Source organism: Streptomyces sp. NPDC058697 (assembly GCF_042715345.1).
GTDB classification, from domain to species: Bacteria; Actinomycetota; Actinomycetes; order Streptomycetales; family Streptomycetaceae; genus Streptomyces; species Streptomyces liliifuscus.
This window is the reverse complement of record NZ_JBHXSU010000001.1, coordinates 566,594-623,826: the sequence shown is the minus strand read 5'-3', so window position 1 is coordinate 623,826 and position 57,233 is coordinate 566,594. Positions and strand designations below refer to the sequence as shown.

Below are 57,233 nucleotides of genomic sequence, written 5' to 3'. Positions count from 1 at the left end.
CGGCACCATCGAGGTCCGCGCAGGATCCACGACCGGCACCCTGCTCGGCACGGCGACCGTGCCGGTGACCGGCGGGTGGGAGACCTTCCAGGACGTGACGGCCGGCCTCAGCAACCAGCCCACCGGCTCCACCTCCCTCCACCTCGTCTTCAAGGGCGGCAGCGGCGCGCTCTTCGACGTGGACGAGTTCTCCTTCACCACCTCGGGCGGCAGCCCCCGCTCGGGTGAGGTGAAGGGCGTCAACGGCAAGTGCCTGGACGTGGACAACGCCCAGACGGCCGACGGCACCAAGGTCCAGATCTGGACGTGCAACACCTCCGCCGCCCAGAAGTGGACGGTCTCCGGTGACGGCACGCTGCGGGCTCTGGGCAAGTGCCTGGACGTGTCCGAGGGTGGCTCCGCGGACGGTACGAAGATTCAGCTCTGGACCTGCAACGGTTCGGGCGCGCAGACCTGGGCGGCCCAGTCCGACGGCACGGTCCGCAATCCGCAGTCCGGCAAGTGCCTGGACGCCTCCGGTGGCACCTGGAACGACGGAACCGCGGTCCACCTGTGGACCTGCCACGCCAACGCCAACCAGAAATGGACCCTGCCGTAGGAGGGAGGAGACCGACCATGCGTACTTACCTGAAAGCGGCCCTCGGCCTGTTCGTGGGCGCCACGCTCTGCCTGACCCCGCAGGCCGCGGCGGTGCCCGGAGCGGTGGGCCAGTCAGCCACCGGTTCCGTGACCGCTGAAGCACGGCCACTCGCGGCTGCGGCTGCCGACCCGGCGTACAAGATCCTCGTCTTCTCCAAGACGGCGGGCTTCCGTCACTCCTCGATCGACGAAGGCATCGCGGCCCTGCGCGGCCTGGGCACCGCGAACAACTTCACCGTGGACGCGACCGAGGACGCGGGAACCTTCACGACCGGCAACCTCGCGCAGTACAAGACCGTCGTCTTCCTGTCGACGACGGGCGACGTGCTGAACGCCGCCCAGCAGACGGTCTTCGAGCAGTACATCCAGGGCGGCGGGGGATACGTCGGCATCCACGCCGCCGCCGACACCGAGTACGACTGGCCCTTCTACGAGGGCCTGGCCGGCGCGCTCTTCCACTCGCATCCGGCCATCCAGTCCGCCACGGTCGAGGTGGAGGACAGGGCGCACGACGCAACCGCCCATCTCGGCAGCACCTGGCAGCGCACCGACGAGTGGTACAACTACCGCACCAACCCGCGCACCACCGCCCGCGTCCTGGCCTCGCTCGACGAGTCCAGCTACTCCGGCGGGAACATGTCCGGCGACCACCCGATCGCCTGGTGCAAGGAATATCAGGGCGGCCGGGCCTTCTACACCGGCGGCGGGCACACCGAGGAGTCGTACGCCGCGCCCGACTTCCGGCGCCACCTCCTCGGCGGCATCCGCTGGGCCGCCGGAATGACCGACGCCGACTGCCGCCCGGAGACCGGCTACACACCACTGTTCGACGGCTCGTCCACGAGCGGCTGGAAGCAGGCCGGTCCGGGGCAGTTCAGCCTCGCGGACGGCACGCTCACCTCCGTGGGCGGGATGGGCCTGTTCTGGTACAACGCCCAGGAGTTCACCGGCGACTACTCCCTCAAGCTCGACTGGAGGATGGCCGGGGACGACAACTCCGGTGTCTTCATCGGCTTCCCGGCCTCCGACGACCCGTGGACGGCGGTGAACAACGGCTACGAGATCCAGATCGACGCCACCGACGCCGCCGACCGCACGACGGGATCCGTCTACGGCTTCAAGTCGGCGGACATCGCCGCACGCGACGCCGCGCTGAATCCGCCGGGGGAGTGGAACACGTACGAACTCCGGGTCACCGGCGAGCGGTTGGAGATCTTCCTCAACGGCCGGAAGATCAACGACTTCACCAACACCGATCCCGTACGGAGCCTGCGGCAGGGGCACATCGGCATCCAGAACCATGGCGACGGCGACGACGTGTCCTTCCGCAACATCCGCGTCAAGCGCGCCGGCGGCCAGGAGCCCGGCCCCCGCTCGGGTGAGGTGAAGGGCGTGAACGGCAAGTGCCTGGACATCGACAACGCCCAGACGGCGGACGGCACCAAGGTCCAGATCTGGACGTGCAACACATCCGCCGCCCAGAAGTGGACGGTCTCCGGTGACGGCACGCTGCGGGCTCTGGGCAAGTGCCTGGACGTGTCCGAGGGTGGCTCCGCGGACGGTACGAAGATTCAGCTCTGGACCTGCAACGGTTCGGGCGCGCAGACGTGGGCGGCCCAGTCCGACGGCACGGTCCGCAATCCGCAGTCGGGCAAGTGCCTGGACGCCTCGGGCGGCACCTGGAACGACGGAACTCCGGTCCACCTGTGGACCTGCCACGCCAACGCCAACCAGAAATGGACCCTGCCCTGACGAACCGACCGACCGGCACGGCACGGTGAACCACCTGTCTTCCCCATGACTTCGCCCCGCTCACCGGTGTGAGCGGGGCGAAGGCGTTGTGAGCCGGCTGACGAGGCCGGACCGTGCCCCTTGTGTCGGGTTTCTGCCGGTTGGTGACCTCGCCTTCGCGGGCGGCGAACGCGTGAAGTTCGTGGATCCCTCGCGGAGAAAGTGGTCGTTCCGGCGCCCGAGTCGGGTTCCTATGCCCGGATTGCGGGTGGAGGAAACTATGAATCTGAGAATCCAGTGAACATCCTGTGGCCACATCCGTATCGAAGGAGAGCTTGTCCCACACCGGAAGTCCCGCCGGTTCCGAGGATGTTCAGAGAGGCCTGATGAGACGCAACACGCGGAAGAAGTCGAAGACCACCGTTCGGGTGGTGGGCGCTGCGGCGGCACTGGCCATGGGGGCCGGCGGACTCGTCGCGGCCAACATCTACGCCTCTGCCGATGAAACCGGCGCAGCGAAGGGCACGGCCCAGAACCAGGCGTTGGCGGCCGGATCCTCCACGATCGACTGCCCCGACGTCGGCCAGCAGTTGAAGGCGGTGCCCGCCAAGGCCCGAACCCAGGTCGACAGGGAGCTTGCCCTGCTCGACAAGCAGGTGTCGGAGGCCTACCAGCGCCTCTCCACCTCCCAGCAGGCGATTCAGCAGGACGCCAACTTCGCGCAGAACGCGATCGTGAACCCGCTGAAGGACAAGCGGAAGGCCACGATCGACCGGATCGTCATCGCCATCGGCCGTGTGGGCACCAAGCCGCAGGGCCTTGAGGCGCTGGCGCCCTGTACGTTGCGCTCCACGGGCAACCAGCCCGCTGCCGGTCAGCCCAGCCAGCCCGCCTCCGGTCAGCCGGCTGCGGGTCAGCCCTCCGGTCAGCCGGCCGCCGGCCAGCCCGCCGCTGGTAACGGGCCCGTCGCCGCCGACTTCGTGGACATCACCAAGGTCAAGCCCAACGTGAGCGCGCCGCGCAAGTCGTCGAAGGCGTCCAAGGGCACCTTCGTCACCAAGTGCGGGGTGAACGCCAACAAGCTGTACAACAGCGACAACGTCATCGTCGCGCCCGGTGTCACCAACGGCGCCCACCACGTGCACGACTACGTCGGCAGCCAGGACAACGACGCCTTCACCAGCGACCAGGACTTCCTGAAGGCCAACACCAGCTGCAAGAACAAGGGCGACAAGTCGTCCTACTACTGGCCGGTGCTGCGCCTGCAGGACGGCACCAAGGAGTTCGACGCCGACCGGCTGGGCGGTGGGGCCGAGGGCAACACCGGCCGCATCCTGACCGCCAAGCAGGCCACGCTGGACTTCGTGGGCAGCCCGCGCGGCAAGGTCGTGGCGATGCCGCAGCTCCTGCGCATCATCACCGGTGACGCCAAGGCGTTCACGAACGGCCCGGCCAACGCCAACGCCTCCTGGAGCTGCACGGGCTTCGAGAGCAAGGTGCAGCTGAAGGACAAGTACCCCCTCTGCCCGTCGGGCCGGGACGTGGTGCGCACCTTCAAGTTCCAGAGCTGCTGGGACGGCACCAACATCGACAGCGCCAACCACCGTACGCACGTGGCCTTCGCCGACGCCCAGGGCAACTGCCCGGCCGGCTTCAAGGCCATTCCGCAGCTGGTTCAGCGGCTCGTGTACGACGTGGACGCGCCCAGCCTGAAGGACAACGGGAAGACCCGGCCGTTCTTCTCCCTGGACGGGTTCCCGGAGCAGGCGCACAAGCCGATCACGGACCACGGCGACTTCATCAACGTGTTCGACACGAAGGTGCAGAACAAGATGGTCCAGTGCATCAACTCCGGACGCAGGTGCAGCTGAGTCCGAACCGCTGGTCCAGCCGGCGGTAAGCAGGTCGTAGGTAGGGGTGGGCGTCGTGCGAACGGCGCCCACCCCGCCGCGTTCAGGGCGTCGAGCGGGTCGACGGCCTAGGCTTCCGGTCGGCACCGGAACCGGCACCGACCCCAGGAGCGCACACCGTGTTCGACCCCGCACCCGAGCACCCGTACCCCGACGGTCATCGGCCGGACGAGGCGCCGAAGCCGCACGCACTGCTCGAACCCGTGCTCGGCCTCCTGGGTTCCTGGCACGGCCGGGGTCGGGGCGGTTACCCCACGCTCGCCGAGGACTTCGCGTACGCGCAGGAGGTGACCTTCAGTCATGACGGCCGCCCCTTCCTGCGTTACGAGGCCAGGGCCTGGCTGCTGGACGCCGATGACGCTCCGCTGCGTCCGTCGGCCCGGGAGAGCGGCTGGTGGCGGCTGCAGCCCGACGGCCGGGTGGAGGCACTGATCACCCAGCCGACCGGCATCGCCGAGATCTTGGTCGGCCGTGCGGCGGACAGGACGGTCGATCTCTCCACCCATGAGGTGGCTCTCGCCCCCACGGCCAAGAAGGTCGACGCCACCCGCCGCCGCTACACGCTGACCGACGACGACACGCTCACGTTCGACCACGACCTGGAAGCGGTCGGCCAGCCCCTGCAGCACCACCTCTCGGCGCTGCTGCACCGAACCGCCCCCGGAGATCGAGGAAGACCATGACCAGCATCGCCATCATCGGAGCCGGACCCGGACTGGGCGCGGCCGTCGCGCGGCGCTTCGGCAGCGAGGGCTTCGACGTCGCGCTCATCGCCCGCGACCACGAGCGGACGAACGCCTTCGCCGCCGAGCTGGGCCGCGAGGGCATCACGGCCCGGGGCTTCGCAGCCGACGTACGGGATCCGAAGGCACTCGCGGCCGCCCTCGACGCGGTGAACGCGACTCTCGGTCCGGTCGAGGTCCTTCAGTACAGCCCGGTCCCGCAGCGGGACTTCATGCTGCCGGTCCTGGAAACCACCCACGCCGACCTCACCGGCCCGGTCGAGTTCTCCGTCTACGGGCCCGTCGTCGCCGTACAGCAGGTGCTCCCCGGTATGCGTGCCCTGGGCCGCGGCACCGTCCTCTTCGTCAACGGCGGCACCGCGGTCGTCCCCCACCCCGACCGCGCCGGTACGTCCATCGCCTTCGCCGCGGAGAGCGCGTACGGCCATCTGCTGCACGACGCGCTCGGCGGCGAGGGCATCCATGTGGCGCAGCTGATCGTCCCCGGCGCGATCATCGCCGGACACCACAGGAAGGACCCCGCCGTGCTCGCGGACACCTTGTGGGGGATCCACCAGGAGCGGCACGGGTTCCGGCACTATGCCGACGACCTCGACTCCTGACGGCCGGCCGGTGACCTGGGCGGCATACTCCGCGGCCCGGGCGGTGGACTCTGTGGCCCAGACGGCGGACTCCGTGGCCTAGGCGGCGGACTCCGCCGGGCGGGGGACGAGCCGCATCGTGGTGGAGTTCGCCTCGGGGCCGGTGATGGCCTTGATGATGTTCGCGGCGTAGTGGCCGTACTTGGCGCGGTAGGCGGCGTCGACCTCGTCGTTGAGGGCGGGATCGGCATCGACGAAGGTCACGTCCTTGTCCACGCCACCTGCCTGGATACGCCCCTGCAGCCGGGCACGGGTGCCCCGGTACCAGGCGGCCGTCGGCCCGTTGACGGACCGTACGCAGATGTCGTCGCCGACGCGGACGACCCAGATGGTCCGCCAGCTGCCCGGTGATCCGTCGCGCCGCAGGGAGACGACGCGCAGTTCCTCGGCGTGCTCGATCCGGGTGAGTTCGTCATTCGGCCAAGTCGTCATCGACGGGTCTCCTTGTCGCTACCGGTGTCGCTACCGGGGTGCCGGCCTGGGAACCAGACTCACCGCCGCGATCGGCACCGGCAACAGCACGGCGCTCAATGGGCCGACGGCGTGCCGGCGGGAGACGGCCGGGTACGGCCAACCTCCATGACTACAGGGGGAGTTCACACTGCACCACTCTGGCGCGCGTGCGATCACTTGGGCTACCGTCGGTAACACCTTGCCGCCGCAGCGGCATCTCTGGCGTCTCCCGCCCCCTCCGCACCTCCTCCGGAAGGCACCCCCATGGAGAATTCAGCAGCCACGGCTGCCATCACGCGCCGCCGTGCCCTGACGGTGGCGGGCGGCACGCTCGCCGGCGCCGCCCTGGCCCAGTCGGCCGGATCCGCCTTCGCCGCCTCGTCGTCGGACGCGGACGCGATCGTCGTCGGCGGCGGGCTCGCCGGGCTCGTCGCCACGGCGGAGCTTGCCGCGGCGGGCCGCAAGGTACTGCTCCTGGACCAGGAACCGGAGACGAACCTCGGCGGACAGGCGTTCTGGTCCTTCGGCGGTCTGTTCCTCGTCAACTCCGACGAGCAGAGACTCATGGGCATCAAGGACACCCAGGAGCTGGCCTGGCAGGACTGGCAGGGCACGGCCGGCTTCGACCGCGGCATCACCGACCCCAAGGGCCAGGACCACTGGGCGTACAAGTGGGCCGAGGCATACGTGGACTTCGCCTCCGGTGAGAAACGCTCCTGGCTCGCCGGCCTCGGCGTGCAGTGGTTCCCGATCGTCGGCTGGGCCGAGCGGGGCGGCGGTCTCGCGGACGGACACGGCAACTCCGTGCCCCGCTTCCACGTCACCTGGGGCACGGGACCGGCGGTCGTCGAGCCGTTCGAGAAGAAGGTGCGGGCCGCGGTCGAGGCCAACAAGGTGACCTTCAAGTTCCGGCACCGCGTCGACGGGCTCGTGACCACGGGCGGGGCGGTCACCGGCGTACGCGGCGCGATCCTGGAGCCGAGCAGCGCCGCCCGCGGCAAGCCCAGCTCCCGTACGGTCGTCGGCGAGTTCGAGCTGCGCGCCCCGGTCGTGATCGTCACCTCCGGCGGCATCGGCGCCAACTACGATCTCGTACGCCAGAACTGGCCGGCCCGGCTCGGCACCCCGCCCAAGACCATGATCACCGGCGTGCCGGCCCATGTGGACGGCCGGATGCTCGCGATCACCGAGAAGGCGGGCGGCCGGATCGTCAACCCGGACCGCATGTGGCACTACACCGAGGGCCTCAGGAACTACGACCCGATCTGGCCGGGCCACGGCATCCGCATCCTGCCGGGCCCGTCGTCCATGTGGTTCGACGCCACCGGCAAGCGTTTCAGCGCACCCGACATGCCCGGCTACGACACCCTCCACACGCTCAAGTCGATCACTGACACCGGGTACGACTACTCCTGGTTCGTGACCACCCAGAAGATCATCGCCAAGGAGTTCGCGCTCTCCGGCTCCGAGCAGAACCCGGACCTCACCGAGAAGAACATCTGGATGCTCCTCTCGCGCATCTGGCAGACCCCGGAGCCGATCGAGAAGTTCAAGAAGAACGGCGTGGACTTCGTCGTCGCCACGACCCTGTCCGAACTCGTCCGCGGCATGAACAAGTTGACCGGGGACGGCCTGATCGACCTGAACGACCTCCAGCGGCAGATCGACGCACGCGACCGGGAGATGGACAACCCCTACTCCAAGGACGCCCAGGTCATGGGCATCCGCAACGCCCTCTCCTACCCCGGGGACACCCTCAGCCGCACGGCCGCCGCCCACAAGATCATGGACAGCAGCGCCGGGCCGCTGATCGCCGTACGCCTCAACATCCTCACCCGCAAGACCCTCGGCGGCCTCCAGACCGACCTCTCCGGCCGCGTCCTGAACGCGGCCGGAGAAGCCGTACCCGGTCTGTACGCGGCCGGTGAGGTGTCGGGCTTCGGCGGAGGCGGCGTCCACGGATACCGGTCCCTGGAGGGCACGTTCCTCGGCGGCTGCCTGTTCTCCGGCCGCACGGCGGGACGGGCGGCGGCAGCGGCGACCGCCTCCTGAGACTCACGCAGACGCGGCGCCGATGTGGCGCCGACGCGATGCCGAATGTGGGTGCCGGCGCGGAGACCAACCCCGCGCCGGCGCTCCCGGGTCGAAGTCATGGCGACGCGCGCCCCAACCCTTCAACTCCCTTGAGCCGAACGACGTAATGTGATCGGTCATGAGAGATTCGGTTCGGTTCATGAGGGGCTCAGGGGTATGGGGGACGGCGGCTCGTTAGGCGACCTCGTGGTCGCGGCGCGGGACCGGGCGTTCGTCGGGCGGGCGGCGGAACGGGCGATGTTCCGGTCCGCGCTGGCGGGGGACCCCCACGGTTCGCCGGTGCTCTATCTGCACGGGCCCGGCGGAATCGGAAAGTCCACGCTGCTGAGGCGGTTCGCCCTCGAAGCGCGGGAGGCGGGACGGCTGGTCGTCGAGATCGACGGCCGTACGGTTCCGGCGACGCCCGACGACTTCGAGCAGGCCGCGGGAAAGGCGATCGGCGAGCCCGGATCGGTGCTCCTGGTCGACGCGTTCGAGCACTGCCAGGGCCTGGAGCACTGGTTGTGGGAGCACTTCCTGCCACGGCTGCCGCTGGGCACGGTCGCGGTGGTCGCCGGGCGCTCGGCCCCCGATCCGCGCTGGGTCGCCGACCCGGGATGGGCCGACCTGATGCACGTCGTGCCGCTGCGGAACCTGGCCCGGGGCGACGCCGCCACCTTCCTGCGGGTACGCGGCGTCCCGGACGGGGCACACCACGCGCTGCTGTCCTTCACCGGTGGCAATCCGCTGGCCCTGTCCCTGGCCGCCGCGGTCGTCGTGCGCCAGGACGCGGACGGTACGGCCAGGGCGGCCGACTGGGCACCCGGCCGGGGCGTGATCGCGACGCTGCTGCCGCGACTCGTCGGCGATCCGCCGAGCCCCGCACACCGCACCGCGCTGGAGGTCTGCGCCCAGGCCGACGTCACCTCCGAAGCCCTCCTGCGGGCGATGATGGGCGAGCGCGCCCCCGAACTGTTCGCCTGGCTGCGCACCCAGCCCTTCATCGAATCCACCGCGGCCGGGCTCTTCCCGCACGACGTGGTGCGCGAGGTGCTGGCAGCCGACCTGCGCTGGCGCGACCCGGACGGATTCGCCGCCCTGCGCCGCCGGATGTACGAGTATCTGCTCGGCCGCGTCAGAGAGGCGTCGGCCGCGCAGATGCTCCCGGCGATGCAGGCGCTGGTGTATCTGCACCGGACCCTCGGCCATCTCGCGCAGGCCTTCGAGTGGGACTCCTACGGCCAGGTGCGGGAACTCCCCTGCACTCCCGCCGACGAGAAACGCGTGGTGGAACTGGTCCACGAGACTGAGGGACCCGAGTCCGCCGCACTCGCCCGGTTCTGGCTGGACCGGCAGCCCGAGGCGTTCGTCGTCTACCGGTCGACCGGTACCGATGACATCGTTGCCTTCTCCGCCTGGCTGCAACTCGCCGAGCCGGAGGGGGAGGACGTCGATCCGGTGGTGGCCGCCGCCTGGGCCCATGTGCGGACGGCCGAGCCGTTGCGGGCGGGGGAGCGCGTGGCCGTCGCGCGTTTTCATGTCAGCCCGCAGGCGTACCAGCGGCCTTCGGCCGCCATGAACCTGGTCCAGTGGCGCGTGATCGGGGAGATCGTCCGGTCCGACGATCTCGCGTGGTCGTTCGTCGTGATGCGGGACGACGGCTTCTGGGACGACTATCTCGAACGCAGCGACATGCTGCCGACCGACGCCGGACCGGTGGTCGGCGACCACGGATACCGTCTGTTCGCCCACGACTGGCGTACCCGGCCCGCCCTGGCCTGGATGGTGGAGAAGAACAAAGCCCTGCTGGCCGGCGCCGGCCTCGATGTCGGCACGGGCACGCATCTCGGCACCGGCACACATCCCGGTGCCACCGCCGGTGCGGTCGCGACTTCCGCCCCGGGCGGGTCTCCGCGGGAAGGCACGGACCACGTCGTGCTGTCCCGGCGGGAGTTCGACACCGCCGTACGGGACGCCCTGCGCGCGCTGTGGTGGCCCAACGAGCTCGCGGCCAACCCCCTCAGCCGCAGCCGCCTGGTCGCGGCGCACGGCCAGAGCCTCCACGACGTCCTGCTGCGCGCCATCGACACCGTGCCGGCGGAGCGCGGCGGGGAGAAACGGCACCGCGTCCTCACGACCACCTACAGCAAGGCCGCGCCCACCCAGGAGGCGGTGGCCAGACGTCTCGGGATGTCCTTCAGCACCTATCGGCGGCATCTGACGGCCGCCGTGAAGCGCGTCAGCGATGTGCTGTGGAGTCATGAACTGAGCGGAGAACCGATGGTGCCCGCCGGCCGGGACCTGACGGCGGACCAGCGGGACGGGCGGCCGCTCGACGGCCCGGTCCCGGGTTGATGGACAGTGGTGAGCAGTCATCGACCATGAATACGGCTGTTGCCGGGACTCCGGCCCGCCGAGAATTCCCGGCCGTGCCCATCCGACATCCGTACTCGGCCGCTTCGCCGTCGACAGGGGAACCCGCCCGCCCGTCCGCCGACCCCACGTCGACCGGCCGGCCATCCGCCTATCCGGTCGACATCGTCGTCTCCTTACGACGCGAGGGGACGGCCAGGCTCCTGCGCACCCTGCGCAGCCACCAGGTGCTGCCTGCTCTCCTCCATCCGTGGGGCTCCGGAGCGGCCTACCGGTCGCTGCTGCGGGAGCCGGATTCGCTGAGTCTGCTGGACGTCCCGGACGGAGCGGAGACGGACGATCTCGCGCAGCGCGTGCAGGTGCTCAGCGCCCTCTCCTCCGTCGTCGTGCTGACCCCCGGCCACATCGACGCCGTCGACCTGCTGCGGGCGGGGGCCGCCAATGTGCTTCCCCGTGACATGCCCCCGCCCGAACTCGCCGGCCGGCTGACCGCCGAACGCCGCTGGCTCGGCACGTCCGCCCCGTCCCGGGACCGCCACCCGCGCGCCCTGCCGCAACAGGTCCTGCGGCCCCGGCAGTTGTCCCAGGGGATACTCCTCGACGTCCTGCTGACATCCGCACGCCCGTGGTGCTGCCACGACCTGTGTCTGCTGCTGGGCACGGCCCGGGCCCCGATGAGCCGCCGGGCCCTTCAGGCACGCATGCTCCGGCTGAGCGAACGCCTGACGCCGTACGGGCTGTCGGTCACCAGCACCGTCCAGTGGGGCAGGACCACGTACACGGGTATCGGCGGCTAGTCCGGCGGGACCGACAGAGGCGCTCGCCGCCTCATCCAGTGGCGCGGACCGGCCGCCGTGCCGGACGGCCGGCCAGCAGCCGAAGGCACGCCACCGGACGGTCACGTACCGGACGGCGGGCGACCGAGGCACCGCGGGCCGTCACCGACGCCAGTCGCTGGTGATGCAGGTCCAGGATGAACCGCATCAGCCGCCGGTGCTCCTCGGAGCAGTGCTCCAGAAGCACGGTGGCCTCGTGGAGCGTGGCGCGCGCCGCCTCGACGGTGGCCGCGACCAGCGCGCGGACGCCGGGCAGGTCGCGCCCCTTCTCGAGGTCGGCGCGAGTGATGCCGTGCCGGTCGAGATCGCTGAGGGGCAGATACAGCCGCCCGCCGCGCAGGTCCTCCGACAGGTCGGTGAGGATGTCCGTGCGCTGGGCGGCGTCGGCGAACAGCCGGCAGGAGGCGGCGAACTCGGCGCTCCCGCCCCCGAGATGGGCCAGCCCCGACGTGATCATCAGGAACGGCCAGGTGAGCTGCTCCACATACCGCTGGTAGTCGGCCTCGGTCTCGAACCCGGAGAAGTCGAGGTCGATCCGCGCGCCCTCCAGGTACGAGTCGACCCAGCGGCGCGGCAGTTCACGCTCCGCCGCGGTGTGCAGGAACGCCCGCAGCAGGGGATGCGTGGCGTTTCCCGTACTCAGCGCCGTACGCACCTGCTCGGCCCAGGTGTCGTAGTGCCGTGTGCGTTCCTGGACCGTTCCCCGGTCGCAGACGTCGTCGGTGAACGACGCGAACGCGTACCCGGCCAGCACATGGGGCTGATGGGAGGCGGGCACCAGCAGCCGCACCGCCAGATAGCCGGCGGGCTCGCGCCGCTGCATGAACCGCGCGACCTTCATGTAGTCGTCACGCAGAGCGCCCTGGTGCGCTCCTGCCGATTCCAGACAACTCCGCCAGGTCCGCACTTACGTCTCCCACGCGATGGTTCCTTTTTATAACTAAGGAACGCGCAGGCTATCAGTCACGGTTCCAGGACCTCTCACCGGCGGCGGCGCAGGGTGAACGCCGCGCCCGCCGTGATCAACAGGCCGGCCGCACCGCCCGCCACGAGAGGCAGGGCCAGGGACTGGCTGTCGTCGCCCGAGCCGGACGAGGAGGCCGCCTCGCCGGCCGCGTCGGTCACGGTGACCGACGGTTCCACCGGGGCGCTCGTGGCATCGGCCGGGGACGCCGACGGCGTGGGAGTGGCCGCGGCCTTGGTGGGGGCGGCCTTCGTCGGTGTCGCCGCGGGCTTCTCCGGCTCGGACGCGCCGGTACCGCCCTCGCCTGCCCCCGCGTTCTGCTTCGCCGCGGGGAAGACCACGTCCGAGCACGAGTAGTACGTGTCCGGCGTGCTCGTGTTCTGCCAGATCGTGTAGAGCAGATGGCGTCCGGTGCGGTCGGACGGCAGCTTGGCCCTGATCCGGTAGGCACCGTTCACGAGCGCCGGGTCGGTGGCCGTCGCGAAGGGCTGCGACGGCAGGTCGGACCAGGTCAGGGGCTTCGTCGGGTCGTAGCCCTCCTTGGTCAGGAACAGCTTGAACGAGCCCGTGTGCGGAATCGTCGACCGATAGGTGAGCGTCATGTTCGCCCCGCCGGTCAACCTGGTCGACGGCCAGTCGGCGCGGGCCAGGTCCAGACCCCGGTAGGCGGCGATGCCCCCGCTGCACAGCTTGCCGTCGGGGACGACCTGGCGGTCCCGGCCGTTGACGCCCGCGAGGCGCAGATTGTCGAAGGCCGCGATGCCGGAGGAAACGGCGGCCCGGCACGCCGCCGACTGCGACTGCTGCCCGCCGGGGGAGCAGGCCACCACCCGGCTCACGGGGTCCGTCGGCGCGCCGTGCGCGGCGGCGGGCCCGGCGGCCCACACCGCGAGCAGGAGCGGAGCCGTCCCGAGGAGGGCGGCGGTGCGGTGTGCGGTCATGGGTCGGGTCCTCCTAGCACGGCGAACGGGTCGGACCCGTTGCCCCACAAGTACGGGGATCACACGACACCCGTTCAACACCCCCCGTACGGGCGATCAATACGCGCCGCCCGGCGCACGCCCCGCTGGAATGGAGCCGTGACCGCGCCCCCGGACGACTGCCTCGCGCGCAACGAGTGGATCTGCGGTGAATACCTCAGCACCCGCCGCGACATCCTTCTCGACGCGGTCGGCCAGCACCTCCAGCTGACGGCGCTCTCCGTCCTCATCGGGCTGGCCCTCGCCGTGCCACTGGCCGTGCTGGCGCGCCGCTGGGGCTGGGCGTCGGGCCCGGTGCTCGCCGTGACGACGATCCTCTACACGATCCCGTCGCTCGCCATGTTCTCGCTGCTCCTGCCGGTCTACGGGCTGTCGGAGGCCCTCGTCGTCGCCGGCCTCGTCCTCTACTCGCTCACCCTGCTCGTACGGAACATCCTGGCGGGACTGCGGGCCGTGCCCGAAGAAACCAGGCAGGCGGCCCGCGGCATGGGCTACGGGCCCATCCGCCTGCTGCTCACCGTGGAACTGCCGCTCGCCCTGCCCGCCGCCATGGCCGGGCTGCGGATCGCCACCGTCTCGGCGGTGTCGCTGGCCACGGTCGGCGCGATCGTCGGCTTCGGAGGGCTCGGCAACCTCATCTACTCGGGCATGAACACCTTCTTCAAGGCGCAGGTCCTCACCGCGTCCGTGCTCTGTGTCGTCATCGCCGTCGCCGCCGATCTGCTGCTGCTCGGGGTGCAGTGGCTGATCACCCCGTGGACCCGGGCGGCCAGGGCGTGAACACACTGGCCGACGCCTGGGACTGGCTCACCGACTCCGCGCACTGGGCGGGCGACGACGGCGTCTGGCACCGGCTCACCCAGCACCTCGTGCTGACCGTGGTCTGCCTTGTCATCAGCTGTCTGATCGCGCTGCCGGTCGCCCTCGTCCTCGGCCACCTCGGCAAGGGCGGCGCGCTCGCCGTCAACATCTCGAACGTCGGCCGCGCGATCCCCACCTTCGCCGTCCTCGTCCTGCTCCTCCTCACCCCCATCGGCAAGTGGGGCGAGGGCCCGACGGTCGTCGCGCTCGTCCTGTTCGCCGTGCCGCCGCTGCTCACCAACGCGTACGTCGGGATGCGCGAAGTCGACCGCGACGTCGTGCGGGCCTCGCGCGGGATGGGCATGACCGGGCGGCAGATGCTGTGGCGGGTCGAGGTGCCCCTCGCCATGCCGATGATCCTCAACGGGGTGCGCATCGCGGCCGTGCAGCTCGTCGCCACCGCCACGATCGCCGCGCTCGCGGGTGGCGGCGGCCTAGGACGCATCATCACCGCCGGGTTCAACCTCGCGAGTACGCCCCAGGTCGTCGCCGGAGCCGTCCTCGTGGCCGTCTTCGCGCTGCTCGTCGAAGGGGTCTTCGAGGTGGCCGAGCGACTGGCACCCAAGAGGGGCGCGCGGTGAGGCGGCGCGCCGCACTCGCGGGTCTGCTCCTGCTGACCGGCTGCGCCTCCGGTCCTTCGCTGGAGACCCAGGGCGAGGTCACCGAGTCACCCGGCGACAGCAAGCATCTGACCATCGGCTCGGCCGGCTTCACCGAGAGCGATCTGCTCGCCACGATGTACACCCTGCTGCTGAACGAGGCCGGCTACAAGACGTCGACGCTCACCGTCGCCAACCGCGAACTGTACGAACCCGCCCTGGAGTCGGGGCAGATCGACGTCGTCGCCGAGTACGCGGCGACCTTCGCCGACTGGCTCAACGCCAAGACCAACGGGGCGGACGCGCCGGCCGTAGGCTCGCCCGACCTGAAGGCCACGATGAGCGCGCTGGGCAAGCTCGCCACCCCGCGCGGGCTCACCGTCCTCGACCCCGGCAGAGCGGTCGACCAGAACGCCTTCGCGGTGACCGGAGAGTTCGCACGGCAGCACGGCCTCAAGACCCTGAGCGACCTCGGCAGGTCCGGCCTTGAGGTGCGGCTCGCGGCGGGCGACGAGTGCGTACAACGGCCCTACTGCGCACCGGGGTTGAGGAAGACGTACGGCATCGACATCACCGGTGTGGACCCGAAGGGTGTCGGCACTACGCAGGCGAAACGGGCCGTGCAGAACGGGCAGGACCAGATGGTGCTCACCACCACGACGGACGCGACGCTCGACGAGTTCGGACTCGTCCTGCTCGCGGACGACAAGGATCTGCAGAACGCCGACTACATCGTGCCGGTCGTGAACCGCTCCCGGGCGGGCAGCGAGGGCGTGACCGGGGCGCTGGACAGGCTCAACGAGGTACTCACCACCGCCGATCTGGCATCCATGAACGAGCAGGTCGACAACTGGCGCCGCCTGCCCGAGGACGTGGCGCGTACGTACCTGAAGGACAAGGGCCTCCTCAAGTGACAGGTCTGTGACGTCGGTGACCGTACTGGAGCGGTGGCTCGGGTTCCCGCGCCCGGCGCCCGTCGGTACAGGTACTCCATGGGGGACAAAAACGGGGAAAGCCGCCTGGAATGGCGGAAGAGAGTGTGCGAGACGATCGAGGGAGCGGGCACCGATCTCGATCCGCAGGGGCTGACGGACCTGGTGGAGCCCGAACTACGGGACGCCTACCTGCAGTTCGGCAGGTCGTTTCCCGAGCAGCAGCTGCACCTGCAGTCGCTCTACGGCGAAGCACAGCGCGCCTTCGAGGAGAAGACCAGACAGTCGCTGCGGACCACGGTTCAGCGCGTGCTGAGAAACGTCCTGCTTGACCAGCGGCTGGGAGGTCCGGAGCCCGACAAGTATCTGGCCGCGTATCTGGAACGGGAGATCCTGCGCATCCGGGTCCGCCTCGACCAGGACGGCGAGCTGGCCGTCAACCGCGGTCTCAACAGCGGATTCGTGCTGGGGATGGTCCTGCTGATCGTGCCGCTGCTGGCGGGGGAGAAGCTGCTCGGCCTCTGTGACGTCTCGCTGAAGTGCACCGACCGATGGAGCCTGTTGGGCGCACTCGTGTGCGGGGGAGCGGGAGCGTTCGGGGCGGTGCTCAGCGTCCTGACCCGTCTGCGCAACAGCGGCGACCAGCTGATGCGCCGACCGGCCAACGGGTCGAAGGAAGCGGTCCCGCCCGGTCAACAGGCCCGCGCCATGCGGCGCGGCGGGGTCCACCGGGTCTTCCTCGGCTGGCTGCTCGCGATCGCCGTCTACCTGCTGCTCGGCAGCGGTCTTGTCACGGTGATCGAGATACCCGCCGGCATCACCGACGTCTGCTCCACGGAAGGGCGCGCGGACTCGGCGGGCACCGCCTTCTGGGGGTTCTGGGGCGCCATCGGCTTCCTGGCCGGGTTCAACGAGCGGTGGGCGTACGGCCTTGTCGGGCGAGGGGCCACCTCGCGCAAGGGAGGCGGTTAGGCGCCCGCTCAAGGGCATCGGACAGGCGTCCGCTCAAGGGCAGCAGCGGCCAGGCGTCCGCTCAAGGGCATCGGCTAAGCGTCCGCCACCGAGTCGAACTCCACCTGGCCCCGCGCCACGCCCAGTGCGTCCGCGTCCACCGAGCGCCGCAGCGCCTCGTGCAGCTTCGCGGGAGTCAGTACGCCCAGGAACCGCGCGCCCTCCAGCACGGCCACCCACCCGGCGTCGTGCTGGAGCATCACACCGAAGGCCTGCTTCAGCGGGGCGCCCACCGGCACCCAGGAGTTCATCCGGTGGGCGAGGTCACCGACCGTGCCGCCGGCGGCGAGTTCATCGACGCCCACCCAGCCGTGCAGATCGCCGTCGGAGTCCAGGACGACGGCCCAGCGGGAGCCGTCCGCGTTCAGCCGGGATGCGGCCCGCTCGGCCGGCTCGTCGAGGCGCGCGACCGGCGGCTGCTCCAGGTCGTCGGGCTCGATCTCGGTGACCGACAACCGCTTCAGACCCCGGTCGGCGCCCACGAACTCGGCCACGTACGGAGTCGCCGGGGTGCCCAGCACCGCGCCGGGCGTGTCGAACTGCTCGATGCGCCCCTGCCCGTACACCGCGATGCGGTCGCCGAGCCGGACGGCCTCCTCGATGTCGTGCGTGACCAGCAGCACCGTCTTGCGCACGGCGGCCTGCATCCGCAGGAACTCGTCCTGCAACTGCTCGCGCACCACGGGGTCGACCGCGCCGAACGGCTCGTCCATCAGCAGGACCGGCGGGTCGGCGGCGAGCGCCCGCGCCACGCCGACACGCTGGCGCTGACCGCCCGACAGCTGGTCCGGATAGCGCGAGCCGAACGTCTTCGGGTCCAGACCGACCAGGTCGAGCAGCTCGGCGGCCCTGGCCCGGGCCTTCGCCTTCTTCCAGCCCACGAGCGTGGGCACGGTCGCCGTGTTGTCGAGGACGGTCCGGTGCGGGAAGAGGCCCACCTGCTGGATGACGTATCCGATCCGCCGCCTGAGCTTCACGGGGTCCACCGCCGCGATGTCCTCGCCGTCCACGAGGATCCGGCCGGACGTCGGCTCGATGAGGCGGTTCACCATCATCATGGTCGTCGTCTTGCCGCAGCCGGACGGGCCCACGAGCGTGACGAGTTCGCCCTCGGACACCTCGAAGGAGAGGCCGTCCACGGCCGTCGTGCCGTCCGGGTAGCGCTTGGTGACCTGCTCGAACCGGATCATGCCCTCACGCTAACCGCGCCCGTCACTCTCCGCTCACCAGCACCACCTCAAGGGTGCGCGGACCATGCACCCCCTCGACCCGGTCGAGCTCGATGTCACTGGTCGCGGAGGGGCCCGAGATCCAGGTCAGCGGGCGGGCCGGGTCCAGGCGCTCCAGACCCTGGGGCACGGAGGACACGACCTGAGCGGGGACGCGTACGACACAGATGTGGTGGTCCGGGACCAGCGTGATCCGGCGGCGGCCCTGGTCCGGGCCGCCGTCCAGGACGATGGTGCCGGTCTCGGCGATGGCGACCGCGCACGCGGTGACGACGCTGTCGACGCGGTCCAGTTCGGCCGGTGTGCCGTCGAGCCGGTCCGGAACCCGCGTCACGTCGGTGGCCGCGAGCCACTCCGGGTCCAGGCCCGTCGGTACGACGACAGAGGTCGAACCCCGCTCGGCCAGCAGTCCGGCGATCGTCGCCGCCAGTCCGTCGGCGGCACAGCGGTGCACGTGTGCCCGGTAGTCCGCCAGGTTCTCCGCCAGCAGCTCCACCGTCTGCTCGACACTCCGGTCCCCGTGCTCGCGCAGATACCCGCGCTCGAAGGCCTGGTCGTACGGCGTGTCGTCCCGCGGCACGTCCGCCAGCGCGCGCCGCACCCGGGCCAGGATCAGATCCCTGCTGCTCACTTCGACGCGTCCTTTCCACCGTGCGTCCGCTGCCACCAGTCGCGGAACGGCTCCGAGGGAACCGTCGGCAGCGCCCGCGTCTCGCTCCACGCCTTGCCGGGCCCGGGAAGCGTCCGCGGATGGAAACGACGGGTCCGGGACGCGAACCGCTGTCCGGTGCGCAGCGCGCCCGGACGACCGAAGGCCCATCGCGCCGCGCGCATCGCCGCCCGCTCGGCGGCATGCCCCTTCGCGGGCTTGAGCACGACCTTGGCGCCGTCCCGGGTCACGACACCGCCCTCGACGACCCGCTCCCTCAGATGCACCAGCACCTCCGGGATGTCGATCGCCACCGGGCAGACGTCGTAGCAGGCACCGCACAGCGAGGAGGCGTACGGGAGTGAGGCGTCGATCTCGCTCTGCGTGCCCCGGAGTTGAGGGCTGAGGATCGCACCGATCGGGCCCGGGTAGACCGAGCCGTACGCGTGGCCGCCCGCCCGCTCGTACACCGGGCAGACGTTCAGACACGCCGAGCAGCGGATGCAGCGCAGGGCCTGGCGGCCCACCTCGTCGGCGAGCGTGTCGGTGCGGCCGTTGTCGATGAGGACGAGATGGAAGGTCTGGGGACCGTCCTCGTCCGTCGTGCCCGTCCAGGTGGAGGTGTACGGGTTCATGCGCTCGGCCGTGGAGGAGCGGGGGAGTGTCTGGAGGAAGACCTCCAGGTCCTGCCAGGTCGGCACGATCTTCTCGATGCCGACGACCGAGATCAGCGTCTCGGGGAGGGTCAGGCACATCCGGCCGTTGCCCTCGGACTCCACGACGACCAGCGTGCCCGTCTCGGCGACCATGAAGTTGGCGCCGGAGACACCGACCTTGGCGCGCAGGAACTTCTCACGCAGATGCACACGGGCGGCCTCGGCCAGTTCGGCGGGCGTGTCGGTCAGGCCCTCGGGCGCCGGGCGGCCCCACTCGCTCATCTCGCGGGCGAAGATGTCCCGGATCTCGCCGCGGTTGCGGTGGATGGCCGGGACGAGGATGTGGGAGGGCCGGTCCTTGCCCAACTGCACGATGAGCTCGGCGAGATCGGTCTCGTAGGCGTTGATGCCCTCGGCTTCCAGCGCCTCGTTGAGTCCGATCTCCTGCGTGGCCATCGACTTGACCTTGACGACCTCGCTCTCGCCGGTCGCCTTGACGAGGTACGTGACGATCCGGTTGGCCTCGTCCGCGTCGGCGGCCCAGTGTACGGTGCCGCCGGCCGCCGTGACCGACTCCTCCAACTGCACCAGATACCGGTCGAGATGACGGAGTGTGTGGTCCTTGATCTGCTTGCCGGCCTCGCGCAGCTCGGCCCAGTCGGACAGCTCCGCGACCGCCTTAGCCCGCTTGGTGCGGATGGTGTGCGTCGCGTGGCGCAGATTGCCGCGCAGGGTCTGGTTGTGGACGGCCTCGTGCGCGGCCTTCGGGAAGGAGGGCATCCCGACGAAAGTCCCACCGCTCATGCGCTCGGCTCCTCTCCGCTGGTGTGGTTCATGACAGCGGCTCCTCCTCCGTGCTCGCCAGGATCTCCGCGATGTGCACCGGACGCATGTCCGTCCTGAGCCGGGTCATGGTGCCGCCGATGTGCATGAGGCAGGAGTTGTCGGCGGCGCACAACACGTCGGCGCCCGTCGACTCGGCGTTGCGCACCTTGTCGGCACCCATCGCCGCCGATACATCGGAGTTCTTGACGGCGAACGTGCCTCCGAAGCCACAGCACTCGTCCGCGCCGGGCAGCTCCTTCAGCTCAAGTCCCTTGACGGACTGGAGCAGTCGGCGCGGCCGGTCGCCGAGCCCGAGACTCCGCAGCCCGTGACAGGTGGGGTGGTACGTGACGGTGTGCGGGTAGTACGCGCCCACGTCCGTCACCCCGAGCACGTCCACCAGGAACTCCGTGAGCTCGTAGGTCTTCGGCACGACCGGCGCGAGTGTGGCCGCCAGGGTGTCCCCGCGGCCCTCGGCTCGGGCCCGCTCGCCCATCCGCGGATACAGCTCCCGCACCATCGCGCCGCACGACCCGGACGGCGTCACGATCGCTTCGTACCCACCGAATACATCGGAGAAATGCCGGGCCATCGGCTCGGCCTGGTGACGGTACCCGGTGTTGTAGTGCGCCTGCCCGCAGCACGTCTGCGCCATCGGGAAGTCGACCTCCACGCCCAGCCTGGTCAGCAGTTTCACCACGGCACGGCCGGTGTCAGGGTAGAGCGTGTCGTTGACACAGGTCAGGAACAGAGCGACACGCATCGCGGCTCCCTTGGGATCGATCATCGGATGAGTGCACGGTACGCTGCGCTGGCTTCGGTGGGAAAGAGGTTGCCCTTCGCGTGGGGTGCCGTTTCCTGGCCGCCGTGCCTGGAAGCGGTGTTCGGGGCTGCGGGTTGTTGGTGGCTGGGCGCGCAGTTCCCCGCGCCCCTTTGGGGCGCGTCATCGCTCGGCCAGCCTGGCCTCGGCCGCCTGCCATGTTGTTGTGGAGGTTCGTGGCTCGTAGCGGGTCAACTGCTGGGTACGGGCGAGCAGTTCGCGCATCGAGGTGCGGTCGGTGACCAGGCCGTGGGTGCGGGCCTGTACGAGCACGTTGCCCAGGGCTGCCGCTTCCGCCGGGCCCGCCACCACCGGGAGGCCGCAGGCGTCGGCGGTCAGTTGGCACAGCAGGGCGTTGCGGGTGCCGCCGCCGACGATGTGGACGACGTCGACCGGGTGGTCGGCCAGTTCCTGGGCCTGGTTGATAGCCCGGCGGTGGGCGAGGGCGAGCGAGTCGAGGATGCAGCGTGTGATCTCTGCGGGCGACTCGGGGACGGGCTGCCCCGACTCCCGGCACGCGTCGGCGATCCGGGCCAGCATTCGCCCCGGAGCCAGGAAGGCGGCGTCCCCCGCGTCCACGACGGACCGCAGCGCCGGTACCTCGGCGGCGGCCGACAGAAGGTCTCCCAGGTCGGGGTCCCCCCATTCCCGTACGCACTCCTGGAGCAGCCAGAGCCCCATGATGTTCCGCAGATAGCGGACCGTGCCGTCCAGGCCCAGCTCGTTGGTGAAGTTGGCCGCGCGGCTCGCCTCGGTGAGGACCGGGGCCTCCAGCTCAAGGCCCGCCAGGGACCAGGTGCCGGTGCAGATGTACGCGAAGCGCTCGCCGCCCACGGCCGGAACCGCGGCCACCGCGGAGGCGGTGTCGTGCGAGCCGACCGCCGTCACCGGCACCGGACCGGTCAGCCCGGTCTCGTCCAGCACGCTCTGCCTGAGGAGCCCCGCCGGATCCCCGGGCTGCCGCAGGGGCGCGAACAGCCCCAGGTCGACACCGAGGCGCTCCGCGACGTCGTACGACCAGTCGCGGGTCCGTGGGTCGATCAGCTGGGTCGTGGAGGCGTTGGTGAGCTCCGTGCCCAGCACGCCCGTGAGCCAGTACGCCAGCAGGTCGGGGATGAGCAACAGGCGGCTCGCGTGGGCCAGTTGGGACGACGAGCGGGCGGCCACCAGCTGGTACAGGGTGTTGAAGGGTGCGTACTGGAGCCCGGTCGCCCCGTACAGCTCGGCGGCGGGCACGGTGGCCCACACCTTCTCCGCGATCCCCTGGGTGCGGGTGTCGCGGTAGTGCACCGGGTTGCCGAGGAGCGCCCCGTCGGCGTCGAGCAGGCCGTAGTCCACGGCCCAGCTGTCGATGCCGACGGAGTCGACCTGCCCTGCCGCGCGCAGCCCGTCGAGGACGCCCGCGTACAGCGCGAGGATGTTCCAGCGCAGCCCCTCGGGCGTCCGCACCGGCCGGTTCGGGAAGCGGTGAGCCTCCGTCAGCTCCAGCGAGCCGGGGCCCACGCGGCCGACCATGACGCGCCCGCTGGACGCGCCGAGGTCGACCGCGGCGTACGACTTCACAGCCGCCTCCTGAGGTTCACTGTCGCTTCCTGGGTCACGTTCGTCACCGGAGGAACGCGGCGGCGACACCGGCGTCGACCGGGACGTGCAGACCGGTGGTGTGCGTGAGGTCGCCGCCCGTCAGGGCGAAGACGGCGTTGGCGACGTGCTCGGGCAGCACCTCGCGCTTGAGGATGGTCCGCTGGGCGTAGAACTCGCCGAGCTTCTCCTCCTCGATGCCGTACGTGGCCGCGCGCTGAGCGCCCCAGCCGCCCGCGAAGATCCCGGAGCCGCGCACGACCCCGTCGGGGTTGATGCCGTTGACCCGGATCCCGTGCTCGCCCAACTCGGCGGCCAGCAGCCGCACTTGATGGGCCTGGTCGGCCTTGGTGGCGGAGTACGCGATGTTGTTCGGACCGGCGAAGACGGCGTTCTTGGACGCGATGTAGATGACGTCTCCGCCGAGCCCCTGCGCGATCATCACCCGGGCCGCCTCGCGCGAGACGAGGAAGGAGCCGCGGGCCATGATGTCGTGCTGGAGGTCCCAGTCCTTCGCCGTGGTCTCCAGGAGCGGCTTGGAGATGGAGATACCGGCGTTGTTCACGACCAGGTCGACACCGCCGAAGGCGAGCACCGCCGCCTTGAAGGCCTCGGCGATCTGCTCCTCGGAGGTTACGTCCACGGTGACGGCGACGGCCTTGTCGGGCCCGCCCAGCGCGGTGGCGACCTCGGCCGCGTTCTCCGCGTTCAGGTCCGCGATCACGACACACGCGCCCTCGGCCACCAGCCGCTCGGCGATCGCCTTGCCGATACCGCTGCCCGCACCCGTCACCAGCGCCACCCGCGTGGCGAGCGGCTTGGGCTTCGGCATCCGCTGGAGCTTGGCCTCCTCAAGAGCCCAGTACTCGATGCGGAACTTCTCCGACTCCTCGATCGGCGCGTACGTAGAGACGGCCTCGGCCCCGCGCATCACGTTGATCGCGTTGACGTAGAACTCGCCGGCCACGCGCGCGGTCTGCTTGTCCTTGCCGAAGCTGAACATGCCGACCCCGGGAATCAGCACGATCGCCGGGTCGGCGCCGCGCATCGCAGGGGAGTCGGGCAGGGCATGCCGCTGGTAGTAGGCGGCGTACTCCTCGCGGTACTCGGCGTGCAGTTCCTTGAGCCGCGCGATCGCCTCGCCCAGTTCGGCGGCCGGCGGCAGATCGAGGACGAGCGGCCTGACCTTCGTACGGAGGAAGTGGTCCGGGCAGGAGGTGCCGAGCGCGGCGAGCCGCGGGTGCTCGGCGCTCGCGAGGAAGTCGAGCACGACCTCGGAGTCGGTGAAGTGACCGACCTGCGGACGGTCCTGCGAGGCCAGCGACCGGATCACGGGCGCGAGAGCGGCGGCCCGCTCCCGGCGCTCGACGCCGCCGAGAGCCGCGTACCCCTCGACGACCGGCCCGAAGGGCTCGTCCTTCCCGCGCTCGGCGAGGAACGTCTCGGCGGTACGGATGATGTGCAGCGAGTTCCGCTCGCACTCCTCGGCCGTGTCGCCCCAGGCGGTGATGCCGTGCCCGCCGAGGACGCAGCCGACGGCCTGCGGATTCGCCTCCTTCACGGCGGCGATGTCCAGACCGAGCTGGAACCCGGGCCGGCGCCACGGCACCCACACCACGCTGTCCCCGAAGCACTCGGCGGTCAGCTTCTCCCCGTCGGCCGCACAGGCGAGCGCGATCCCGGAGTCGGGATGCAGATGATCCACATGCGCCGCGTCCACCAGCCCGTGCATGGCCGTGTCGATCGACGGAGCCGCCCCACCCTTCCCGTGCAGGCAGTAGTCGAACGCGGCCACCATCTCGTCCTCGCGCTCGACCCCCGGATACACGTCCTTCAGCGCCAGCAGCCGATCGATCCGCAACACCGCGAGCCCGGATTCGGTGAGGGTCCCCAGATCGCCCCCCGACCCCTTGACCCACATCAACTCCACATCACCCCCGGTCACAGGATCGGTGTCGATGCCCTTCGCGGACGTGTTCCCGCCCGCATAGTTCGTGTTCCGCGGATCAGAACCAAGCCGATTGGACCGACCAAGCAGAGCAGCGGCTTCGGAATGGGGTGCCATGTTCCTAGTCCTTAGAAGAGTGTGTACGTGTGGCTTGTGCCCCGTAGGGGCGCGGGGAACTGCGCGATCAGCCGAACTCAACCCGCGGTCCGCCACTGACCTGTAGTCCTACGGCGACTGGACCGGTCAAGCCCAGCGCAGCGGCTACGCCCCCCAACCGGCCTGCTGCCCACCAACCCGCTCCGCAGCGATCTTCTGCTGCCAGCCGGAGGCGTGATACGCCGCCATGGGGTCGGGGTCCAACCCCAGCTCCTCACGAACCTCCCCCACCAACGGCCGCACATCCGTGTTGTACGCGTCCATGACGACAGCGTTCGCAGCCAGCACATCCCCCGACCGCTGGGCGGCAACGAGCGCCTCGCGGTCCACCAGGAGCGCCTTCGCCGTGGCCTCCTGCACATTCATCACGGAACGAATGATGGCCGGGATCTTCGCCTCGATGTTGTGGCACTGGTCGAGCATGAACGCCACATCCGGGCTGAACCCGCCCCCGCGAATCACCTCGTACATGATCCGGAACAACTGGAACGGATCGGCGGCCCCGACCATCAGGTCGTCATCGGCGTAGAACCGCGAGTTGAAGTCGAACGCCCCGAGCTTCCCCTCGCGCAGCAGCGTCGCGACGATGAACTCGATGTTGGTCCCGGGAGCGTGGTGCCCGGTGTCGACGACGACCTGGGCCTTGGGCCCGAGCTTCAGACAGTGGGCGTACGCCGTACCCCAGTCCGGCACGTCCGTCGTATAGAAGGCGGGCTCGAAGAACTTGTACTCCAGCAGCATCCGCTGGTCGTCACCGAGCCGCTCGTACACCCGGGCGAGCCCCTCGGCGAGCCGGTCCTGGCGCTCGCGGATGTCGTCCTGGCCGGGATAGTTCGTACCGTCCGCGAACCACAGCTTCAGGTCCTTCGAACCCGTGGCGTCCATGATGTCGACGCATTCGAGCAGGTGGTCGAGAGCCTTGCGGCGCACCGCCGCGTCCGGGTGGCAGATACTGCCCAGCTTGTAGTCGTCGTCCTGGAAGGTGTTGGAGTTGATCGCGCCGAGCTTCAGGCCGCGCTCCTCGGCGTGCTTTGCGAGCGCCGCGTAGTCCTCGACCCTGTCCCAAGGGATGTGCAGCGCCACGGTCGGCGCGGTGCCCGTGAACTCGTGCACCTTCGCGGCGTCGTCCAGCTTTTCGAAAGGATCGCGCGGGACTCCGGGCTGCGCGAACACCTTGAAGCGGGTTCCCGAGTTCCCGTACGCCCATGACGGCGTCTCTACTGCCTGGGTCTTGAGGGCGGCCTTCACCGCGGCAAGCTCGGTCACTTCAGGGCTCCTGTGACTTCGGTTGTGACATCGGGTCCGAACGGCTTCAGCGCGACTTCCGCACGACGTGCAGTGCGAGGTTCAGTCTGAAACGATTCAGAACGCTGAAGCTATGAGCAGCCCGAAAGGCTGTCAACCCCTCCGACGAATACGTCTCTCCGTGACTCGGTTGTGACCTCTGGCTATCGAAAATTTCGGCCTGTACCCATTGACGTGACCTGGGCTACATGTCTAACGTCCCGGCAACCTAGTTGAAACCTTTCACGACGTCGTGAGGCCGCATCGCCCGCGTCGTTGAGGAGCCCTCATGACCCACCGGTCCGACGCGGGTCCGGCCCCCGTGCTGGCACTGAAGGACATCTCGAAGTCCTTCGGCGCCGTACGCGCCCTGCGGGACGTGTCCCTCGAACTCTTCCCCGGCGAAGTCCACGCACTCGCCGGAGAGAACGGCGCGGGCAAGTCGACCCTCATCAAGACGCTCGCCGGCGTGCACCGACCGGACGCCGGTCAGGTGCTCCTGGACGGCGAGCCCACCGTCTTCCACGGTCCCGCCGACGCCCGGGACGCGGGCATCGCGGTGATCTACCAGGAGCCCACGCTCTTCCCCGACCTGTCGATCGCCGAGAACATCTTCATGGGCCGTCAGCCGCGGCGCGCGCTCGGCCGGATCGACCACAAGGCCACACACGCGTCGACCCTGGCCCTGATGAAGCGCCTCGGCGTCGAGCTCGACCCCGACCGTCCGGCGCGCGGCCTGTCCATCGCCGACCAGCAGATCGTCGAGATCGCCAAGGCGCTCTCCTTCGACGCCCGCGTCCTGATCATGGACGAGCCGACCGCCGCCCTCACCGGCAGCGAGGTGGCCCGTCTGTTCGGAGTCGTGCGCACCCTGCGCGAACAGGGCTCGGCCGTGCTGTTCATCTCGCACCGACTGGAGGAGATCTTCCGGATCTGCCAACAGGTGACGACCCTTCGCGACGGCGCCCTGATCTCCAGCGAGCCGATCGACGGCATGACCGAGGACGACCTCGTACGCCGCATGGTCGGCCGCGATCTCGACGAGCTCTACCCCAAGCAGGACGTCAGGGCGGGCGAAGTCGCCCTGAGCGTACGGCGGCTGACCCGCGAGGGCGTCTTCACCGATGTCTCCTTCGACGTCCGCCGCGGCGAGATCGTCGGCCTCGCCGGACTCGTCGGCGCCGGGCGTACGGAGGTCGCCCGGGCCGTCTTCGGCGTCGACCGCTGGGACGCCGGAGAGGTCGAGATCGACGGCAGGAAGCTGAGGAACGGCGCGCCCTCCACGGCCATGGCCGCCGGGCTCGCCCTCGTCCCCGAGGACCGCCGCGCCCAGGGCCTGGTGATGGACATGTCCATCGAGCGCAACATCGGCCTCACCGGACTGCGTACGACCGTCAAGGCCGGCCTGATGGACCCGCGCGCCGAGCGCAGCCGCTCCCTCGACTGGGCCGTCAAGCTCCAGGTCAAGTACGCGCGGATCGCCGACACCGTCAACACTCTGTCGGGCGGCAACCAGCAGAAGGTCGTCCTCGCCAAGTGGCTCGCCACCGGCCCCAAGGTGCTGATCGTCGACGAGCCGACCCGCGGCATCGACGTCGGTACGAAGGCCGAAGTGCACCGGCTGCTCAGCCAGTTGGCCGCCGACGGGGTCGCCGTCCTGATGATCTCCTCCGACCTGCCCGAGATTCTCGGCATGGCCGACCGGGTCCTCGTGATGCACGAGGGCCGGCTCACCGCCGAGATCCCACGCTCCGACGCCACCGAGGAAACCGTGATGGCCGCAGCCACCGGGAGGGCAGCCGCGTGACGGTCACCGCTCCCAAGCCCACCCCCGCCACCGAGGTGCCCAAGTCCAGCGGCACCCGGCTGGTGGACCGCGTCTTCAAGATGCGCGAACTCGCCATCCTGGTCGTCTTCCTGGTGATGATCGTCATCACCCAGATCGGCAACAGCGACTTCCTGTCCGAGCAGGGCATCAAGGACCTCCTGCTGAACGCGACCATCCTCGTACTGGTCGCCACCGGCCAGTCGTTGGTCGTCATCACCCGCAACGTCGACCTGTCGGTCGGCTCGACGCTCGGCATCAGCGCCTTCGCGGCGGGCACCTACCTCCAGGGCGGCGGCAACTCCGTCGTCGCCGTGGCCCTCGCGGTCCTGCTCGGCATCGGCTGCGGACTCGTCAACGGACTGCTCGTCAGCCTCGGCCAGGTGCCCGCGCTCGTCGTCACCCTCGGCACGCTCTACATCATCCGGGGCATCGACTCCATCTGGGTCGGCTCCCGGCAGATCACCGCGGCCGGCCTGCCCGACGGATTCATCGACTTCGGCTCCGGCGGCCTCTCCGCCGTGCCGTGGCTGGCGATGATCGCGCTGGCGGTGCTGATCGCGACGGCGTACTACCTGAAGCACTTCGGCAGCGGCCGCGAGCTGTACGCGCTCGGCTCCAACCCGGAGGCCGCCCGCCTCGCAGGCATCCCCGTACGCAAGCGGATCCTGGCCGCCTACACCTTCTGCGGAGCCCTCGCTGGACTCGCGGGCGCGCTGTATCTCGCCCGGTTCGGCAACGTCGACTCCGGCACCGGCAACGGCTACGAACTCACCGTCGTCAGCGCGGTGGTGGTCGGCGGCGTCGTCTTCACCGGCGGCTCCGGCAGCGTCTACGGGGCGGCCCTCGGCGCGCTGCTCCTGACCTCAATCAACAGCGTGCTGCCCGCCCTCGGTGTCAGCTCGGTCTGGGTGCTCGCCATCAACGGCATCCTGCTCATCCTCGCCATCGCGGTCGACCGGATCGTCGCCCTGCGCGTGGCGACCGCCCTGAAGAAGAGGAACGCCCGCCATGGCTGACTCCGCTCTCGCGCGCGCCGTCCGCTGGGACACGGTCGTCGGCGCCCTCCTGATCGTCGTCCTGCTGCTGTCCTTCACCACCGTGGACGGCTTCGGCAACGCCCTCAACCTGTCGTTCCTGATCGGCAACACGCTGCCCATCGCGCTGATCGCCCTGCCGATGACCCTGCTCGTGGTCTCCGGCGAGATCGATCTGTCGGTCGCCTCCACGGCCGGTCTGTCCGGCGCGGTGATGGGCGCCCTGTGGAACCAGGGCATGACCATCGAGACGATCATCCCGATCTGTCTGCTCCTCGGCGTGGTGTGCGGGCTGATCAACGGTCTGCTGGTGACACGGCTCGGACTGCCGTCCCTCGCCGTCACCATCGGCACCCTCGCCGCCTACCGGGGCATCGCGCAGATCGTCCTCGGCTCGGACGCGGTGACCGACTTCCCCACCCAGTACCTGGACTTCGCGTCCGGACGCATCGGCGACACCTTCATCCCGTACGCGTTCCTGCCCTTCCTCGTGCTGCTCGCGATCGCCGTGGTCGCGCTGCACGCCACGCCGTTCGGGCGCTCGCTGTTCGCGATCGGTGCCAGTGAGGAGGCCGCGCGGTTCGCCGGCATCCGCGTCAAGCGGCAGAAGCTGATCCTGTTCACCCTGACCGGGCTCATGGCCTCGCTGACCGGCATCTTCTGGGCACTGCACTACGCCAGCGCCCGCTACGACAACGCCACCGGGCTCGAACTCTCCGTCGTGGCGGCCGTGTTGCTGGGCGGGATCGACTTCGACGGAGGCAAGGGCACGCTTGGCGGCGCTGTCGCCGGGGTGTTCTTGCTCGGGGCGCTGCAGAACGTGATGAGTCTGCAGGACGTTTCGGCTCAGTCGCAGATCGTTGTCACCGGTGTGCTGCTGGTGCTGTCCGTGCTTGGACCGCGGGTTGCGCGGCAGATCTCCATTGCGAGGGCGCAAAGGCTGACGTTGTAGCGCCGTTTGAATGCTGCGGGTCCGTTGTGGCTGGTCGCGCAGTTCCCCGCGCCCCTAAAAGGGGCGAACCGTACTCCTCCTCAGTAAAGGACCTCGCCATGCGCAAGTCATCCATCCGCCGAGCCTGTGCGGTTCTCGCTGCCACCACATCCCTGGCCCTGGCTCTCACCGCCTGCGGCGGCGGTACCTCCAAGGACGATGTCAAGGAAGAGGGGGCCTCGAATGCCGCGGCCGGCAAGGCCGACCCGAACGCGGCCACCAAGAAGGGGCTGACCGTCGGCTTCCTGCCGAAGGCGGTCAACAACCCGTACTTCACCACCGCGGACAAGGGCGGCGAGAAGGCCCTCACCGAACTGGGCTCGAAGTACAAGGAGGTCGGCACCAGCAGCGCCACGGACACCTCGGGGCAGGTGAGTTACGTCAACACGCTCACCCAGCAGCAGGTCGACGCGATGGCCGTCTCGGCGCAGGACCCGGGCGCCCTGTGCACCGCGCTCAAGCAGGCCATGAAGAACGGCGTCAAGGTCGTCACGTACGACTCCGACACCAAGGCCGACTGCCGCAACGCGTTCGTCTCGCAGGCCAGCGCCGAGGCCCTCGGCCGCACCGAGGTCCAGCTCCTCGCCGAGCAGATCGGCTACAAGGGCGAGATCGCGATCCTGTCCGCCGCGCAGACCGCGACGAACCAGAACACCTGGATCGAGTTCATGAAGGACGAGCTCAGGGACCCCAAGTACAAGGACATGAAGCTGGTCAAGGTCGCGTACGGCAACGACGACGCCCAGCAGTCCTTCCAGCAGACCCAGGGCCTGCTCCAGGAGAACCCGAAGCTGGCCGGGATCATCTCCCCGACCACCGTCGGCATCAAGGCGGCCGCCCAGTACCTGTCCGGCTCGAAGTACAAGGGCAAGGTCAAGCTCACCGGCCTCGGCACCCCGAACGACATGCGCAAGTACGTGAAGAACGGCACCGTCGAGGCCTTCGAGCTGTGGGACCCGGCGAAGCTCGGCGAGCTGGCCGCGCGTACCGCCGTGGCGCTGTCGTCCGGTCAGATCACCGGCAAGGAGGGCGAGACCTTCAAGGCCGGCGACATGGGCACCTTCACCATCGGCAAGGACGGCGTGATCGACCTCGGCAAGCCGACCGTGTTCGACAAGAAGAACATCGACCAGTTCGACTTCTGATCCCCCGTCCCCCCACCGGGAGTTGCCCTTCATGCAGCGCGTATGTTTCCTGCTCAAGGTCCGCGAGGACCGGCTCGACGAGTACCGCGAGCGGCATGCCGCCGTGTGGCCCGAGATGCTCGAAGCGCTCTCGGCCACGGGCTGGCACAACTACTCGCTCTTCCTTCGTGAAGACGGCCTGCTGGTCGGCTACTTGGAGACCGAGGACTTCGCGGCCGCGCAGGCAGGCATGGAGGCCGCCGAGGTCAACGCCCGTTGGCAGGCCGAGATGGCGCCGTTCTTCGAATCGCTGGACGGCGCCAGGCCCGACGAGGCCATGAAGCCCCTCACCGAGGTGTTCCACCTCGCCTGACCCACCGTGCTTCTCCCCGCTCACCCGGCTCACTCAGGTCACCCAACTCACCCCGCTCTTCCCCTCGCTCGTTCACCTCCTCCCCACGCGATCAGGAGCCCCGAACATGAAGAGACGCACCCTGCTGGCGACCGCCCTGCTCGGCAGCGTGGCGGCCCCCGGCATCGCCGGTACCGCCCGGGCCGCCGACCCCGGACCCTCGGTCACCCAGACCGGCAACACCACCCTCGACGCCCAGGCCATCTTCTTCGTCTCCTTCAACGGCCTCGTCAACAACAACTCGTTCCAGAAGAACGGGCTGCTGACCTACAAGGGCTACCAGTACGCCGTCTGGTACACCGCCGACCGCAACGCCGTCGTCGGCCGCCGCGTCCTCGGCGGGAGCACCTGGTCCACGGTCAAGGTCGGCCACACCCTGCGGTACAACGACTCCCACAACGTCATCTCGATGGGCGTCTCCAAGGTCGACGGCCGCCTCCACCTCAACATGGACTCCCACAGCGACGGCTTCACCTACGTGAAGTCGGTGGCCGGGCTGATGGACAACCCCGCCGGGCTGAGCTGGACCGCGAGCCGCTTCGGGGCACCGCAGTCCACCCTCGACGGACTCGCGCTCACCTCGCAGTTCACGTACCCGCAGTTCATCTCCACGCCCGACGGAAAGCTCCAGCTGAGCTACCGGGTCGCGGTCTCCGGCAACGGCCGCAACGCCCTCGCCGAGTACGACGGCACGTCCTGGACCGGCCTCGGCGAGTGGACCAGCTCCACCGGCACGTACACCAGCGAGCACGGCACCAGCACCGTACGGAACATGTACCTGCACGGCATCGACTACGACAGGAACGGCCGGCTGCACTCCTTCTTCACCTGGCGCGAGCAGAACGGCGCAGTGATGTGCAACGGCGGCGGCCTCACCAACCACGACACGGGCTATGTCTACTCGGACGACCGCGGCCGCACCTGGCGCAACAACGCGGGCACGGTGGTCGGCACCACGGGCGGCTCCGACAAGGTCGCCGTCACCGACGGCGGACTGGTGATCGACGCGATCAACCCGGACCACTCCCTGATGAACCAGGAGAGCCAGTTCACCGACTCGGCGGGCCGGCCGCACGCGATCATCAGCTACGTGCCGGGCCGCTTCGGCCAGTGCACCACCAACTACGTCGCCGACCGGACGGCCAACGGCCGCGCCTTCCACGTCCGCAAGACGTCCACCGGCACCTGGCGCAAGACCGAGATCCCGGTCCCGCTGAACTCCAGCCAGCGAACCAAGCTGATCCTCGACAAGTACGACAACGCGTACGCGATCCTGCCCTTCGGACGGATCGCCGCCGCGTCGGCCGCCTCCGGGCACACGGACTGGACGACACTGTTCGACGGCAGCGGCCTCAACGCCTTCGGCGAGGTCGTGGTCGACGAGACCCGGATCGCCCAGGACGGCGTGCTGTCGTTCCTCTACCAGGTGAAGTCCAGCGGTACGACGCCCTCGGCGCTCCATGTCGTGGACTTCAAGCTGCCCGCATGACGGAGTCCGTTCCAGGTGGTCACGCAGGTAATGTGACTGCGTGCCCACCACTCCCCGTTCCCCGGAGGTAACCGCCTGATGGCCCAGTCGGTGGGTATCAAGGACGTCGCACGAGTCGCCGGAGTCTCCGTCGGCACGGTCTCGAACGTCATCAACCGCCCGGACACGGTCGCCTCCGAGACCCGGGCCCGCGTGCTCTCCGCCATCGACCGGCTCGGTTACGTCCGCAGCGAGTCGGCGCGGCAACTGCGCGCCGGACGCAGCCGGATCATGGGCCTCCTCGTCCTCGACATGGGCAACCCCTTCTTCGTGGACGTGGCACGCGGCGCCGAGCGCGCCGCCCGCGAGGCCGGGCTCGGAGTGATGGTCTGCAACACCGCGCAGAGCGCCGGCGAGGAGGCCGACTACCTCTCCCTCTTCGCCGAGCAGCGCGTACGGGGCGTCCTGCTGACCCCCGCCGATGCCACCGGGCGCAACATAGAGGCGTTCCGCCGCCACGGCATCCCCTTCGTGCTCGTCGACCGCGTCGCCGAGGGAACCACCGAGTGCTCGGTGTCGGTCGACGACGTGGCAGGCGGTGCCCTGGCCGTACGGCACCTGATCGACGCGGGCCACCGCTCCATCGCGTACGTGAGCGGGCCGCCCGGACTGAACCAGGTCCGGGACCGCCGTACGGGCGCCCTGAACGCGCTGGGCGAGGCGGGGCTCGGCCCGGAGAACCTGCGCGAGCTGCCCACCGAGCGGCTCGACGTGGCCGCGGGCCGCGACGCCGGCGCCCGCCTCCTCGGCCTCGGCGACCGCCCGACCGCCGTGTTCTGCGCCAACGACCTGCTCGCCCTCGGCGTCCTGCAAGCGATGTTCGCGGCCGGCGTCAGCGTCCCGGACGACCTCGCGATCGTCGGCTACGACGACATCGAGTTCGCGGCCGCCGCCGCCGTCCCGCTGACCTCCGTACGACAGCCCGCCGTGACGATGGGCGCGCTCGCCGCCTCGCTGCTCCTGGAGGAGACCGAGGCCGAGACGGCACCCACCCCGCACGAGCACCAGCGCGTGGTGCTCCAGCCGGAGCTGGTGGTGCGGCGCTCCAGCCTCCCGCCGCGCTGAGCGGTTGTTCAGTACGTTTGTGCTGCCCGGCCTGATCGGCCGGTCAGTACGACTTTCTTGATCCCCGGGCTCGGCTCGCCGGAGAACTTGTGCTGAACTGGTTCGCGGTCAGGAATCCGTCCGTCTCGGGAGCCCCTTTTGAGCGCCAGTTACCGTCAGCCCGGTGTCGTCCTCAGTGACCGCCGCTTCACCGTGCCCCTCGATCACGACAACCCCTCCGGGGAGACGATCGAGCTGTACGCCCGTGAAGTGGCCGGCAGCGACAAGGCGGACCAGGACCTGCCCTGGCTGGTGTATCTCCAGGGTGGCCCGGGGTTCGGGGCGAATCGTTTCGTCGGCAAGCAGGCCTGGCTCGGGCGCGCACTGGAGGACTACCGCGTCCTGCTGCTCGACCAGCGCGGCACCGGCAGCTCCACGCCCGCCAACCGGCAGACCCTCCCGCTGCGCGGCGGCCCCCGCGAACAGGCCGACTACCTCGCGCTGTTCCGCGCCGACTCCATCGTCCGCGACTGCGAAGCGATCCGCCCGGCCGTCACCGGCGGCGCCCCCTGGGCCGTCCTCGGCCAGAGCTTCGGCGGCTTCTGCGCGACCCACTACCTCTCCACCGCGCCCGAGGGCCTCAGCACCGCCCTGATCGCCGGCGGCCTGCCCACCCTCGACGGCCACGCCGACGACGTCTACCGGGCCGCCTACCCGCGCATCGAGCGCAAGGTCGCCGCCCACTACGCGCGTTACCCCCAGGACGTCGAGCGGGCCCGGCGCATCGCCGAGCACCTCCTGCGGCACGAGCCCGTCCTGAACGGCGGCTACCGCCTCACCGTCGAGGCCTTCCAGTCCCTCGGCATCCTCCTCGGCGGCGGCGAGGGCAGCCACCGCCTGCACTACCTCCTGGAGAACGCCTTCGTCCGCACCGCACAGGGCCCGGCCCTCTCCGACGCCTTCCAGGAGGACGTCCAGTCCCTCCTCTCGTACGCCGGCCACCCGCTGTACGCACTCGTCCACGAGGCCTGCTACGCCCAGGGCGACCGCCCCACCGCATGGTCCGCCGAGCGGGTCCGCGCCGACTTCCCGCAGTTCGACGCCGCCAAGACCCTCGCGGGCGACGGCCCGGTCCTCTTCACCGGCGAGTCCGTCCACCCCTGGACCTTCGAGTGCGACCCGGCCCTGCGCCCCCTCCGCGAAACGGCAGACCTCCTCGCCGAACGCACCGACTGGCCCTCGCTGTACGACCCCGACCGCCTCGCCGCCAACGAGGTCCCCGTCGCCGCGGCCGTCTACCACGACGACATGTACGTCGACACCGACCACGCCCTGGCCACGGCCCGCACGATCCGCGGCCTGCGCACCTACGTGACGAACGAGTTCGAACACGACGGCGTCAGGGCGGGCGGCCCACGAGTCCTGGACCGCCTGATCGACCTGGCACGAGACGAGACCTGACACCGGCGCGCCTCGCCGTTCGAGGGCGCGCGGCCTCTTGTTCCTTTAGGGGCGCGGGGAACTGCGCACCCAGCCACATGCGACCCGCAGAATCCAGATGACAATGCCGACGAAACGCCTATTCTGCGACCATGACCGTCTCTGCGAACGACCAACTCAAGCCCATGCCCGAGGACTGGAAGCGGGCCCTGGCGGTGGTGGCCCACCCGGACGACCTGGAATACGGCTGCTCCGCGGCGATCGCGTCGTGGACGGACGGCGGCCGCGAGATCGCCTACGTCCTCGCCACGCGAGGCGAGGCGGGGATCGACACCCTGGCGCCGGAGAAATGCGGCCCGCTGCGCGAGCAGGAGCAGCGGGCCAGCGCCGCCGTCGTGGGCGTCACCGAGGTGGAGTTCCTGGACCACAAGGACGGCGTCGTCGAATACGGCACCGCCCTCAGGCGGGACATCGCCGCCGCGATCCGCAGGCACCGCCCCGAGTTGGTGATCACCCTCAACCACCGCGACACCTGGGGCGGGGTCGCCTGGAACACGCCCGACCATGTCGCCGTGGGCCGGGCCACCCTGGACGCGGCCGGGGACGCCGGCAACCGCTGGATCTTCCCGGATGTGGGCCTGGAGCCCTGGAACGGAGTGCGCTGGGTCGCCGTGGCGGGCTCCAGCACCCCCACCCACGCCGTGGACGCGACCCCGGGCATGGAGCGTGCGGTGCTCTCCCTGCTCGAACACCGCACCTACATCGAGGTGTTGACGGACGAGGACCCCGAGACGTACGTACGTTCCTTCCTCACCGGCTACGCGCAGACGACCGGCGAACGCTTCGGCGGGAAGCCCGCGGTCGCCTTCGAGCTCTTCGGCCGATGAATGGGGCCCACGATCCGTCCGTCCGGCAGGAGTTCGCCGGTGTCGTCGAAGACGATGGTGCCGTTGCACAGCAGGTTCCAGCCCTGTTCCGGGTGGGCGGACACGATGACCGCGTCGTGGTGGTCGGGGCTGTCAGCGGTGGGGCACGTGGGCCAGTGGGTGCACATGACGTCTCTCCGGGGTCTGTGAAGGGGCTCTTTCCTCCGTGGTAGCGGAGTTTGTTTTCAGCTGTATTAGAGACACCTCAGGCGCCGAAAACTCATCGGTGAGTTCGTTGCCCGCAAGGGAGTTGGATGTCCGGGAGGGGGGCTGGACGCCCGGGAGGCCGAACGGCCTTCCGGTCTCCGGTGATCGATACGAGCCCGCGCTGCGTAGGGTGGAGGACATGCAAGACGAAACCGGCACCGCGGCACCCGTCCCCACCGAACTGAAGGCGGACTGCGCCCAGTGCTTCGGGCTGTGCTGTGTGGCGCTGCCCTTCTCCGCCTCGGCGGACTTCGCGATCGACAAGGCGGCCGGAACCCCCTGCCGGAACCTCCGGACGGACAACCGCTGCGGCATCCACACGGAGTTGCGGCAGCGCGGCTTCAACGGCTGCACGGTCTACGACTGCTTCGGCGCCGGTCAGAAGGTCTCGCAGGTCACCTTTGGAGGAGCCGACTGGCGCTCGGGCTCCGGGGAGCGGGCCCGGCTCATGTTCGACGTGTTCCCGGTTGTACGACAGCTCCACGAGCTTCTCCGGTACCTCACCGAGGCGTTGGAACTGCCCGCCGCCCGCCCGATCCACCCCGAACTGCGCCGCGAGCTCGACAGGACCGAGGCGCTCACCCGCCGGGCCCCGGAGGAGCTCGCCGGGCTGGACGTGTCGTCGGTCCGCGAGGACGTCAACGTCCTCTTGCTGCGTGCCAGTGAGCTGGCGCGCGCCGGCCTCGGCCGGGGCAGGAAGAAGGAGCGCAGGGGCGCCGACCTCATGGGCGCCCGGCTCAAGGGCGCCGACCTGCGAGGCGCCAACCTCCGCGGCGCCTACCTCATCGCCGCCGACCTGACGGGCGCCGATCTGCGGAGCGCGGACCTGATCGGCGCCGACCTGCGCGACACCGATCTCACCGACGCCGACCTGACCGACGCGCTCTTCCTCACCCAGCCGCAGGTCAACGCCGCGAAGGGCAGCCCAGGCACCAGGCTCCCGGTGTCAGTCACCCGCCCCGGTCACTGGACACCGTGAAGCCGAGGACGCCTCCGACGCCGCCGAGGTCTCCGACACTGCCGGCATCTCCGGCCGCGCGGGAGCCGTGGGGGAGCGGCGGTCGAGGTGCAGCGTCAGCCCCTCCGGCATCAGCGTGAGCCGCTCGGCCACCCGCAGCCGGTACGCCGGATCCGGCCGCAGCTCGTAGCGGCGCAGCAGCAGCCCCAGCACCAGCGTCGCCTCGTGCAGCGCGAACTGCCGCCCGATGCACGCCCGCGCACCGGTGCCGAACGGCTTGAACGTGTGCGCGGCCCGGGCTCGTACGGCACCCGGCTCGAAGCGGTCGGGATCGAAGCCCTCCGCGTCCGCGCCCCACACGTCGGGGTCGCGGTGCAGCAGCGGGATCAGGACCAGGGCCCACGCGCCCCTGCGCATCGGATGGACACCGCCGAGGACCGTGTCCTCCTTGGCCTCGCGGGCGTAGGCCGGCGCCGTCGGCCACAGCCGCAGCGACTCGTCGAGCACCCGCCGTACGTACCGGAGCCTGGCGACCTGTTCGTAGGCGGGTTGTGGTGTGTCGCCCCAGACGCGGTCGACCTCCGCGCGGGCGCGGGCGGCGATGTCGGGGTGCTGTGCGAGGTAGTGGAGGGCGAAGGAGAGCGCGCCTGACGTGGTCTCGTGGCCCGCGATCAGGAAGGTGATGACCTGGCGGCGGATGTTCTCCGGGGTGAGGCGCTCGCCCGTCTCGGGGTGGGCCGTGTCCAGCATCCGGTCCAGTAGGTCGCCTTCCCCGGCAGGTCCGTTGATGCGGGCCTCGACCACGTCGTCGACCGTGCGGTTGAGGTACGCCACGTCGGCGTCGTTGCGGCGGGTGGCGGAGCGCATCAGCACCGGGGCCAGCGGTACGGGGACGACGTTGAGCCGCTGCGCGTACATCAGGGCGCCCACCATGGCCGTGACGAAGGGGTGCGGCCGGGCGCGCTCGAACGAGCCGAAGTCGTGGCCGAAGCCGGTGCGGGCGATCGTCTCCAGCGTCAGCTTGGTCATGTCGCCCGGCACGTCGACGGCCCGGCCCGCCGCCCGCTCGCCGTCCCAGCGGTCCGTCAGCCGGCCCGTCACCTCCAGCATCATCGCGTGGTAGCTCTCCATCGCGTCGCGGCTGAAGCCGGGCGCCAGCACGTCGTGCGCCAGCTGCCAGTTGGGCTCGTGGTTGTACGCGGTGAACAGGCCGTCCCCGGCGACCGGCCGGAGGTTGGCGACCCCCAGCCCCACGTGCTTGGCGAACCGCGACTCGTTCGCCATCTCGCCCGAGAGCTTCGCGCCCCACACGAAGACGATCTCCTTGCCGAACCCCTTGCGCCGGAAGATCGGCCCGAGCTGCCGTCCGAAGCGCAGCGAATCCTGCAGCGGGGTGCGGAGGTTGACGCCGACGACGTCACCGACCAACGGCACGCGGTGCGGCGGACGCGGGATGCGGTGCAGCTCGGGCCAGCCCAGCTCGGCACTGCGGAACCCCTTCGGCAGTGTGCTCCTCGTCGTCCCCGCCATCACGCCATCTCCCTTGTGCCGACTGCCGGTTGGGCTTGTTGTACGCGGATTCAACAGCGACTGCCAGTGTGATCCCGCTGTTGAACCGACGTCAAGTAAGGTGCGGACATGGCCGCCAACGAGGGGGAGCGCACACGCCGTCGGCTCAGCACCGAGGAGCGCCGGGAGCAGTTGCTCTCGGTCGGGGCGCGGCTGTTCTCGGAGAGCCCGTACGAGGACGTCTGGATCGAGCAGGTCGCCGAACTCGCGGGCGTCTCGCGCGGGTTGCTTTACCACTACTTCCCGACCAAACGGGACTTCTTCGCGGCCGTGGTGGAGCGCGAGAGCAAGCGGATGCTGCGGGTCACCGCGGCCGTGCCCGGTGTGCCGGTGCGTGAACAGATCGACGCCGGACTCGACACCTTCCTGGAGTACGTCCAGGCGCACGCGCACGGTTTCCGCGCTTTTCACCGGGCCGAGGCAGCGGGGGACCAGGCCGTGCGCAGGGTGTACCGCGAGACGCTCGCCGCTCAGCAGCGGCAGATCCTGGAGGCGCTCGCGGCGGACCCGGAGACCGCCTGGACCGAGGAGGACCTGCCGACCCTGCGGATCGCCGTGCGGGGCTGGCTCGCCTTCATGGCGGCGGCCTGTCTGGAGTGGCTCAAGGAGCCCGGTCTGTCCCGGGATCAGGTGCGCGATCTGTGCGCACGGGCGCTGTTGGGCGCCATCACTCCGTGAATTCACCGTCACCAAGGTGTGACGACCGGTGCCACGTGGTTGGCGTACACCCCGATCTTCGATAGGTTAGGCAAGGCTTACCTAAGGGAGGTTTGGGATGGGTGACCGTCACAGCTGGACGGCCGCGCCGGCCATGGCACAGCGTGCCCGCTCGGTGCTCGCCGCGGCATGGTCCTGCGCGGTGACCGCGGAGGGCGGTCGGGAGGAGTTCATCGGCGTGCACACCGTCGCCGAGGACGGCCGGGTGCTGCTGCACCTGCCGGACGACAGTACGCTCGCCGCGGCCGCGATCTGCGCGCCGCGCGGAGAGCCGTCCGCCGTCCTGGAGTTCGCCGACGTGGCGCCCGTCCCCGTACGGAACCGGATCCGCGCCAGGCTCTGGATGGCCGGCTGGTTCGCGCCCGAGGAAAGGCACTTGGCGTTCCACACCACACGCGCCGTGCTCCGCGAGCCCGGCGGGGCGGTCGTCGTCGACCTCGACGAGTTCGCCGTCGCCGAACCCGACCCGCTGGCCCTCGCGGAGGCGCAGCTGCTGACGCACCTCGCCGACGCCCACCCGGACGCGGTCGAGCGGCTGACCCGCCTCGTCGAACCGGACAGCCTGCACGGCGCCGTGCGCGTACAGCCGCTCGCCGTCGACCGGCACGGACTGACGCTGCGCATCGAGCGTGCGCGCGGCCACGGCGACGTACGGCTGCCCTTCCACCGGCCCGCCGACGACGTCGGACAGCTCACCGAACGCATGCACGTCCTGCTCACACAGGCGAGCAGCGCGAGCTGCCCGCGTGCGCTGCAGCGGCAGCGCACGGAGGGCGAAGGGTGAGGTGAACGCTCCGGCCGCGGGCCGGAGCCGGTTTCACCACTCGCCGTCCACGACGGGCTTGCCCGGCGCGTCTCCCAGCGGCTTGACCTGCTGGGGCGACGGCGGCTGCCACGGCGTGTGGTCGTCGCCGAGCCAGTCGCCGACCGGCTTGACCTCGCCGAGCGTGTCCGTGGGATCGAGGTCCGCGGCGTCCTGGTCGTAGTAGTCGAACCAGGGCAGTCCGGCCCGGGTGTAGGCCGCGCGGTCGACGGGCGACGCCGGGGGCGCCTCGCCCGTGATGCGGCGCCACTCGGGCGGCGTCACGAGGTGCACGAAGACACGGCCGGCCGCCGTGGTCGCCCAGTCCGGCAGCGGACGGTCGTCCTTGTAGACCTCCTGGCGCATCGAACCGCCGACGCCGAGACCCATCGCCGCCGCGGCCCGCGGCGCACCGCCCGCCGGCGCCGGAGCACCCCACTGGGGCGCGGAACCGGGCGCCATGGGCATCGCCGCGCCGTAGCCGGCCGCCTCGGCGCTCCTGCGGCGCTGCTCGGCCGCCTCCGCAAGCCTGCGCTGCTCCTCACGCCAGGCGTGCAACGCGGTGTCGTTCAGCGGGAACGACTGCAGCTGTACGCCGCCCCACACCTCCTCGCCCGTGACCTGGCCCTCGACCGTGGCGCCGAGACCCAGCGGGACCGCCACGAACTGTCGGACCGTGCCCTTCCCGGAGTTGATGCCGTCGAGCCACGGCTGCCGGGGCAGGACCACGTAGTTCTGCGGGTTCCGTGCCGGCCGAGGGCTCCACGGCTTGCCGGAGACCGCGCACACCTTCCCGACGCCCACCTGGAGAGCGGCCGGTTCCGACGTACCGCCGAAGCTCAGCCACATCGCCTCGCGCAGATACACCGGCAGCATCACCCCGCCGCGCGCCAGCCACTCGGCGGGCACCGTCTCCGGGTAGTCCTCCACGCGCCGCAGCGGGAACTCGCCGAGCCCCGGAGGCAGGGGATGCGTACCCGTCTCGGGCAGGCGCAGGGTGCGGATGAACCGGACCTGCACACCGCCCGCCAGCCGCAGTGAGTTCCCCTCGATCCGCACGGTGCCGTCGGCCATCCGTAACTCCCTCTGTCGTCATGCAGATATGTCGTTCTGCGATCGCCGGTGCGCGTGCGTCCCTCGTCGGGAGGGGCGTCGTGCGGCGATCGGCACGTCACGTAGTACGACGTGAGGGGGCGTTACGGTTCCGTCGGGCCGAGCGCAGCCGTCGGCGGAGGCGGTCAAGGCGGGGCATGCGCTCGCGCTGTTCCTGCGTGCAGCGGTCCAGCTCCTCCAGGAGCCGGCGCGAGCGGTGCTCCATGTCGAGTTCGTCGAGTATCCGGGTGACCTCGGTGAGGACGGCGCCGTGCAACTGCCACTGCCGGGCGTCCCGCTGGACCTCCTCCAGGAGGAGCTGGGCCAGCTTGTCGCGGGTGGCGGTCGCGGCGACGAGCTCGGAGGCGAGCCGGGACTCCGCCGACTCCGCGCTGCGACTGACATCCGTGGTGACCAGGACGGCGAAGCTGACCACGGCGTCACCGACCTCCGCCAGCAACTGCTCCAGGGTCGCCCCGATCTCCGCCTCGAACAGCGGCTCGGGCGCCCGCTCCTTGGCGAGGTCCGTGAGGGTGCGCGCGAGGACCCGCAGGACCACCGTGCAGATCTCCAGCGTGTCGAGGCCGGTGCGCAGCACGACCCGGTGCAGCAGTCCCTCCCGCACACGCGGATTGAGCCGCAGGCTGTCCTCGGCCTGTTGGAGGGCCGCGTCCACCTCGACGATGTCGTGGTCGAGCTCCCGTGCCTCGTGGAGCCGCGCCGCCGCGACCGCCACCGGCGTGCGCCCGGCGGCCTCCTCGCCGACGCGCAGCAGCAACTGCCGCATCCGGCGCGCCAGATCCTCGATGGACTGGCCGGCCGCGCCGACCCACACCGGGGGAGCGAACAGCAGATTGCAGCCGAACCCCACCAGCGCGCCGATCAGCGTCTCCAGGATCCGCGCCCAGGCCGTGTCGCCGACCCGGGTGACGCCGAGGACCAGCATGGCGCTGATCGCCACCTCGGGCACGAACTCGCTGACCCGCACGAGGTGCCCGACGGCCAGCGAGGCGAGGATGAGCAGCCCCAGACTCCACCAGGTCAGCCCCACGAGCGCGCTGAAGACGATGGCGACGAGGACGCCCGCCACCACGGAGTTGACGCGCCGTATGCCCGTCGTGAGGGTGGCGTAGAGCGTGACCTGGACGACGAGGAGCGCGGTCAGGGGAGCGGTGAGAGGAGCCGCCTCGGGACTGAACCGCAGCGCCACCACGTACGCGATCGTCGCGGCCGCCGCCGAGCGGACCGTCTGGACGATCACCGGCTCCTGGCGCCACTTCGCGACCCGGGCACTGCCCGCGGCCCACGCCTCACGTACATCTCGCATCCTTGGGCACTTCCCGTTCCACAGCCGCACCGAACTCGTCCAGACGGCGCAGCTCACCCGAGACGACGGCAAGGAGGCACAGGCCGAGCGGTCAGTCTGACACGGCCGGGAACGCGTTGACCACGGCCGTTCGTGTCCCGCAGGCGTCGCGCTCGGCGGCCGTCCCTGAGGAAAACCACAGGTGCGCGCACAGGGCTGCCCTCAGGGGCAAACGGGGGTGTGCCGGATGGTCCGGGCGGGGCCCGCGCGCAAGCATCGGATCATGAAATGGCATAGGTCAGGATTCGTCTTAACCCTGCTCATCTGCCTCGGCATCGTGGCGTCCGGCACGACACCGGCGTCGGCCGCGTCCACGGACAGGGAGGTCGTCGAGGCCCTCCAGCGCGGCGCCCATCCGCTGCGGACCGTCGAACCGCGGGGCGACACCGGGGACCTCCGCCCCCTCGCCCGCATGATCGGCGACGCACGTGTCGTGGGCCTGGGCGAGGCCACCCACAGCACACACGACTTCTTCGCCATGAAGCACCGCGTCTTCCGCCACCTCGTCGAGGAGAAGGGCTTCCGCACCTTCGCCCTGGAGGCCAGCTGGAGTACGGGCCTGCGTCTGAACGACTACGTCCTGTACGGCACGGGCGACCCGCGGCGCATCATGCGGGACGAGTTCCAGCGCGACTACCGGCTGTGGAACAACGCCGAGTACCTGGCGCTCGTCGAGTGGATGCGCGCGTACAACCGCCAACACCCGGACGATCCGGTGCGGTTCATGGGCGACGACTTCGCCTACAACGGCCCCGAGCTGTACGACCTGGTCACCGACTATGTGGCCCGCAACCACCCCGAACTGAAGGACCGTGTCAACGGGCTCTACCGCGGCCTGCGCCCGACCGTCCGGGCCGGCGAGTACATCGAGCGGTACCTGAACCGTCCGCTCGCCGAGCGCAAGGAGATGGCGGTCAGGACCGGTGAGGCACTTGAGCTGATCAAGGGCGCCGACGGGACCGGAGCGGCGTACGACTGGGCGGTCCAGCACGCGACGGCCATCGACCAGACGGCCCGCGGGTACGACTTCGACGCCGAGGACCCCGAACAGGTCGCCGCCTGCATGCTCTACCGCGACCGGATCATGGCGGACAACGTGGCCTGGTGGCAGCGGCACACCGGCACCAAGGTCCTGCTGTCGGCACACAACGCCCACGTCGGCTATGTGACGCACGATCCGGAGCACTACCCGAAGATGCAGGGCGCGTTCCTGCGTGACGACCTCGGCCGTGACTACGTCAGCGTCGGATTCACCTTCGACCGGGGCTCGTTCAACGCGACAGGACCGGACGGCAGGCTCCGGCGCTTCACGGTGGGGCCGGCGGCCCCGGGGAGCAACGAGGCCACCCTGGACCGCGTGCGCCACCGCGACTACGTACTCGACCTGCGTACCGCCCCGGCCGCCGCCCGTGCGTGGTTGTCGACGGCCAGGCCGACGCGCAGCATCGGCACGGACTACCCGGAGGCGGACCGCGACATCGCACTAGCCCCGAGCCACGACATCCTCATCCACCTCCACCGGGTGGAGGCCTCGCGGTTGCGGGACGGCTAGGGGCGGCGACCCGTCATTCGTACTGGTGGCGACCCGTCAGGCGTACAGCCTGTCCAGGAAGGCCGACAGATGGCCGGTCGCGCGGGCGATCTGCTGCTCCGGGGTGAGGCTCTCCTCGATGCGGGACCCGGAGTCGAGCTGCTTCTTTCCGCGTATGTACAGGGAACAGGCGAGGTCGGCGCACATGTAGATGCCGACCGAGTTGCCCTCGCGACCGGCCGCGCCCACCTTGCGTGCCGTCATCAGGGAGACGCCGTTGCCCGGGTGGGTCGTCAGACAGACCGAGCACATGCTGCGGTGCAGGAAGCCCCGTTGCCGGGAGGGGAGGCGCAGGGTCACACCGGTGAGCCGGCCGGCCCGCTCGGTCACCAGACAGCTGCGGTCGGGTGCTCCGGGATCTCGCCAGCCCAGGAAGTCCAGGTCGTCCCACGGTCGTTCCGCCAGATCGCGCGGTATCGCCAGGCGTTTGGCCTCGCCCTTGGAGCAGTTGACAAATGAGTTGCGGATGTCCTGCTCGGAGAGTGGTCTCATCGTGAAGGGTTCTCCCGGCGAGTTGGTATCCGGTAGCCGGCCGGTAGTCGGTCGCCGGTAGTCGGTTGCGGGGAAACCTAGGAGCCCTAGGTTTTGGCCTAGGGTACGTAGTCGTGTTGAGGGGGATCCAATGAATTTCGGGGGCGCTCGAGAAGGCTCACCGCGAGCGCGGGCACTGTGTCATGTCGCGGCGCTGTCGTCCGGGCCGGCCCTCGACCCGGCCCTGCGGGTGACCCTGAATCTGCACCCGGACCGCCTGGTGCGTGGGCGCCCGATCCTGGAGGCGCTGGCCGAGGACGGCACGTACCACTCTCAGTTCGTCACGGGCACCAGCAACGGCGGGCTGACGGCGCATCCGGGCGGTGACCGGTGGCGCTGGGAGAGCCGGATGTTCGGCGGGGCGTACGACGCGGCCGACGCGCACGAGCGGCCCGTGTACGGCGCGCTGAACTTCCGGCACCAAGTGGTCGGCGCCGCGCCGAGGTTCGGGTCCGCGCACTTCCGGCTGGCCTCGGACGCGCTGTGGCGGGCCACGTTCTGCTACCCGGACAGTTCCGTCGACCCGACGGCGTTCGGGGTCGCCGACGGGATGTCCCTCATCGGCCTGGCCGAGGCGGACGACCGGGACGCCCTCGACGACTACATCGAGGCGCAGGTGCACGGACGGATCGCCCTGGACCGGGACATGGAGGCGCTGGTCCTGGACCCCTGCTACCGCGGCACGGCCGTCGAGGCCGCCGCCCGGCGGATGCCCTGCCCGGTCGAATGGCACCCCGGCTACCGGCTCTCCGTCGAGGAGTTGCGCCGCCATCCGGACTTCCGCGGTCCGCGGTACGTCGAGCTGGGGGCGCGGATCGCCGAGGACGGGCACCTCGACCCACGGGTCATCGGAGACGCCGCCCGCACGGGGCGTCACGGCCCGCAGGACCTGAAGAAGGTGTGGCACTGCCTGGCCAGGTTCGGGGCGCCCGCCGGACGAGCCGCCCCGCCGGGCGAGTCGATCAGCGAGTCGGTCGGCCGGGCGGCCGGGCAGGCGTTCGCTGGTCGAGGGGAGCGGCGGCCGGCGGCCAGGTGCCGGGGGTGAGTACGCCCAGGCCGTAGGCGCGGGCGACCAGTTCCGTACGGTTGGCCGCGTTCCAGCGGCGGGTCAGGCGGCGCAGATGGTAGTTGACGCCGTCGACGGTGAGGCCGGTCTCGCGTGCGGCGTGCGCGGTGGGCGCGCCGCCCGCGAGCAGGGCCAGGATGCGGGCCTCGGCCGGACTGGCGGGCGGCTCGGCGGGAGCCGGTTCCGGCGTGCTCGGTTCGTATTCGCCGAGCACCCGTAGCAGGACCAGCAGGTTGGTGGTCGCGTCGACGGTGTCACTGACCGGGTCGGCGGTCAGCTCGCCGTACCGCTCGGTGCCGCCGGGGGTCCGCCAGCGGACCGAGATCTGGTAGCGCGAGCGGTGCCGCAGGCGCAGTGCCTCGGCGATGCGCTCCACCTGTGTCGCCTTCTGGGGCTGGAAGAGATCCAGTACGTCCCGGCCGCGGAGGCCGCCCGGGGGCGCACCCCATTCCGCCGCCATCGCCGGGTTGGCCAGGATGATCGCCCCGTAGACGTCGCACACCGCGATGGGCATGGGGATGCGGTCGAAGAGGGTCATGGCCCGGTTGCGCCAGACCACCGCGGTCTCGGGAGGTACGTCGGGCATGGTCAGGCGTCGTCGTCGCTGTCGTCGTCTTCCGTGTGCGAGTCCGCGTTGGACAGGCGCAGTGCGAGGGTGCGCAGGAGTTCGGTGCTCTTGATCTCGGTCCGGCCCGTGTCGTGGACCTCGGCGAGTTCCGAGAACAGGAAGGCGAAGGCGCCGACCAGGGAGATCGCCGCGGGCATCAGGGCGTCGATGACGGCCTGACCCGCCTCGGCCGGGGTCGCGTCGCCGGGGACCTCGACCGACGGGAACACCTCGGTCACCAGCCTGCCGAGTTGTGCCTCTCCGGCGTCTATGTCGACCTCGACGTCCTCGTTGAGCCTGCGCACCATCTCCTGGGTCTCGGTCAGGACGCCGATGGCTCGCAGGATGATCTCGCTCTGTTCCATGTGGCGGAGCCTATGCGCTCCGCTTGGTTGGCGGGGGAAGGGTGCTGGGCGTTGTGATTCGGGTGCGGGTCCGCTGTGGCTGATCGCGCAGTTCCCCGCGCCCCTAAAAGCCGCGCAGTTCCCCGCGCCCCTGGGTGGGAAGGGGTGCCCGGCGCTGCAAGGGGCGCCGGACAGAAAGTGCTACACGATCATGTAGGCCCGTGGCGCGGAGGGGCCCGAGGGCTGGTTGAAGCTGGGACGGCTGTGACTTCCGTATCTTGAAAGGCAGTTGTCGCGTCATGACCCCCACCGTGTCGCATCCGTATGTTGTCGGGACCCTTGATGGTGTTCCTGTTGTTGATATTTCTGCCGTTGGACCGGGCCGCACCCCACTGCAGCAGGTCATGGAGTTGAGCCGGGCCCACGGGCCGGTGCTCGTGCGGCGGCTGCACGGGCGGGACACCCTGTTCGTGAGCGACCTTGAACTGGTGACCGAACTCGCCGACGAGACACGGTTCGCCAAGCATGTCGGTCCCGCTCTGGAGAACGTGCGGGAGTTCGCCGCGGACGGGCTCTTCACGGCGTACAACGACGAGCCGAACTGGGCCAAGGCGCACGACATCCTGATGCCGGCCTTCGCCCTCGGGTCGATGCGGACGTATCACCCGGTGATGCTGAAGGTGGCGCGCAGGCTGATCGACTCGTGGGACCGGGGGGCCCGCGACGGGGCTCCGGTGAACGTTCCCGACGACATGACGCGCATGACGCTCGACACCATCGGTCTTGCCGGGTTCGGCTACGACTTCGGGTCCTTCGAGCGGGACGAGCCGCATCCGTTCGTCGAGGCGATGGTCAGGTGCCTGGAGTGGAGCATGACCAGGCTGAGCCGCCTCCCCGGTCAGGACCACTCCGCGGCGGACGCGGCCTTCCAGGCCGACTCCGACTACCTGGCGCAGGTGGTCGACGACGTGATCGAGGCCCGGGTCTCGGGAGGAGAGGACACTGCCGACGACCTGCTCGGGCTCATGCTCTCGGCCGAGCACCCCGTCGACGGCACCACACTCGACACCGCCAACATCCGCAACCAGGTGATCACCTTCCTGATCGCGGGACACGAGACCACGTCCGGCGCCATGTCGTTCGCCCTCCACTACCTCGCCAAGCACCCCGCCGTGCTCCAGCTCGTACAACGCGAGGTGGACGCGCTGTGGGGCGATACGGCCGACCCCGAGCCGACGTTCGACGAGGTCGGGCGGCTCGCGTACACCCGGCAGGTCCTCAATGAGGCGCTGCGGCTGTGGCCGACGGCCGCCGTGTTCGGCCGGCACGCGCGTGAGGACACGCTGCTCGGCGGGCGGATCCCGGTGAGTGCCGGGCAGGGCGTCATGGTGCTCGCGCCGATGCTGCACCGGCAGCCGGTGTGGGGCGACAATCCCGAGCTGTTCGACCCCTCGCGCTTCACACCGGAGGCGGAGGCCGCGCGCTCCCCGCACGCGTTCAAGCCGTTCGGCACCGGTGAACGCGCCTGTATCGGGCGGCAGTTCGCGCTCCACGAGGCGACCATGCTGCTGGCGATGCTCGTCCACCGCTACCGGCTGAACGACCACGCCGACTACCGGCTCACGGTCAAGGAGACGCTGACGCTGAAGCCCGACGGCTTCACGCTCACGCTCACCCCGCGCACGACGGCCGACCGGGAGCACGCCCAACTCCCGGGCGCCGCACGGCAACAGGACGCGGTGGCCGACGAGAGGACGCTGCCCGCCCGGGTCCGTCCCGGCACCCGGGTGCTCTTCCTGCACGGCAGCAACTACGGCACCTGCCGTGAGTTCGCCGCCCAACTTGGCGACGAGGCAGCCGCGTTGGGGTGCGAGACCGAGGTGGCGGCGCTGGACGCGTACGCCGACGGGCTGCCCACGGACCGCCCTGTCGTCATCACCGCGGCCTCCTACAACGGTCGGCCCACCGACGACGCCACCGCCTTCGCCGCCTGGCTCGACGAGGCCCCGGCCGCCGCCGACCTGACATACGCCGTACTCGGCGTCGGTGACCGCAACTGGGCCGCCACCTACCAGCACTTCCCGACCCGTATCGACGACCGGCTGGCCGAACTGGGCGGTACCCGGCTTCTGGACCGCACGGCCGCCGACGCCTCGGGCGACCTCGGCGGGACCGTCCGCGGCTTCACCGCCGAGCTGCGCACGGCCCTGCTGGAGAAGTACGGCGACCCGGACGCCACGGACACCACCGCACCGGACGACACGGCGGTGGGCTACCAGGTCCGTACGCTGACCGGCGGCCCCCTCGACGCGCTCGCCGCCCGGCACGATCTCGTCCCGATGACGGTCACCGAGGCCTATGACCTGACCGCCCCCGGGCACCCGCGCACAAAGCGCTTCGTGCGGCTCGCGCTGCTCGACGGTACGACCTACCGCACCGGTGACCACCTCACCGTGCTGCCCGTCAACGCTCCGGAACTTGTCGAGAGGGCAGCGGCCGCGCTCGGTGTGGAACTCGACGCAGTACTCGACATTCGAGCAGGCCGTCCGCGCCGCGACGGAATCGCCGTGGACAGGCCACTGACGGTACGTCAACTGCTTTCGCATCACGTGGAGTTGCAGGAGCGTCCCACCGCCGACCGGTTGGCGGTGCTCGCCGCAGCCAACCCGTGCCCGCCCGAACGGGCAGCGCTGGCCAGCGTCCAGGACACCGATCCGCGGACCCTGATCGAGCTCGTGGAGGCGTACCCCGCACTGCGCGGAGCATTGGACTGGCCGCTGCTGCTCGAAGAGATCCTCACGCCGCTGCGTCCCCGCACCTACTCGATCTCGTCCTCGCCCGCCACCGACCCCTCTCACGCCGACCTGATGGTCTCGCTGCTTGAGGCGCCGGCCCGCTCCGGGAACGGCGTCTACACGGGGATCGGCTCCGGTCACCTGGCCGCGGTCAAGCCGGGCGACACCGTACTGGCCCGGGTCCAGCCGTGCCGGGAGGCCTTCCGCATCGACCACTCGGCACCGGTCGTCATGGTGGCCGCGGGAACGGGCCTCGCCCCCTTCCGCGGAGCCATCGCGGACCGCGTCACGACCGGCGCCCAACTGGAGCCAGCCCTCTGCTACTTCGGCTGCGACGCCCCGGACGCCGACTTCCTGCACGCCGAGGAACTCCGCGCCGCCGAGACCTCCGGAGCCGTCTCCCTGCGCCCCGCCTTCAGCGCCGCTCCCGCCGACGGCGTGGCCTTCGTCCAGCACCGGATCGCCGCCGAGGCGGACGAGGTGTGGGACCTGCTGAACTCCGGTGCCCGCGTCTACGTCTGCGGCGACGGATCACGAATGGCACCCGGGGTGCGCGACGCCTTCCGTACCCTGTACCGGGACCGTACGCGGGGCGCCGACGACGCGGCCTGCGAGCGGTGGCTCGACGAGCTGATCGCGGCGGGCCGCTATGTGGAGGACGTGTACGCGGCCGGGTGAGCCGCGCGGCGGCGGGTCGCCGACCGGGCGACGCGACACCGAGCGGCACAACGACGAATACGGGGTGGGCGGGATGTCGGAGGAGCGGGCCGGACGGATCCTGGAGGCGGCCGGGTTTCCGCCCGGCAGCCTCGCCGGCTGCCGTCCGATGAGTGGCGGGACGTACAACACCGTCGAGGAACTCCGCCTCACCGACGGCAGCCGGTACGTGCTGAAGATCCCGCCCCCGCCCACCGTGCCCGGCATGAGCCATGAGCGTGAACTCCTCGTTTCGGAGGCGGAGTTCTACCGCGCCGCCGCCACGGTCGACGTGCCCTCGCCGCGAGTCGTGCACGTCGGCATGGACGCCTCCGAGGGCAGCCACCTTCTGATGACGGCCTGCCCCGGCGACTCATGGGGCACCTACCCGGACGCCGAACAGGCTGTGCTGCATCGGGAATTGGGGAGGCATGTGGCCCGGCTCCACCAGGTGACGGGCCCCGGGTTCGGCTACCCGTCCGGGGCCCTCGGCCCCCTGTCCGCCGACTGGCGTACGGCCTTCACCGCCATCTACGACGCCGTCCTGGACGACGCCCGCCGGTACGGGGCCTGGCTGCCCCGCCCGGTGGACGAGGTGGCCCGCGCGGCCAAGACGGCGTACGACTCCCTGGACGAGGTCACGGTCCCGCGGCTGGTGCACTTCGACCTGTGGCAGGGGAACATCCTGGTCGACCGCCCCGAAGGCGGCGCTGAGCCCAGGATCGGCGGACTGATCGACGGCGAGCGGATGTTCTGGGGAGACCCGCTCGCGGACTTCGTCTCCCTGGCACTCCTCGGTGACATCAGGAAGGACCGCGACTTCCTGACGGGTTATCAAGAGGCGGGCGGACGGGCCGAGTTCACTCACTCGGCCCGTCAGCGCCTCGCCCTCTACCGCAGCTATCTCTACCTGATCATGCTGATCGAGACCGTCCCGCGTGGCGCTGGGGACGAACAGGTCGCCTGGGTCAGGGAACGCGTCGCCCCGGAACTCACCGCGGCCCTGGACGAACTCGGCCAGTGACCGTCGGGCTCGGTCAGTTAGCCTCGGACCGACTCGGCCAGTGAGGCTCAGGCCGCCTTCCGTGCCCTCCCGCCGTGCTCCCGGATGATCTCCGAGTACCGTCGCCCGCTGCCCTTCACCGTGCGACGCTGTGTGCGGTAGTCGACGTGCACGAGACCGAAACGCTTGTCGTAGCCGTACGCCCACTCGAAGTTGTCCAGCAGCGACCAGGCGAAGTAGCCCGCCAGGGGAGCCCCCTTGCGGACGGCCGACGCGCAGGCCGCCAGATGCTGTTCCAGGTAGAGGGTGCGCTCGGGGTCGTCGACCGTGCCGTCGGCGCGGACGACGTCCGGGTACGCGGAGCCGTTCTCGGTGACGTACAGCCGTCGGGCGCCGTAGTCGTCGGTGAGGCGCAGCAGCAGGTTCTCGATGCCGGACGCGTCGACCTCCCAGTCCATGCCCGTGCGCGGGACGCCCGGCCGGCGGACCGACTGGGCGAAGGGGGCCGGGCCGTCGGGGTCGTCGGTGACGGCCGACGGGAAGTAGTAGTTGAGGCCCAGCCAGTCCAGGGGTTGGGCGATGGTCGCCAAGTCGCCCGCCCGCTCGGGGAGTTCGACCCCGTACACCTCGCGCATGTCCGCCGGGAAGCCGCGGCCGTGCACCGGGTCGAGCCACCAGCGGTTGGTGTGGCCGTCCAGGCGCCGGGCCGCCGCGATGTCCTCGGGGCGGTCGGTCGCGGGCTCGATGCTGGAGAGGTTGTTGACGATGCCGACCTCGGCTCCCGGCGCCGCGGCCCGGATCGCCTGGGTGGCGAGGCCATGGCCCAGCAGTAGGTGGTACGAGGCGCGGACGGCCGCCGTGAGGTCCGTGAGGCCGGGAGCCATCCGCCCCTCCAGATGGCCGATCCACGCTGAGCACAGCGGCTCGTTGAGGGTCGTCCAGTGCTTGACCCGGTCACCGAGGCGCTCGGCGACGGCCGTCGCGTACGCCGCGAGGTGGTACGCCGTGTCGCGCTCGGGCCAGCCGCCCCGGTCCTGGAGCACCTGCGGCAGGTCCCAGTGGTAGAGGGTCACCGACGGCGTGATCCCCGCCTCCAGCAGGCCGTCGACCAGCGCGTCGTAGAAGTCGAGCCCCTTGGCGTTCACCGGACCGTCGCCGCCCGGCACGACGCGCGGCCAGGCCACCGACAGCCGGTACGCGTTGGTGCCCAGCTCCTTCATCAGGGCGATGTCCTCGCGCCACCGGTGGTAGTGGTCGCAGGCGACGTCCCCGTGGTCGTCGCCGTCCACCTTTCCCGGCGTGTGCGAGAAGGTGTCCCAGATGGAGGGCGAGCGGCCGTCCTCGGCGACGGCACCCTCGATCTGGTACGCCGACGTGGCCGTCCCCCACACGAAGTCCTGGGGGAGCGCGGCGAGGTCGATGGTCACAGAAGTCCTTTCGGAGGAAGGGGAGTTGGAGCGCAGGGAGGAGTCGGTCACTTCACGGCCCCGGCGGTGAGCCCGGCGACCAGATAGCGCTGGAGCAGCAGGAACCCGGCGACCACGGGGACGCTCACGACGAGCGAGGCGGCCATGACCTGGTTCCAGTACACGTCGTTCTGCGTGGCATAGCCCTTGAGACCGACGGCGAGCGTGCGGGTGGTGTCGTTGGTCATCACCGACGCGAACAGCACTTCGCCCCACGCGGTCATGAACGCGTACACGGCGACCGCGACGATTCCGGGGACCGCGGCGGGCACGACGACCCGGAAGAGCGCGCCGAGCGGCCCGCAGCCGTCCACCATCGCCGCCTCGTCCAGGTCCCGCGGCACCGACTCGAAGTAGCCGATCAGCATCCAGATCGAGAACGGCAGCGAGAACGTCAGATAGGTGAGGATCAGGCCGATCCGCGAGCCGAAGAGCGCGATGCCGGTGGCGTTGCCGATGTTCACGTAGATCAGGAACAGCGGGAGCAGGAAGAGGATCCCGGGGAACATCTGGGTGGACAGCACGGTCACGGTGAACAGACGCTTCCCACGGAAGCGGTAGCGGCTCACGCCGTATGCGGCGAAGATCGCGATCACCACCGAGAGGACGGTCGCCGCACCCGCCACGATCAGCGAGTTGACGAAGTACTTCGCCAGCGGAACGGTCGACCAGATGTCGATGTACGGGCGGATCGTCAGCCCGCTGGGCACCCAGCGGAACTCTCCCGAGACGTCCTGCAGCGGTTTCAGCGAGCTGGACAGCATCACGTACACCGGCAGCAGGACGAAGCCGGTCAGCAGGGTGAGGAAGATCCGGCGCGACCAGAGGAAGGAGGGCGGCGCGGCCATCGGTGACCGCCGCGCCGACGACGACCGCTTGGACAGCGACTCCTCCGACAACGACTCCTTGGACAGCGACTGGCTAGACATCGGCTGCCCTCCGTCCGCGCGAGGTCAGGACGAGGTAGATGCCTGTCACGACCAGCAGGAACAGCAGCAGCATCACGGACATCGCCGACCCCGTCCCGAAGTTCCATGTCACGAACGACGACTGGTAGATGTGGATCGAGATCAGGTCCGCCGCCTCCGGTGCCGCCTGGCCGAACAGCACGTACGGCGTGTTGAAGTCGTTGAACGTCCACAGGAAGAGCACCAGGACGAGCACCTGGTTGACCGGGCGCAGCGAGGGCAGCGTGATGCGGCGGATCTGCTGGACCATGCCGGCCCCGTCGATCGCCGCCGCCTCGTACAGCTCTCTGGGGATGTTCTGCAGGCCCGCCATCACGATGAGGAAGGCGAACGGCCAGCCCTTCCACACCGACACGACGAGCAGCGCGACGAAGCTGTTGTCGCCGATCAGCCAGAAGGACGGGCTGTCGGTGAGGCCCAGCTGGTCGTGCAGCACGTGGTTCACCAGGCCGTTGTCGCGCTGGAACATGAAGGCCCAGGTGATGACGGCCGCGTACACCGGCAGCGCGTACGGGATGAGGAAGACCGCGCGCAGGAAGCCGCGGCCGCGGAACGTCTCCTGCATGTAGACCGCGGCCGTCGTGCCGAGCAGCCAGCACAGGCCGACGGACAGCACGGTGAAGGCGCAGGTCACGAAGAAGGAGTGGAGCAGCGCCTCGCCGACGGGCGCGTCGAAGTCCACGGACAGGCTGTAGTTGTCGAACCCCGCCCAGGGCGCGGCGCCCCAGTCGCGGATGTAGAACTGCGTGAGCTCCTTGAAGCTCATCACGATGCCGATGACCATCGGCACCAGATGGACGAGGAGTTCGAGCAGCAGGGCGGGCAGGAGGAGCAGATACGGCAGGGCGATACGGCGTACTCGCCCGGTGCGGCGGCGCGGGGTGGGCCCCGTCGCACCGGGCAACGCCTTTTCCCCGACCGCGGGTTGAGCGGTCACGGTCATCGAACGCTCACTTCTTCGGCATCTGCTGCTGAGCCTCGGAGAGCTTCTCCTTGACCGAGGCGGTCGTGACCGGCCGACCGGCCGCCGCCTCCGCGAACAGCTCCTTGACGGCCGTGCCGACCGCCGTCTCGAACTGCGACTCGTTGGGCACCTGCGGCAGCGGGGCCGCGCTCTTGGCGAGCGTGTCCCGGATGACCTGCAGGGCGGGCGTGTTGAACGCGGGGTCCTGCTGGGCCGCCTTGACCGGCGGGATCGACCCGTAGGTCTTGTTGAGGATCGTCTGCTCGTCCGCGCTCGTCATGAAGTTCACGAACTTCACGGCGCCGTCGATGTTGTCGGTGTTCTTGAAGACGGCCAGGTTGATGCCCGCCACCATCGAGTTGACGGCGGTGTCCGCCCCCGGTGTGCCGGACTGGACGGGTATCGGCGCGACGCCCCACTCGTCGTCGCTCATGCCGTGCGCCTTGAGCGTGGTCGCGGCGGTCTGCCACATCACCATCGCCGTCTTGTCCTTGGCGAAGTCCTGCAGCGACTGGTTCTGCGCGTACTCGGCGTTGCCGGGCGCGATGACCTTGTCCTTGCCCATCAGGTCGACGTACTGCTTCACCGCCGCGACGGCCCCGTCGGAGGTGAAGTCGGGCTTCCCGTCGGCGTCGAAGAAGTCGGCGCCGTGCTGCTTGGCGAGGACGAAGACGTGGTGGATGTTCTCCGACGGGTTCGAACCCTCGGCGGCCAGCGCCCACTTGCCGTCCTTGGAGATCTTCTTCCCGTCGGCGACCAACTGGTCCCAGGTGGCGGGCGGCCCGGATATCCCCGCGTCCGCGAACATCTTCTTGTTGTAGTAGAGCGCGTACGCCATCGAGTACAGCGGCACCGCCGCCGGATCCGAGCCGCTCGCCCCCGCCGAGCCGAGCGCCGACTCGACGAACCGGTCCTTGCCGCCGATCTTGTCGAAGTTCTTGGCGTCCCAGGGCAGCAGAGCGCCGGTCGCCTGGAGCGAGGCCGACCAGGTGTTGCCGATGTTGAGGACGTCCGGGCCCTGACCGGAAGTGGTCGCGGCGAGAATGCGGTTGAGGAGGTCGGACCAGGGGACGACCTCCAACTTGACCTTGATGCCGGTGTCCTTCTCGAACTTCTTCAGCTCGGGCGTGAGGATCTTCTTGTCGGCCTCGATGCTCGGGCCCTGGTTGGAGGCCCAGTAGGTGAGCGTCTTGGGCGAGTCGTTGGACCCGCCGTCCGTCGACGAGCCACCGCCGCAGGCGGTCACGGCGGCCAGCAGTGAGACGGTGACCGCGCTCGCGGCCGCGGCTCGGGTTCTGCGCATGACGTCTGGCGTCCCTTCCCGGAGGGAGATGCGCAAGGGCGCCGCGTTCACTTCCCGAACGCCCTCACGGCTTAATTTAGAACGTGAGTTAAGACCCGGAAGAAACTCGCGTCAAGGGATGACGCAGCGGTATCTTGCAGGTCGGGGGACGGCGGGAAGGAGCCACATGGCGGGGCGGAACGGTCGCACGGTGCGTGACCTGCGGCGGGGCAATCGCACAGCCGTGCTGCGGCGGCTCTACTTCGAAGGGCCGATGAGCCGCTTCGAGCTCGGCCCGGCCACCGGACTGAGTTCCGGTTCCATCAGCAACGTCGTCGCGGAGCTCGTCGGTGAGGGTCTGGTGGAGGAGGCCGGCAGCGTCGACTCCGACGGCGGCCGGCCACGCACCCTGCTGCGCGTCGCCCCCGCGAGCGGCCACATGATCGGCGTGGACGTCGGCGAGACCCGCGTCCGCGTAGAGCTCTTCGACCTCACCCTCACCGAACTCGCCCGCACGGAACGGCCCTTGGAGCATCAGGGCTACGACGTCGACGTCATCGTCGGCCACATCCGTGACGGCATCGCCGAGGTCCTCGCCGCCGCCGACATCGCCCCCGAGCGGTTGTTGGGCGTCGGCATCGGAGTGCCCGGCATAGTGGAGCGCACTCCGGCCGAGGGCGCCGTGGTGCACGGCCAGACCATCGGCTGGCCCGCCGTCCCGCTGGAGTCCCTGCTCCGCACCGCCTGCGGGCTCCCGGACTCCGTCCCGTACTTCACCGACAACGGCGCCAAGACGCTCGGCCAGGCCGAGATGTGGTTCGGCGCCGGACGCGGCGCGGACAACGCGGTCGTGGTCCTCTTCGGCTCCGGCGTCGGCGCCAGCCTCGTCACGGACGACGTGGAGCGGGGCCGGGCCGTGGAGTGGGGGCATCTGACCGTACGGGTCAGGGGGCGCCGCTGCCGGTGCGGTGCGCTGGGCTGCCTGGAG

Annotated in this window: 50 protein-coding genes (2 of these 50 running past the window's edge); 29 read left to right on the top strand and 21 right to left on the bottom strand. The window is 70.2% G+C overall.

What is annotated here, in order from left to right:
• The 5 genes from ACFWXQ_RS02740 to ACFWXQ_RS02720 all read left to right on the top strand — a co-directional run.
• Window positions 1-598 carry the 3' end of a PQQ-dependent sugar dehydrogenase gene (locus ACFWXQ_RS02740; protein WP_383947192.1) on the top strand. 2,261 nt of this gene lie to the left of the window's left edge, so the window shows 598 of its 2,859 coding nt (coding positions 2,262-2,859); its start codon lies off the left edge, out of view; its stop codon occupies window positions 596-598.
• Between the two features lie 17 nt (window positions 599-615).
• A complete protein-coding gene (locus tag ACFWXQ_RS02735) occupies window positions 616-2,391 on the top strand; it encodes a ThuA domain-containing protein (RefSeq protein ID WP_383947194.1) in 1,776 nt (591 codons plus the stop codon).
• 365 nt (window positions 2,392-2,756) lie between these two features.
• Window positions 2,757-4,241, top strand: a complete 1,485-nt coding sequence (locus tag ACFWXQ_RS02730) for a DUF1996 domain-containing protein (RefSeq protein WP_383947197.1) — start codon at window positions 2,757-2,759, stop codon at window positions 4,239-4,241.
• A 158-nt stretch (window positions 4,242-4,399) separates the two neighbouring features.
• Complete coding sequence (locus tag ACFWXQ_RS02725; RefSeq protein WP_383947200.1) at window positions 4,400-4,963, top strand: FABP family protein; 564 nt, start codon at window positions 4,400-4,402, stop codon at window positions 4,961-4,963.
• Entirely contained in the window at window positions 4,960-5,625 is a 666-nt protein-coding gene (locus tag ACFWXQ_RS02720; protein ID WP_383947203.1) for an SDR family NAD(P)-dependent oxidoreductase, read from the top strand. The genes ACFWXQ_RS02725 and ACFWXQ_RS02720 overlap by 4 nt, the downstream gene beginning before the upstream one ends.
• 78 nt (window positions 5,626-5,703) lie before the next feature.
• On the opposite strand, the gene ACFWXQ_RS02715 is transcribed toward ACFWXQ_RS02720, so the two are convergent.
• Complete coding sequence (locus tag ACFWXQ_RS02715; protein WP_383947206.1) at window positions 5,704-6,096, bottom strand: DUF2255 family protein; 393 nt, start codon at window positions 6,094-6,096, stop codon at window positions 5,704-5,706.
• Between the two features lie 285 nt (window positions 6,097-6,381).
• Between ACFWXQ_RS02715 and ACFWXQ_RS02710 the strand changes: the two genes are divergently transcribed.
• The 3 genes from ACFWXQ_RS02710 to ACFWXQ_RS02700 all read left to right on the top strand — a co-directional run bounded on the left by ACFWXQ_RS02710 (window position 6,382) and on the right by ACFWXQ_RS02700 (window position 11,360).
• Window positions 6,382-8,169 (top strand): FAD-binding dehydrogenase, encoded by a 1,788-nt coding sequence (locus ACFWXQ_RS02710; protein ID WP_383947209.1) that lies wholly within the window; start codon window positions 6,382-6,384, stop codon window positions 8,167-8,169.
• 198 nt (window positions 8,170-8,367) lie between these two features.
• Complete coding sequence (locus ACFWXQ_RS02705) at window positions 8,368-10,545, top strand: ATP-binding protein (RefSeq protein WP_386267359.1); 2,178 nt, start codon at window positions 8,368-8,370, stop codon at window positions 10,543-10,545.
• 74 nt (window positions 10,546-10,619) lie between these two features.
• Window positions 10,620-11,360, top strand: coding sequence for a hypothetical protein (locus ACFWXQ_RS02700; protein WP_383942427.1), 741 nt, complete (start codon window positions 10,620-10,622; stop codon window positions 11,358-11,360).
• Between the two features lie 31 nt (window positions 11,361-11,391).
• On the opposite strand, the gene ACFWXQ_RS02695 is transcribed toward ACFWXQ_RS02700, so the two are convergent.
• Window positions 11,392-12,306: a squalene/phytoene synthase family protein gene (locus ACFWXQ_RS02695; protein WP_383942430.1), complete on the bottom strand. Its 915-nt coding sequence runs from the start codon at window positions 12,304-12,306 to the stop codon at window positions 11,392-11,394.
• Window positions 12,307-12,380: 74 nt separating this feature from the next.
• Window positions 12,381-13,304: a lytic polysaccharide monooxygenase gene (locus tag ACFWXQ_RS02690; RefSeq protein ID WP_383942433.1), complete on the bottom strand. Its 924-nt coding sequence runs from the start codon at window positions 13,302-13,304 to the stop codon at window positions 12,381-12,383.
• Window positions 13,305-13,442: 138 nt separating this feature from the next.
• Between ACFWXQ_RS02690 and ACFWXQ_RS02685 the strand changes: the two genes are divergently transcribed.
• From ACFWXQ_RS02685 to ACFWXQ_RS02670, 4 genes are all read left to right on the top strand, one after another.
• Window positions 13,443-14,123, top strand: a complete 681-nt coding sequence (locus ACFWXQ_RS02685) for an ABC transporter permease (RefSeq protein ID WP_383942435.1) — start codon at window positions 13,443-13,445, stop codon at window positions 14,121-14,123.
• Window positions 14,120-14,785: an ABC transporter permease gene (locus tag ACFWXQ_RS02680; protein WP_383942523.1), complete on the top strand. Its 666-nt coding sequence runs from the start codon at window positions 14,120-14,122 to the stop codon at window positions 14,783-14,785. Before ACFWXQ_RS02685 ends, ACFWXQ_RS02680 begins: the two co-directional genes overlap by 4 nt.
• Window positions 14,782-15,717 carry an ABC transporter substrate-binding protein gene (locus ACFWXQ_RS02675; protein ID WP_383942438.1) on the top strand — a complete coding sequence of 312 codons (936 nt, stop codon included), beginning with the start codon at window positions 14,782-14,784 and terminating at the stop codon, window positions 15,715-15,717. The genes ACFWXQ_RS02680 and ACFWXQ_RS02675 overlap by 4 nt, the downstream gene beginning before the upstream one ends.
• Before the next feature lie 78 nt (window positions 15,718-15,795).
• Window positions 15,796-16,707 (top strand): hypothetical protein, encoded by a 912-nt coding sequence (locus ACFWXQ_RS02670; RefSeq protein ID WP_383942441.1) that lies wholly within the window; start codon window positions 15,796-15,798, stop codon window positions 16,705-16,707.
• Between the two features lie 74 nt (window positions 16,708-16,781).
• Here ACFWXQ_RS02670 and ACFWXQ_RS02665 read toward each other — a convergent pair whose 3' ends face one another.
• The 7 genes from ACFWXQ_RS02665 to rhaI form a co-directional block, all read right to left on the bottom strand.
• Complete coding sequence (locus ACFWXQ_RS02665; protein WP_383942444.1) at window positions 16,782-17,936, bottom strand: ABC transporter ATP-binding protein; 1,155 nt, start codon at window positions 17,934-17,936, stop codon at window positions 16,782-16,784.
• Window positions 17,937-17,958: 22 nt separating this feature from the next.
• Complete coding sequence (locus tag ACFWXQ_RS02660; protein WP_383942447.1) at window positions 17,959-18,606, bottom strand: lactate utilization protein C; 648 nt, start codon at window positions 18,604-18,606, stop codon at window positions 17,959-17,961.
• The gene (locus tag ACFWXQ_RS02655) at window positions 18,603-20,084 is read right to left on the bottom strand and encodes a LutB/LldF family L-lactate oxidation iron-sulfur protein (protein WP_383942450.1); all 1,482 of its coding nucleotides are present in this window, start codon (window positions 20,082-20,084) and stop codon (window positions 18,603-18,605) included. The genes ACFWXQ_RS02660 and ACFWXQ_RS02655 overlap by 4 nt, the downstream gene beginning before the upstream one ends.
• A gap of 28 nt (window positions 20,085-20,112) precedes the next feature.
• Complete coding sequence (locus ACFWXQ_RS02650; RefSeq protein ID WP_359728280.1) at window positions 20,113-20,868, bottom strand: (Fe-S)-binding protein; 756 nt, start codon at window positions 20,866-20,868, stop codon at window positions 20,113-20,115.
• Between the two features lie 180 nt (window positions 20,869-21,048).
• Entirely contained in the window at window positions 21,049-22,488 is a 1,440-nt protein-coding gene (locus tag ACFWXQ_RS02645; protein ID WP_383942453.1) for a rhamnulokinase family protein, read from the bottom strand.
• Window positions 22,489-22,531: 43 nt separating this feature from the next.
• On the bottom strand, window positions 22,532-24,571 hold the full coding sequence (locus ACFWXQ_RS02640) for a bifunctional aldolase/short-chain dehydrogenase (protein WP_383942456.1): 2,040 nt from the start codon (window positions 24,569-24,571) through the stop codon (window positions 22,532-22,534).
• Window positions 24,572-24,715: 144 nt separating this feature from the next.
• On the bottom strand, window positions 24,716-25,876 hold the full coding sequence (gene rhaI / locus ACFWXQ_RS02635) for an L-rhamnose isomerase (protein WP_383942459.1): 1,161 nt from the start codon (window positions 25,874-25,876) through the stop codon (window positions 24,716-24,718).
• A 307-nt stretch (window positions 25,877-26,183) separates the two neighbouring features.
• On the opposite strand from rhaI, the gene ACFWXQ_RS02630 reads away from it, so the two are divergent.
• From ACFWXQ_RS02630 to ACFWXQ_RS02590, 9 genes are all read left to right on the top strand, one after another.
• The gene (locus ACFWXQ_RS02630; RefSeq protein WP_383942462.1) at window positions 26,184-27,701 is read left to right on the top strand and encodes a sugar ABC transporter ATP-binding protein; all 1,518 of its coding nucleotides are present in this window, start codon (window positions 26,184-26,186) and stop codon (window positions 27,699-27,701) included.
• Window positions 27,698-28,738, top strand: coding sequence for an ABC transporter permease (locus tag ACFWXQ_RS02625; RefSeq protein ID WP_383942465.1), 1,041 nt, complete (start codon window positions 27,698-27,700; stop codon window positions 28,736-28,738). The genes ACFWXQ_RS02630 and ACFWXQ_RS02625 overlap by 4 nt, the downstream gene beginning before the upstream one ends.
• A complete protein-coding gene (locus tag ACFWXQ_RS02620; protein WP_383942467.1) occupies window positions 28,731-29,708 on the top strand; it encodes an ABC transporter permease in 978 nt (325 codons plus the stop codon). The genes ACFWXQ_RS02625 and ACFWXQ_RS02620 overlap by 8 nt, the downstream gene beginning before the upstream one ends.
• Before the next feature lie 98 nt (window positions 29,709-29,806).
• A complete protein-coding gene (gene rhaS, locus ACFWXQ_RS02615; RefSeq protein WP_383942470.1) occupies window positions 29,807-30,892 on the top strand; it encodes a rhamnose ABC transporter substrate-binding protein in 1,086 nt (361 codons plus the stop codon).
• A gap of 31 nt (window positions 30,893-30,923) precedes the next feature.
• Window positions 30,924-31,244, top strand: coding sequence for an L-rhamnose mutarotase (locus tag ACFWXQ_RS02610; RefSeq protein ID WP_189844217.1), 321 nt, complete (start codon window positions 30,924-30,926; stop codon window positions 31,242-31,244).
• Between the two features lie 106 nt (window positions 31,245-31,350).
• Window positions 31,351-32,772, top strand: a complete 1,422-nt coding sequence (locus ACFWXQ_RS02605) for a BNR repeat-containing protein (RefSeq protein ID WP_383942472.1) — start codon at window positions 31,351-31,353, stop codon at window positions 32,770-32,772.
• 78 nt (window positions 32,773-32,850) lie between these two features.
• Window positions 32,851-33,876 (top strand): LacI family DNA-binding transcriptional regulator, encoded by a 1,026-nt coding sequence (locus ACFWXQ_RS02600; RefSeq protein WP_383942475.1) that lies wholly within the window; start codon window positions 32,851-32,853, stop codon window positions 33,874-33,876.
• Between the two features lie 138 nt (window positions 33,877-34,014).
• Window positions 34,015-35,316: an alpha/beta fold hydrolase gene (locus ACFWXQ_RS02595; RefSeq protein ID WP_383942478.1), complete on the top strand. Its 1,302-nt coding sequence runs from the start codon at window positions 34,015-34,017 to the stop codon at window positions 35,314-35,316.
• Window positions 35,317-35,447: 131 nt separating this feature from the next.
• Complete coding sequence (locus ACFWXQ_RS02590) at window positions 35,448-36,182, top strand: PIG-L deacetylase family protein (RefSeq protein WP_383942481.1); 735 nt, start codon at window positions 35,448-35,450, stop codon at window positions 36,180-36,182.
• Here ACFWXQ_RS02590 and ACFWXQ_RS02585 read toward each other — a convergent pair.
• Window positions 36,113-36,349 carry a DUF5999 family protein gene (locus ACFWXQ_RS02585; protein ID WP_383942484.1) on the bottom strand — a complete coding sequence of 79 codons (237 nt, stop codon included), beginning with the start codon at window positions 36,347-36,349 and terminating at the stop codon, window positions 36,113-36,115. The genes ACFWXQ_RS02590 and ACFWXQ_RS02585 overlap by 70 nt on opposite strands.
• A 218-nt stretch (window positions 36,350-36,567) precedes the next feature.
• On the opposite strand from ACFWXQ_RS02585, the gene ACFWXQ_RS02580 reads away from it, so the two are divergent.
• Entirely contained in the window at window positions 36,568-37,407 is an 840-nt protein-coding gene (locus tag ACFWXQ_RS02580) for a pentapeptide repeat-containing protein (protein WP_383942487.1), read from the top strand.
• On the opposite strand, the gene ACFWXQ_RS02575 is transcribed toward ACFWXQ_RS02580, so the two are convergent.
• Window positions 37,375-38,916, bottom strand: coding sequence for a cytochrome P450 (locus ACFWXQ_RS02575; protein ID WP_383942490.1), 1,542 nt, complete (start codon window positions 38,914-38,916; stop codon window positions 37,375-37,377). The genes ACFWXQ_RS02580 and ACFWXQ_RS02575 overlap by 33 nt on opposite strands.
• A gap of 108 nt (window positions 38,917-39,024) precedes the next feature.
• Here ACFWXQ_RS02575 and ACFWXQ_RS02570 point away from each other — a divergent pair, with 108 nt between their 5' ends.
• A complete protein-coding gene (locus tag ACFWXQ_RS02570) occupies window positions 39,025-39,633 on the top strand; it encodes a TetR/AcrR family transcriptional regulator (protein ID WP_189844210.1) in 609 nt (202 codons plus the stop codon).
• Window positions 39,634-39,730: 97 nt separating this feature from the next.
• A complete protein-coding gene (locus ACFWXQ_RS02565) occupies window positions 39,731-40,456 on the top strand; it encodes a DUF2470 domain-containing protein (protein ID WP_383942493.1) in 726 nt (241 codons plus the stop codon).
• 33 nt (window positions 40,457-40,489) lie between these two features.
• Here ACFWXQ_RS02565 and ACFWXQ_RS02560 read toward each other — a convergent pair whose 3' ends face one another.
• Together ACFWXQ_RS02560 and ACFWXQ_RS02555 are read right to left on the bottom strand one after the other, a co-directional pair.
• A complete protein-coding gene (locus tag ACFWXQ_RS02560; RefSeq protein WP_383942497.1) occupies window positions 40,490-41,548 on the bottom strand; it encodes a hypothetical protein in 1,059 nt (352 codons plus the stop codon).
• Window positions 41,549-41,645: 97 nt separating this feature from the next.
• Window positions 41,646-42,893, bottom strand: a complete 1,248-nt coding sequence (locus tag ACFWXQ_RS02555) for an aromatic acid exporter family protein (protein ID WP_383942500.1) — start codon at window positions 42,891-42,893, stop codon at window positions 41,646-41,648.
• Between the two features lie 262 nt (window positions 42,894-43,155).
• Between ACFWXQ_RS02555 and ACFWXQ_RS02550 the strand changes: the two genes are divergently transcribed.
• Window positions 43,156-44,484, top strand: coding sequence for an erythromycin esterase family protein (locus tag ACFWXQ_RS02550; RefSeq protein ID WP_383942503.1), 1,329 nt, complete (start codon window positions 43,156-43,158; stop codon window positions 44,482-44,484).
• A gap of 36 nt (window positions 44,485-44,520) precedes the next feature.
• Here ACFWXQ_RS02550 and ACFWXQ_RS02545 read toward each other — a convergent pair whose 3' ends face one another.
• Window positions 44,521-45,015 carry an FBP domain-containing protein gene (locus tag ACFWXQ_RS02545; RefSeq protein ID WP_383942506.1) on the bottom strand — a complete coding sequence of 165 codons (495 nt, stop codon included), beginning with the start codon at window positions 45,013-45,015 and terminating at the stop codon, window positions 44,521-44,523.
• A 130-nt stretch (window positions 45,016-45,145) separates the two neighbouring features.
• On the opposite strand from ACFWXQ_RS02545, the gene ACFWXQ_RS02540 reads away from it, so the two are divergent.
• Window positions 45,146-46,099: a DUF3626 domain-containing protein gene (locus ACFWXQ_RS02540; RefSeq protein ID WP_383942508.1), complete on the top strand. Its 954-nt coding sequence runs from the start codon at window positions 45,146-45,148 to the stop codon at window positions 46,097-46,099.
• Here the strand turns inward: ACFWXQ_RS02540 and ACFWXQ_RS02535 are convergent.
• Window positions 46,017-46,706 (bottom strand): PAS domain S-box protein, encoded by a 690-nt coding sequence (locus tag ACFWXQ_RS02535; protein WP_383942511.1) that lies wholly within the window; start codon window positions 46,704-46,706, stop codon window positions 46,017-46,019. The two genes, ACFWXQ_RS02540 and ACFWXQ_RS02535, sit on opposite strands and share 83 nt — an antisense overlap.
• A gap of 2 nt (window positions 46,707-46,708) precedes the next feature.
• Window positions 46,709-47,092: a hypothetical protein gene (locus ACFWXQ_RS02530; RefSeq protein WP_383942514.1), complete on the bottom strand. Its 384-nt coding sequence runs from the start codon at window positions 47,090-47,092 to the stop codon at window positions 46,709-46,711.
• A 278-nt stretch (window positions 47,093-47,370) separates the two neighbouring features.
• Between ACFWXQ_RS02530 and ACFWXQ_RS02525 the strand changes: the two genes are divergently transcribed.
• Together ACFWXQ_RS02525 and ACFWXQ_RS02520 are read left to right on the top strand one after the other, a co-directional pair.
• Complete coding sequence (locus ACFWXQ_RS02525) at window positions 47,371-50,544, top strand: bifunctional cytochrome P450/NADPH--P450 reductase (protein WP_383942517.1); 3,174 nt, start codon at window positions 47,371-47,373, stop codon at window positions 50,542-50,544.
• Window positions 50,545-50,617: 73 nt separating this feature from the next.
• Window positions 50,618-51,586, top strand: coding sequence for a phosphotransferase family protein (locus ACFWXQ_RS02520; RefSeq protein WP_386267352.1), 969 nt, complete (start codon window positions 50,618-50,620; stop codon window positions 51,584-51,586).
• A gap of 47 nt (window positions 51,587-51,633) precedes the next feature.
• Here the strand turns inward: ACFWXQ_RS02520 and ACFWXQ_RS02515 are convergent, their stop codons facing one another.
• The 4 genes from ACFWXQ_RS02515 to ACFWXQ_RS02500 all read right to left on the bottom strand — a co-directional run bounded on the left by ACFWXQ_RS02515 (window position 51,634) and on the right by ACFWXQ_RS02500 (window position 56,266).
• Window positions 51,634-52,992 (bottom strand): GH1 family beta-glucosidase, encoded by a 1,359-nt coding sequence (locus ACFWXQ_RS02515; protein ID WP_383951671.1) that lies wholly within the window; start codon window positions 52,990-52,992, stop codon window positions 51,634-51,636.
• Between the two features lie 47 nt (window positions 52,993-53,039).
• Complete coding sequence (locus ACFWXQ_RS02510; RefSeq protein ID WP_383951685.1) at window positions 53,040-53,879, bottom strand: carbohydrate ABC transporter permease; 840 nt, start codon at window positions 53,877-53,879, stop codon at window positions 53,040-53,042.
• Window positions 53,880-53,952: 73 nt separating this feature from the next.
• On the bottom strand, window positions 53,953-54,942 hold the full coding sequence (locus tag ACFWXQ_RS02505; protein ID WP_383951668.1) for a carbohydrate ABC transporter permease: 990 nt from the start codon (window positions 54,940-54,942) through the stop codon (window positions 53,953-53,955).
• Between the two features lie 7 nt (window positions 54,943-54,949).
• A complete protein-coding gene (locus ACFWXQ_RS02500; RefSeq protein ID WP_383951665.1) occupies window positions 54,950-56,266 on the bottom strand; it encodes an ABC transporter substrate-binding protein in 1,317 nt (438 codons plus the stop codon).
• A 166-nt stretch (window positions 56,267-56,432) separates the two neighbouring features.
• Between ACFWXQ_RS02500 and ACFWXQ_RS02495 the strand changes: the two genes are divergently transcribed.
• On the top strand, window positions 56,433-57,233 hold the 5' portion of the coding sequence (locus ACFWXQ_RS02495; RefSeq protein ID WP_383951662.1) for an ROK family protein. The gene runs 492 nt beyond the window's last position; 801 of the gene's 1,293 nt are visible here — the first part of the coding sequence; it begins with the start codon at window positions 56,433-56,435; the stop codon falls past the right edge of the window.

Bases quoted from the DNA above. Each gene is read 5' to 3' on its own strand.
- ACFWXQ_RS02735 (WP_383947194.1), top strand. From the start codon at position 616: ATGCGTACTTACCTGAAAGCGGCCCTCGGCCTGTTCGTGGGCGCCACG.
- ACFWXQ_RS02730 (WP_383947197.1), top strand. From the start codon at position 2,757: ATGAGACGCAACACGCGGAAGAAGTCGAAGACCACCGTTCGGGTGGTG.
- ACFWXQ_RS02720 (WP_383947203.1), top strand. From the start codon at position 4,960: ATGACCAGCATCGCCATCATCGGAGCCGGACCCGGACTGGGCGCGGCC.
- ACFWXQ_RS02715 (WP_383947206.1), bottom strand. From the start codon at position 6,096: ATGACGACTTGGCCGAATGACGAACTCACCCGGATCGAGCACGCCGAG.
- ACFWXQ_RS02710 (WP_383947209.1), top strand. From the start codon at position 6,382: ATGGAGAATTCAGCAGCCACGGCTGCCATCACGCGCCGCCGTGCCCTG.
- ACFWXQ_RS02705 (WP_386267359.1), top strand. From the start codon at position 8,368: ATGGGGGACGGCGGCTCGTTAGGCGACCTCGTGGTCGCGGCGCGGGAC.
- ACFWXQ_RS02690 (WP_383942433.1), bottom strand. From the start codon at position 13,304: ATGACCGCACACCGCACCGCCGCCCTCCTCGGGACGGCTCCGCTCCTG.
- ACFWXQ_RS02670 (WP_383942441.1), top strand. From the start codon at position 15,796: ATGGGGGACAAAAACGGGGAAAGCCGCCTGGAATGGCGGAAGAGAGTG.
- ACFWXQ_RS02665 (WP_383942444.1), bottom strand. From the start codon at position 17,936: ATGATCCGGTTCGAGCAGGTCACCAAGCGCTACCCGGACGGCACGACG.
- ACFWXQ_RS02655 (WP_383942450.1), bottom strand. From the start codon at position 20,084: ATGAGCGGTGGGACTTTCGTCGGGATGCCCTCCTTCCCGAAGGCCGCG.
- ACFWXQ_RS02650 (WP_359728280.1), bottom strand. From the start codon at position 20,868: ATGCGTGTCGCTCTGTTCCTGACCTGTGTCAACGACACGCTCTACCCT.
- ACFWXQ_RS02640 (WP_383942456.1), bottom strand. From the start codon at position 24,571: ATGGCACCCCATTCCGAAGCCGCTGCTCTGCTTGGTCGGTCCAATCGG.
- ACFWXQ_RS02630 (WP_383942462.1), top strand. From the start codon at position 26,184: ATGACCCACCGGTCCGACGCGGGTCCGGCCCCCGTGCTGGCACTGAAG.
- ACFWXQ_RS02620 (WP_383942467.1), top strand. From the start codon at position 28,731: ATGGCTGACTCCGCTCTCGCGCGCGCCGTCCGCTGGGACACGGTCGTC.
- rhaS (WP_383942470.1), top strand. From the start codon at position 29,807: ATGCGCAAGTCATCCATCCGCCGAGCCTGTGCGGTTCTCGCTGCCACC.
- ACFWXQ_RS02610 (WP_189844217.1), top strand. From the start codon at position 30,924: ATGCAGCGCGTATGTTTCCTGCTCAAGGTCCGCGAGGACCGGCTCGAC.
- ACFWXQ_RS02605 (WP_383942472.1), top strand. From the start codon at position 31,351: ATGAAGAGACGCACCCTGCTGGCGACCGCCCTGCTCGGCAGCGTGGCG.
- ACFWXQ_RS02600 (WP_383942475.1), top strand. From the start codon at position 32,851: ATGGCCCAGTCGGTGGGTATCAAGGACGTCGCACGAGTCGCCGGAGTC.
- ACFWXQ_RS02590 (WP_383942481.1), top strand. From the start codon at position 35,448: ATGACCGTCTCTGCGAACGACCAACTCAAGCCCATGCCCGAGGACTGG.
- ACFWXQ_RS02585 (WP_383942484.1), bottom strand. From the start codon at position 36,349: ATGTGCACCCACTGGCCCACGTGCCCCACCGCTGACAGCCCCGACCAC.
- ACFWXQ_RS02580 (WP_383942487.1), top strand. From the start codon at position 36,568: ATGCAAGACGAAACCGGCACCGCGGCACCCGTCCCCACCGAACTGAAG.
- ACFWXQ_RS02575 (WP_383942490.1), bottom strand. From the start codon at position 38,916: ATGGCGGGGACGACGAGGAGCACACTGCCGAAGGGGTTCCGCAGTGCC.
- ACFWXQ_RS02570 (WP_189844210.1), top strand. From the start codon at position 39,025: ATGGCCGCCAACGAGGGGGAGCGCACACGCCGTCGGCTCAGCACCGAG.
- ACFWXQ_RS02565 (WP_383942493.1), top strand. From the start codon at position 39,731: ATGGGTGACCGTCACAGCTGGACGGCCGCGCCGGCCATGGCACAGCGT.
- ACFWXQ_RS02560 (WP_383942497.1), bottom strand. From the start codon at position 41,548: ATGGCCGACGGCACCGTGCGGATCGAGGGGAACTCACTGCGGCTGGCG.
- ACFWXQ_RS02555 (WP_383942500.1), bottom strand. From the start codon at position 42,893: ATGCGAGATGTACGTGAGGCGTGGGCCGCGGGCAGTGCCCGGGTCGCG.
- ACFWXQ_RS02550 (WP_383942503.1), top strand. From the start codon at position 43,156: ATGAAATGGCATAGGTCAGGATTCGTCTTAACCCTGCTCATCTGCCTC.
- ACFWXQ_RS02545 (WP_383942506.1), bottom strand. From the start codon at position 45,015: ATGAGACCACTCTCCGAGCAGGACATCCGCAACTCATTTGTCAACTGC.
- ACFWXQ_RS02540 (WP_383942508.1), top strand. From the start codon at position 45,146: ATGAATTTCGGGGGCGCTCGAGAAGGCTCACCGCGAGCGCGGGCACTG.
- ACFWXQ_RS02535 (WP_383942511.1), bottom strand. From the start codon at position 46,706: ATGCCCGACGTACCTCCCGAGACCGCGGTGGTCTGGCGCAACCGGGCC.
- ACFWXQ_RS02530 (WP_383942514.1), bottom strand. From the start codon at position 47,092: ATGGAACAGAGCGAGATCATCCTGCGAGCCATCGGCGTCCTGACCGAG.
- ACFWXQ_RS02525 (WP_383942517.1), top strand. From the start codon at position 47,371: ATGACCCCCACCGTGTCGCATCCGTATGTTGTCGGGACCCTTGATGGT.
- ACFWXQ_RS02520 (WP_386267352.1), top strand. From the start codon at position 50,618: ATGTCGGAGGAGCGGGCCGGACGGATCCTGGAGGCGGCCGGGTTTCCG.
- ACFWXQ_RS02510 (WP_383951685.1), bottom strand. From the start codon at position 53,879: ATGGCCGCGCCGCCCTCCTTCCTCTGGTCGCGCCGGATCTTCCTCACC.
- ACFWXQ_RS02505 (WP_383951668.1), bottom strand. From the start codon at position 54,942: ATGACCGTGACCGCTCAACCCGCGGTCGGGGAAAAGGCGTTGCCCGGT.
- ACFWXQ_RS02500 (WP_383951665.1), bottom strand. From the start codon at position 56,266: ATGCGCAGAACCCGAGCCGCGGCCGCGAGCGCGGTCACCGTCTCACTG.